Genomic DNA, 56,435 nt, shown 5'->3' on the forward strand with positions numbered 1-56,435 from the left:
GTGCGGCGGGGGCCGGGTGGCGGGGCCGTCGCGCCGGGGAGGCCTGACGGCGGGGCCGCCGCGCCGTGCGGTCCGGGCGGAAGGGCGCGCGGGCGGCGGGAACACCGGCAGCGCGGCGTCCTGGCAGGCCGCCAGGTACAGGGCGTCCGCCAGCTCCGTCCACGTCGGCGGCTGCGGCTCCGGGGCGTCCGGGGCCCGCCCGGCCCGCCCGGACTCCCGTGCGGCCTGGAACGGCGGCTCCGCGGACGCGGCCGTCATCCCGGCCTCGATTCCGCCCCCGCTCCGTCGAGCCGGTGCCACAGCGCGTCGACCAGCTCCGCCAGGGCCCCCTCGTCGGCGGGGAGGCGGCCCGAGGTCGCCAGGTACACGGAGTTGAGCAGTTGGTCGACGGCCAGGCCGCCGCGCTCCTGGCTGCGCTGGAGGAACCGCTCGATGAGGTCGCCGCCGTCCCCGGCGCGGGTGACCGCGCCCTCCGCGAGGTGCGCCGTCACCATCTCGGCGAGCTGGGTGTGATCCGGATCGGGCATATGCAGCCGCAAACAGCGGCGTAAGAAGGCGGGCGGGAACTCGCGTTCGCCGTTGGAGGTGATGACCACGACGGGGAAGGCCCGGCAGCGCACGACGCCGCCGACGATCTCGGCGGTGCCCTCCGGGTCGTCGGTCAGGACGGTCACGCGCGGGTGGCGCCGCCGGGCCCGGAGCAGCTCGGGGATGGGGTACTGGCCCTCCTCGAAGACGCTCAGCAGGTCGTTGGCCAGGTCCTGGTCGCACTTGTCCAGCTCGTCGACCAGCAGCACGCGGGGCGTCTCGTACGGCAGCAGCGCCGTGCCCAGGGGGCCGAGCTGGACGTAGTCGCCGATGCCGGGGAGCCGGTCGTCGCCGGGCGCGCGCTCGTCGGCCCCGGCGGGCGCGGCGGGGGCGCCGTCGGCCGCGGCGCGGAGGGCCGCGGAGTCCTGCACGCGGCCGATCGCGTCGTATCCGTACAGTCCCGAACGCAACGTCGTACGGCTGGTGATGTGCCAGCGCAGCACGCGGCCGAGGCGCAGTTCGCGGCTGATGCGGTAGGCGAGGCTGCTCTTGCCGGTGCCGGGGCGGCCGGTCACGAGCAGCGGGCGCCGCAGCAGCAGGGCGGCGTTGACCATGTCCGCCTCGCGCCGGAGCTGGTCGGACGCGGGCAGGCGCCCCGTGGGCTTGCCGAGCCGGCGCTCGGCCTCCTCGTCGTCCGGCGGGGGCGGCGCCACCACGGGCCCGCCGGTGAACCTGCGCCACGGCGGCGGGTCGGGCAGCAGCTCGCGCAGGCTGGTGTCGTACAGGGGCTGTCCCGAACCGCGGTAGATCCACCAGCGGTCGGAGCCGGGGGAGTTCGCTCCGGGCGGCACGCCGTCACCGGAGGCGGAGGCGGAGGCGGAAGCGGAGGCGGAGGTGGCCGCGGGGCCCGTGGCTCCCGCGGATTCCGTGGTCACCGTGGCGCCCGTGTCCCCCGCGGCCCCGGTGGTCTCCGTAGCTCCTGTGGACTGTGTGGCTTCTGCGGCCCCTGTGCCACTGGTGTCCGGGGTGCCGGGAGTGGCGGTCGTGTCCTGTGACCGGACGTCCCCGGCGCGCGCGGCACCGATCGGACGGACCCCTCGGTCCACGCCGTCCTCGGGAAGCATCGCGCCTACCCTCCCCCCTGTGCGGAAGAATCCGCCATGGCCCCGCCCCCGCCCGGGAGGCGGTACGGATCGTCCCAGAGCAGTGCCGCGTGGCGCCCGAGCGCGGACGCGGCACAGTCGCCCTCAGCAGCATCCCCGCCTTTCGCCTCTATGCGCAACGACCGGACGGCATCAGGTAGTTGGTGGATTCCCGTGCGAGCGGCCAAGTCGGCCAGTTCGTCGCGGAACACCGGATCGACACCGCCCCGTCTGTCCCAGACCACGATCGGGACTCCGGCGCGCAGCGACTCGGCCAGCTCGTCGACCCCGGAGCGGTCGCCACCGGCCCGGCCCGGGGCGTCGCTGAGGACCACCATGACGCGCCGGGTGTCCGACAGGAGCCGGGAGCGGCCGTCGTCGGGGAACCAGTGGACGGGGCCCGCGCACCCGGTCAGCAGCGCGTCCCAGCGCCGCGCCCAGCGGCCGTGCGTGTCCGGGCGTTCCATCCTTTCGAGGCTGCGGAGGAGCACCGGGTGGTCCTCCCCGAGGCTGCCGTCCGCGCCGTGGAAGCCGCGCTTCGCCCACTGCTCGACGGGCAGCCCGAGCAGCTCCCTGGGCAGCACGAACTCCAGGGTGAGGTCCTCCTTGCAGAAGTAGGCCCAGCCCGTCTCGGCCTCCTCCACCAGCGACTTGACCTGCTCCGGCAGCTCCGCCACGTCCACGCGCAGGTCCCCGCCGCGCACCGGGTACGGCTCGGGGCCGCCGATCTGCCACCAGTACGAAAGCAGCCGCTCGTCCTCGTGGTCGGGGTCGGGCAGCGGGCGCAGCCGGATGAGCAGGCAGGCGCTGGGTGCCCACACCGGGTCCTGGCCGACGACCCGCACCGGCCGGGGGCCGCGCACCCCGCCTCCGGCACCGGTGGCGCCGCCAAGAAGGCCTGATTCCGCCCCTGCCGCCACGGCAAGCCCCGTATCGCCGGTTGTGACCGGAACCTCCGGATACGTGACCTGGCAGGCCTGCCCGGCCGGGCGCGCGGCCTCGCGTGCGGGCCCACCCCGGTACGTCTCGGGGCAGGCGCGGTGCTCCCGCGCCCAGTCGAGCAGGTCCTGCTGCTGCCGGCCCTTGGCGTGGCGCGCGAAGTGCTCGACGAGCAGCACGCAGGGCGGCACGTCACCGGGGCGGGCGTTGAGCGTGGCGGCGTGCACGACGGCGAGCCAGGGCTCCGTGCAGTGCGCGGGCAGCGGGTCGGCGCCGGGCCGCATGGCGTCCTGGTACGCCCCGGCGACGTCGAGCACGCTCAGGTCGCCGAGGAGCTTCATCAGGGCTTCCCAGTCCTCGGGCGGGAACAAGGGCACCTCCGCCACGGCGATCGCGGTCCGTACGCGCTCGGTGTAGCGCGTGTTGCCTTCGAGCAGCTCGACGACGCCGCCGAGGACCTGGAGCCCGTCGGGGTACTCCAGGACGATCATGAGCAGGGACGACAGATACGTGCGCCGCCGGGCGCTGTCCGGTACGGCGATCGTCGCGCGCAGGCTCCGGCCCACCATGCGGGTGCACTCGCGCAGGGTGGCCGGCTCGTCGAAGGCCGGCACGCCGTCCAGGGCGTCGAGCACGATCTTGGGCGGTCCCCAGGAGTGCGTCACCGGGCATCGCCGCCCGGGACCGCGGGCCACAGCTCGTCGAGCAGGGCCAGCGCCGCCCGCACCGGGCGCGAGCCGTCGTCGAGCAGGCGCACCGCATCGACGAGGGCCCGACGGCCGTCGCGGTGGTCCACGCAGGCCTGGACGAGGTGGAAGAGCTGGAGCCGGGGCCGGGGGTGGCTGCGTATCCCGTGGCGCAGGGGCGCGGGCAGGAGCTGCCGCAGCGCGGCCCCGCCGTCCTCCTCGACGGGGCGGATGCCCAACAGGGCGTCGGCGAGGGCGAACTGGGCCCGGTCGTCGGGGAGCGGCGGCTCCGGGGCGGGCCGGGCGGGCGGCGGGCCGTGGCCGTTCAGCGCCGGGGCCAGGTCCGGCCAGGCGCGGGCCGCCTCCTGCAGCGGGAGCATCCAGGCCGCCCTGGTGTGCCGGTCGTTGAGGGCGGCGGTGACCATGCCCACCACCCTGCGGGCGGCCGGGTCCCAGACGCCCGCGCCGCTGAAGCCCGGCGCGATCCAGGCGGCCGTGGCGCCCGCGCCGTCGAGCTGTACCCAGTGCGGGTGGGGGCCTCCGCTGCCCGCGAGCCGGGCCGTCGCCCACAGCCCGTCGGGGGCCCGGCCCGGGTAGCCGTACATCCGCACCTCGCGGCCGGGGGGCGCCTCGCACCGGCCGAGGCGTGCCGGGCGCACGGCCTCGGGCGGCTGCCAGTCGGTGGTGAGGACCGCGAGGTCCCCGCCCGGCGCGCCGTCCAGCGGGCCCGGGAACCAGCCGCCCGCCACGACCGTGGCCGTGCCGCGCGGCGCGTCGGGGAACCCGGCGGCGTCGAGGAGGACGGGATCGGCGGGCGGGGCCGGTCCCGGGCGCGCGCCCAGGGCGTCCGCGACGACGTGCGCGCAGCTCAGGACGGTGCCGGGCGCCACCAGGATCCCGGCGCCGTGCACGGTCCCGCGCGGTGACAACACGCGCACCCGACCCGCGGCGGGCGTGTCTTGCCAGTCCCCCTCGGCCACTGCCCCGCCCCTTCCCCCGGCACGGACCCGACGGCGCACTTCCCCGTACGGAGCCAGCGTACGAAGGACGCACGCTCGGCGCACCGGCGCGGCGCGCACCGGAGTACTCCGTGACGTTCCCAGGTCGTTCCCCGGCGGTTACCCGGGAAACCGTCGGGTCACGGCCACACCAGGCAGTAGGCCTGATGGCCCGCGTCGTGCAGGCGGTGGCTGAAGTCCTGCCACTCGTGCAGGAGTTGGTAGACGTTGAACGCGTCCCGGGGGCCGCCGCGGTCGGGGACCGTGGACCAGATGAAGGCCGCGGCGCCGACCGACTCCTCGCCGACGCCCCGCAGCGGGTCGACGACCGTCATGGGGAGCTTCACGACCGCGTAGTCGGGGTGGAGGACGACCAGCTCCAGCGGGGGGACCTTGTGCAGGGGTATGCCCTCGATGCCGGTTAGGACCATCGCGGCCATCGTCTCCGGCTTGATCTTCGTGAACATGCCGCCCATGCCCAGCTCGTCACCGCCGAGCTCCTCGGGCCGCATCGAGATCGGTACCCGGGCCGCCGTCGCGCCGTCCGGGGCGCCGAAGTACTTGTACGTCACCCCCACCCCGCCACTCCTGCTTCCCGTACGGTCCCGCCTCGTCCTGTCCGGCGCCCGCTGCTCGGGAGCCGGGGCCGCCTCCGCATCTCGCCGGTGCTTTCCCCGCCGGGCACGCCGGGGACCCAGGCCGTCGGTCCCCTCGCCCAGTCCACCACCGCGCTGCATATCTCCACCCGACTGCTTTTCCAGGGCGCGCGGGCCTTGCCGCGCAACCCGATCATCGTGTCAGTGACCTCCCCCACGGTCACCCGCCGAAACGTGGGGTGAAACACCAGTCCACAGGATTTCCGCACCGGCCGCCCCAGGAGATGACGGCGCGAGCGGAAAGCCGACGGACAGGAGGCCCCGGCACGACGTCCGGACCCTCTGACACCATGGTTCATGTGAGCTTCCCGTATAGCGCCCCAGTTTCGCAGACTCTTTTCGACCGTGCGGCGGCCGTGACCCCCGGCGGTGTGAACTCGCCCGTGCGCGCCTTCCGCGCGGTGGGGGGTACGCCCCGCTTCATGGTGTCCGGTACCGGTCCGTACCTCACGGACGCCGACGGCCGCGAGTACGTCGACCTCGTGTGTTCGTGGGGCCCCATGATCCTCGGCCACGCCCACCCCGAGGTGACCGCCGCCGTGCAGGAGGCCGTCGCGCGCGGCACGTCCTTCGGCACGCCGGGCGAGGGCGAGGTCGCCCTGGCCGAGGAGATCGTGGCCCGGATCGCCCCGGTGGAGCAGGTCCGCCTGGTGTCCAGCGGCACCGAGGCGACCATGTCCGCCATCCGGCTCGCGCGCGGGTTCACCGGGCGCGCCAAGGTGATCAAGTTCGCCGGCTGCTACCACGGGCACGTCGACGCGCTGCTCGCGGCGGCCGGGTCCGGCGTCGCCACCCTGGGCCTCCCGGACACCCCGGGGGTCACGGGCGCGCAGGCGGGCGACACGATCGTGCTGCCGTACAACGACCTGGAGGCCGTGAACGAGGCCTTCCACAACCACCCGGGCGAGATCGCCTGCGTGATCACGGAGGCCTCGCCGGGGAACATGGGCGTGGTGCCGCCCCGGCCCGGCTTCAACCAGGGCCTGAAGACCGCGTGCGAGCGCAACGGCGCGCTGTTCATCTCCGACGAGGTCATGACCGGCTTCCGCACCAGCAGGGCCGGCTGGTTCGGCGTGGACGGGGTCGTGCCCGACCTGATGACCTTCGGCAAGGTCATGGGCGGCGGCTTCCCCGCCGCCGCGTTCGGCGGCCGCGCCGACGTGATGGGGCACCTGGCGCCCGCGGGCCCGGTCTACCAGGCGGGCACGCTGTCGGGGAACCCGGTCGCCACCGCCGCCGGGCTCGCCCAGCTCCGGCTCCTGGACGACGCCGCGTACGCCACGCTCGACGCCGTGTCGGAGCGCGTCCGCTCGCTGGTGACGGAGGCGCTGACGAAGGAGGGCGTCGCCCACCGCCTGCAGCACGCCTCGAACATGTTCTCGGTGTTCTTCACCGACCGCGAGGTGCGGAACTACGAGGACGCGCGCGGGCAGGAGTCCTTCCGCTTCACCGCGTTCTTCCACTCGATGCTGGCGCAGGGCGTGTACCTGCCGCCGTCGGCCTTCGAGTCCTGGTTCCTCTCCACCGCCCACGACGAGCGCGCGATCGAGAAGATCGCCCAGGCCCTTCCGGCCGCCGCGCGCGCGGCCGCGGCGGCCACGAACTCCCCGGAGGCCACGGCATGAGCGCGGCGAGCGAGCACACCGGCGACGAGCTGACCGTCGTCCACCTGATGCGCCACGGCGAGGTGCACAACCCCGACGGCATCCTGTACGGGCGCCTGCCCGGCTACCACCTCTCGGACCTCGGCCGCCGGATGGCCGACCGGGTCGCCGAGCACCTGTCCTCGCGGGACATCACGCACGTGGTGGCCTCGCCGCTGGACCGGGCGCAGGAGACGGCGACGCCGATCGCCAAGGCGCACGGCCTGGACCTGGCCACGGACCGGCGGCTCATCGAGGCGGAGAACGTCTTCGAGGGCAAGACCTTCGGCGTCGGCGACGGCGCCCTGAAGAACCCGGACAACTGGAAGCACCTGGTCAACCCGTTCCGGCCGTCCTGGGGCGAGCCGTACATAGAGCAGGTCGTGCGGATGATGGGCGCCCTCGACGCGGCCCGGCAGGCCGCGCGCGGGCACGAGGCGGTGTGCGTGAGCCACCAGCTCCCGATCTGGATCGTGCGCAGCTTCGTGGAGAAGCGGCGGCTGTGGCACGACCCGCGCAAGCGGCAGTGCACGCTGGCGTCGCTGACGACGTTCACGTACCGGGGCGACAGGATCGTTTCGGTGGGGTATTCGGAGCCGGCGCGGGATCTCGTGCCCAAGCACTTGCTGGCGGGGGCCAGGCCGGTGAAGGGGCAGGCCAAGGCGTTCGGGGCCTGACCGCTGCGGTGCGCTGCGCTGGGCTGGGCGGGGGTGGGCCCGGCCCCGGCTGGGCCTGGGTGCCCCCTGCCTGCCCCTGCGGGCGTGGCTCCCCCTGCGGGGGGCTGCCCTGCCCCTGTGGGTGTGATGTCGGGCGCGCGTTCGTCGTGGCTTGGCGCGCAGTTCCCCGCGCCCCTTGCGGGGGCACCCCCCGGGAAAGGTTCCTGTGAGGTGACTGTGTGCGGGGGGTGATGGGGAGGTCACCGTATGGCGTGGAATGTCTGGTCTTTGTCAAAGGTGCCAAAAAGGTCCGGGTTGGCCGGAACCCGCTCCTTCGCTGTGCCCTCTAAGTGGTTGTTCTTTGCACTACCGAGGGCGCGACGAATGGGGATGGAATGCGCGACGACAGCCGGACGGACATAGGCGACGGAGCGGCGGCCACGGGCCGTGGCGTGCTCAGTCGCCGGGGCGCGATAGGCCTGGGCCTGGGCGCCGCGGCGGCCGTCGGCCTCACCGCCTGCGGTTCCGGCTCCGGTGACGCGAGCCCCGCCGCCGACAAGGGGAAGGGCGGCGGCGAGGCGCCGGAACGGCCCGCGAAGCCGATCGGCGACGGCTCCACGGCCTTCACCGGCAAGCAGCCGAAGCAGCCGGAGGCGCCCCGGCCCCTCGAGCCCGGTGAGACGCCGCCGCAGTTCGTCATCTTCTCCTGGGACGGGGCGGGCGAGGTCGGCAACGGCCTGTTCCCGCGCTTCCTGAAGCTCGCGGAGGAGCACGACGCGCGGATGACGTTCTTCCTCTCCGGGCTCTACCTGCTCCCGGAGTCCAAGAAGCGGCTCTACCGGCCGCCGAACAACGCCGTCGGCGCCTCCGACATCGGCTACCTCACCGACGGTCACATCAAGGAGACGCTGAAGTACGTCCGCCAGGCGTGGCTGGAGGGCCACGAGATCGGCACGCACTTCAACGGGCACTTCTGCGCGGGCACCGGTTCCGTGGCGAACTGGACGCCCGCCCAGTGGCGGAGCGAGATCGACCAGGCCATGTCCTTCGTGAAGAAGTGGCGCACCCACACGGGCTGGTCCGACCTGCCCCCGCTGCCCTTCGACTACGACAAGGAGCTGGTCGGCGGCCGTACGCCCTGCCTGCTCGGGCAGAACAACCTGCTGCCGACCGCCAAGAAGCTGGGCTGGCGCTACGACGCCTCCTCGCCGGGCGGCCGCCAGAAGTGGCCCGAGAAGAAGCTGGGCATCTGGGACCTGCCGCTGCAGCAGATCCCGTTCCCGGGCCACTCCTTCGAGGTCCTGTCGATGGACTACAACATCCTCGCCAACCAGTCGAAGAACTCCACGAAGGCCCCGCCGGCCAACTATCCGGGCTGGCGCAAGCAGGCCACCGAGGCCTACATCGCCGGCTTCAAGCGCGCCTACGAGTCCAACCGCGCCCCGTTCTTCATCGGCAACCACTTCGAGGAGTGGAACGGCGGCATCTACATGGACGCCGTTGAGGAGGCCCTGAAGCACATCGCCGGGAAGAAGGACGTGCGTCTCGTCTCGTTCCGGCAGTTCGTGGACTGGCTGGACGTGCAGAAGCCCGAGGTGCTCGCCAAGCTGCGCGGCCTGGAGGTCGGCCAGCAGCCCGCCGGTGGCTGGAAGGCGTACCTCTCCGGGGCGTCGGGCTCCTCCGGCAGCCGCAAGGACGCCGAGAAGGAGACCGGGAACGCCGCCTGACGGGTCCCCGCCACGGGCGCGGAAACCCTGTCTGAAAGGGGACTTTCCGCAACCGCGGGGGGCGTCGAAGATCCCCGAATCGGGCATGCGAAACTTTTCACATGAGTGCCGCCTGCCGCGCCCCCCGCAGCCAGAACCGCAGCCTTGACCGCCGCACCAGCAGCCGTTGCAGTCGCGTGACGGCGCTGGCGGCGGTCGCGGCGGCCGCCGCACTCACCCTGACCGCGTGCGGCTCCGGCGGCACCTCGGGCGGCTCCGGCAAGACGAACTTCGTCGCCGGGTCCGACGGCATCGCCACCGTCGAGAAGGGCGAGCGGCACGACGCGCCCGCCCTGGAGGGCGAGACCCTCGACGGCGACGAGGTCGCCCTGGCCGACTACAAGGGCAAGATCGTCGTCATCAACGTGTGGGGCTCCTGGTGCCCGCCGTGCCGGGCCGAGGCGCCGAGCTTCGCGAAGGTGGCCAAGGAGACCAAGTCCCAGGGCGTCGAGTTCCTCGGCATCAACGCCAAGGACCCCGAGAAGGGGCCCGCCATCTCCTTCGAGAAGGACAAGGGCATCCCGTACCCCAGCCTCTACGACCCGATGGGCAAGCTGATGCTGCGCTTCCCGCGGGGCACGCTCAACCCGAACTTCATCCCCTCCACCCTCGTCATCGACCGCGAGGGGAAGATCGCGGCACGCTCGCAGCAGGCCCTCAGCGAGGAGAAGCTGCGCAAGATGATCGACCCGCTCGTCGCGGAGAAGTGATCGACGTGTCCGCCGCCACCGCCCTCCACGGCACCGTCACGCTCGCCGCGTCCGGCCAGAACGAGACCATCATCAGCGGCGCGCTGCTGCTCGCGATCCCCGTCGCGGTGCTCGGCGGCCTCGTCTCGTTCTTCTCGCCCTGCGTGCTGCCGCTCGTGCCGGGCTACCTCTCGTACGTCACCGGGGTCACCGGCCAGGACCTGGCGGAGGCCAAGCGGGGGCGGATGGCCCTCGGCGCCGGTCTCTTCGTGCTCGGGTTCACCGCGATCTTCGTCCCGGCCGGCATGTTCTTCGGGGCCATGGGCCAGACGCTGCGGGAGCACCAGAGCACCATCACGCACGTCCTCGGCGTGGTGATGATCCTGCTCGGCTTCTTCTTCATGGGCATGATGCCCTGGCTCACCCAGCGCGAGTTCCGCTTCCACAAGCGGCCGGCCACCGGGCTCGTGGGCGCCCCGATACTGGGCGCCCTCTTCGCCGTCGGCTGGACCCCGTGCGTCGGGCCGACCCTCACGGCCGTCAACACCCTGTCCTTCGAGGGCGCCAACCCGCAGCGCGGCGCGATCCTCGGCGTCGCCTACTGCCTGGGGCTCGGCATCCCCTTCATCGTCGCGGCCGTCGCCTTCCGCAAGGCACTCGGCGCGTTCGGCTGGGTGAAGCGGCACCATGTGTGGGTCATGCGGATCGGCGGCGGCATGATGATCGCGACCGGACTCCTCCTCGTCACCGGCGTCTGGGACGGCGTCGTGCAGGACATGCAGGTGTGGACCAACCGCTACTCGGTGGGAATCTGATCCATGAGCGACACCAAGACCAATCCGCGCGGCGACGAGCGGTCCGACCTCGGCGAGGCCGGGGCCCAGCTCTCGACGGCTCCCCAGGAGGAGTCCGCGGGGGCCGTGCCCGCGCTCGGCGTCCTCGGCTGGTTCCGCTGGTGCTGGCGCCAGCTCACCTCCATGCGGGTGGCGCTGCTGCTGCTCCTGCTGCTCTCGCTCGGCGCGATCCCCGGCTCGCTCATCCCGCAGCAGGGCACCGACGAGCTGAAGGTCCAGGACTTCAAGGACACCCACACCACGCTCGCGCCCCTCTACGAGAAGCTCGGGCTCTTCCACGTCTACAGCTCGGTGTGGTTCTCCGCGATCTACATCCTGCTCTTCGTCTCCCTCATCGGCTGCATCGTCCCGCGGACCTGGCAGTTCGTCGGCCAGCTCCGCGGCCGCCCGCCCGCCGCGCCCAAGCGCCTCACGCGGCTGCCCGCGTACACGACGTGGCGCACCGACGCCTCGCCCGAGCAGGTCGACGAGGCCGCGCTCGCCCTGCTGAAGCGGCGCCGCTTCCGCTCCCACCGGGTGGGCGGGGCGGTCTCCGCCGAGAAGGGCTATCTGCGCGAGGCCGGGAACCTGATCTTCCACGTCGCCCTGATCGTGATGCTGATCGCCTTCGCGGCCGGGCAGCTCTTCAAGTCCGAGGGCGGCAAGCTGATCATGGAGGGCGACGGCTTCTCCAACACGCTCACGCAGTACGACGACTTCAAGTCCGGCAACCTCTTCGACATCGCCGACCTGGAGCCCTTCAGCTTCAAGCTGGACCGGTTCGAGGGCTCGTACGAGGTGACCGGCCCCCAGCGCGGCACCGCGCGCACCTTCAAGGCGCACGTCACCTACACCGAGGGCGCGGACGGGCCGGAGAAGAAGAAGGTCGTCGAGGTCAACAAGCCGCTGGAGATCAACGGCACCAAGGCGTACCTCGTCGGCCACGGGTACGCGCCCAAGGTCACCGTCCGCGACGGGCGCGGCAAGGTCGTCTACAGCGCGTCCGTGCCGCTGCTCCCGATCGACTCCATGGGCACGGCCACCGGCGCGATCAAGGTCCTCGACGGCTACCGCGACAAGAACGGCAAGCCGGAGCAGCTCGGCTTCAACGCCTTCTTCGTGCCGACCTTCGCGGGCGACGGCATGGGGCAGATGTTCTCCCAGTTCCCCGCGCCCATCAATCCGCGGCTCGCGCTCTCCGCGTACCACGGCAGCCTCGGCGTGGACTCCGGCGTCCCGCAGAACGTGTACCAGCTCGACACGCGCAAGATGCAGAAGTTCAAGGACGCCAACGGCGAGCTGTTCAAGAAGCGGCTCAAGATCGGCGAGACCATGAAGCTGCCGAACGGCGCCGGGTCGGTCACCTTCGAGAGGGAGCTCAAGCAGTGGGCGAGCTTCCAGATCTCGCAGGAGCCCGGCAGCGGGTGGGCGCTCGGCGGCGCCGTCGCCGCCATCGCGGGCCTGGCCGGGTCGCTGTTCATCCAGCGCCGCCGCGTGTGGGTGCGGGCGCAGCGGGGCGCCGACGGCGTCACCGTGGTGGAGATGGCGGGCCTCGGCCGCAGCGAGTCCGCCAAGGTGGCGGAGGAGCTCGCGGCGCTCGCCGCGGAGCTCCACGACCGCGCGCCGTCCGCGCCGGAGGCGGAGCCCGGGACGGAGTCGGAGCCCGGGACGGAGCCGGAGTCGGACCCGGCCCCGAAGGCGGACCCGAAGCCGAAGCCGGACCCGCAGCCGGAGGCCGCCGCGGCCGGGAGCGGGACCGACGGGACCGCCGCCACGGACGCCCCGGGCCCCGCGGCCGAGGACGCCGACGACTCCGCGGCCGAGGCCGCCGCCGACGGCCCCGCCGCCAAGGGCTCCGCGCCGTCCGGCAAGGGCGCCCCGGCTCCCCCGTCCGGCACGGACCCCGCACCCGAGACAACCGACCCCACCCCCGATGTCGTACCTGCCGAAGGGGCTGAGAAGTGACGCACGCGACCACCGTCGCCGCCGCGACCAACGAGAACCTCGCGCACGTCAGCAATGTGCTGATCTACTCCGCGATGGCCGTCTACCTCCTCGCCTTCTTCGCGCTCATGGCGGAGTGGCTCTTCGGCAGCCGCAGCAAGGTCGCCCGCACGGCCGCCGCGCTGACGACGGCCGGGGAGGCCGGGGCGGGCGCCGAGGGCGGCGCCAAGGCCGCCGCGCCCGCCGTGACCGTGCGCTCCCAGGGCGGCACGGCCACCCTGGAGCGCCCCAAGGCCGCGCCCGCGGTCGTCACCCGCGCCGCCGCGGGCAGCCGCGACGTGCCGGACGGCCCGGGTGCCGCCGCCGGTGACGAGCAGGGCGACCTGTACGGCCGTATCGCCGTGTCCCTGATCGGCCTCGGCTTCCTCGTGGAGGCCGCCGGGGTGGTCACCCGCGCGCTGTCCGTGGAGCGGGCGCCGTGGGGCAACATGTACGAGTTCAACATCACCTTCTCCACGGTCGCCGTCGGCGTCTTCCTGGCGCTGCTCGCCCTGAAGAAGAACGTCCGCTGGATCGGCCTGCCGCTGATCACCACGATCCTGCTCGACCTCGGCCTCGCGGTCACCGTGCTGTACACCGACAGCGACCAGCTCGTCCCGGCCCTGCACTCGTACTGGCTGTGGATCCACGTCTCCACCGCGATCTTCTGCGGCGCCGCCTTCTACGTCGGCGCGGTCTCCACGGCGGCGTACCTCTTCAAGGACTCCTACGAGGCCAAGCTCCAGCGCGGCGGCACGCCGGGCCGGTTCGCGACCTCCGTGATGGAGCGGCTGCCCGCCTCCGCCTCGCTGGACAAGTTCACGTACCGCATGAACGCGGCGATCTTCCCGCTGTGGACGTTCACGATCATCGCGGGCGCGATCTGGGCGGGCGACGCCTGGGGCCGGTACTGGGGCTGGGACCCCAAGGAGGTCTGGTCCTTCATCACCTGGGTCGCGTACGCCTGCTACCTGCACGCCCGCGCGACGGCCGGCTGGAAGGGCCGCAAGGCCGCCTACCTGGCCCTGATCGCCTTCGGCTGCTGGCTGTTCAACTACTACGGCGTCAACATCTTCGTCAGCGGCAAGCACTCGTACGCCGGGGTCTGAGCACCCCCGCACCGGCAAGGCCGGTTCCTGTGGCACGGGCCACGGGAACCGGCCTTCGTCGTACGGACAGACAAGGGGGCGTGGAGACGCATCAGGGGGAACTCGCGGCACGGCGGCGGACGCGCGCACGGATCAGGGGCTCGGACCCGGACGCCTTCGGGGAGCTCTTCGACACCTACGCCCGCTCCGTCTACAACCACGCCTACCGCCTCACCGGGGACTGGTCGACGGCCGAGGACATCGTGTCGCTGACCTTCCTGGAGGCCTGGCGGCTGCGCGCCGGGGTCGCCGAGGAGGGCGGCTCGCTGCGGCCGTGGCTGCTCGGCATCGCCACGAACGTGACCCGCAACCAGCGGCGCGCCACCCGCCGCCACGCCGCGGCCGTGGCCCGGCTGCCGCCCGGCGAGGCCGTGGCCGACTTCGCCGACGAGGTGGCCGGGCGCGTCGACGACGAGGAGCAGCTCGCCCTCGTCCGGACCGCCCTGGCGAAGCTGCGCCGCGCCGACCGCGAGGTCCTCGCGCTGTGCGTGTGGTCGGGGCTCGGCTACGAGGCGGCGGCGGACGCGCTCGGCATCCCGGTCGGGACGGTGCGCTCCCGGCTGTCACGGGCCCGGAGGAAGCTCGCGAAACACATGGAACCGCCCGGGACGGGCGCACAGATGAGAGGTGACCGCACCTCAGCGGTCAGGCCTATCGAGGAGGGCACGCGATGACGTCACCCGAGGACGGTGCCGGCTTCCCGAATCCGCCGGAGCGGAACCTTCCGCCGGGCCGCCACCTGCGCCTGAAGGAGCATCTGTTGAGCGAGATCCGGCAAGAGGAGCAAGGGAACCGAGCGCAGGCAGCCACCGCGCCGAGCGCCCCGGGCAGGAGCTGGCTGCGGCCCTCGCTGGTCGCGGGCGCCGTGGCCGCCGCGGTCGCCGCGGGCCTGGTGGTGGCGCAGCCGTTCAGCGAGGACACGGCGCAGGCCGGTCCGCCGTCGGAGGAGACCGTCGCGATGCTGAAGGACATCGCGGCGGCGGCGGGGCGGCGGCCCGCACCGAAGAACCTGCGGGACGACCAGTTCGTGTACCTCAAGACCAAGGAGAGGTACATGAAGACGGGCAGCGACGAGACCGCCCGGCTGCAGCCCCCGCACGTACGGGAGTACTGGCAGTCGGTGGACGGCGAGCACACGGAGGTGGTGCACGACCGCGTCGACGGCTTCGACCACGAGCGCATGGAGCCGGACCTGCCCCTCGCGGAGGGCGACAAGCACTACCGCAGCCTGCAGAGGATGCCGGCCGACCCCGTCACCATGCGGGACTGGCTGTACCGGGTGGCGAGCGGGGAGGAGAGCAGGGACCAGAACGCCTTCGTGCTCGTCGGTGACCTCTGCGGCGGCCTGATGCCGCCGAAGCAGGCCGCCGCCCTGTACCTGGCGGCGTCGAAGATCCCCGGCGTCGAGCTCGTCGACGACGCGGTGGACGCGGCGGGGCGGCGCGGCGTGGCCATCGCCCGGGAGAACGAGGGCGAGCGGCAGGAGCTGATCTTCGACAAGAGGACCAAGCAGTTCCTCGGCGAGCGCCAGGTCGCGGTCAAGGACCTGCCGACCGGCTTCAAGAAGGGCACGGTGACCGCCCACACCGCCGTCCTGGAGCGGAAGGTCGTCGACAAGGCGGGCGAACGCCCCTAGCGGACCCGTTCTCGGTGCGTGACCCGGGCGGCCGGGTGCGTGAGGCTGGGATCCATGAGCGATACCAGCGACATCATCGAGCGGGGCACGAGCCGGACCGAGGGGGACACGCACACGCTCCACTGGGTGCTGCGCCTGCCGCACCCGGTGGCCGCGGTCTGGGCGGCGGTGGCCACCCCGGAGGGCCTTCCGGGGTGGCTCGCCGCCGCCGACGTGTTCGAGCCGCGCCTGGGCGGCGCGGTGACGCTGCGGTGGCTCAACACGCCGGACCCGGCGGCCGCCGTGCACGCGGGGCGCGTCACGGCCTGGGACCCGGAGGTGGTGGCGGAGTACACGATCGACCTGCACGGGCGGTGCCGCTTCCACCTGGAGCACGCCGGGGACACCGGGACGACGCTGCGCTTCACCAACGAGATGACCGGCGACGACGGCTTCCGCCTCGACTGCCTGGCCGGCTGGCACGACCACTTCGAGTACCTGGTGGCCGCGCTGGCCGGGCACCCGAAGGACTGGTCGACGTGGACCCTCGACCGGTGGCGCGAGCTGCGCACGTCCTACGCCTGACCGGCGCGCGGCCCCGCGGCCCTCAGGTGCGGCGCAGCCCGCGGATCTTCTGCTGGGCGGCACCGAGGGCGTGCGCGAGCTCGATGCGGGCGCACTCCTGCTTCATGGCGAGCACCAGCAGGGCGTGGTGCTCGGCGGGCGTCGTCCGGGCGCCGGGCGCCTGGTCCGGGAGCACGGTGGAGAGGTACGCCTCGGCGTGCTCGACGACGGCGCGCAGCTCCGCCGAGACCGCCTCGGCCTGGCCGATCGAGCCCTTGATCACGTTGCTCAGCCGGGCCACCCCGGTGACGTCGGCCGCCCGGCACGGCTTCTGCGCGAGGCCGCACAACTCCTCGAACAGGTCCTTGAGGTACTGGCCGGCCTCCTGGAGGTCCTTGGCCTCGTCGTCCCTGGCCCGGGTGGTGCGCATCCAGGCGAAGACCTCCTTGTGGTGCCGGATGCCGTAGACGGTCACGGCCGTCATGGCCGCGCCGGCCAGGGCGGCCACCAGCAGGGAGCCGGCGCTGGTCCCGAGCGCCAGGGTGGTGGAGGGGAAGGGCATCGTCGTCTGATCCGTTCGGGGCACGTGCGGGACCCGCGGGGCCCGGGGCACTGGAGACGGGGGATGAGGGGGAGGGGGTGAGGGGCGGGGGCGATGTCGGCGTGGACTAGGCCGACATGGCGATGTCGCGGAGGAGGAAACGGTCCGTCACCACGAACTGCCGGTACTTGCTCGTGATCACGCCATGGGTGCGGCGCAGCCGGCGGATGGCGTTCTCCACGGTGGAGACGCCCATCATGAGGGCGTCCGCGAGGTCCTTCTGGCTCGGCCCCAGGACGGTGGTGTGGCCGGGGTTGGCCGGGGCGGGCGTGCTGGCGTGGTCGGCGAGGTGGAGCAGCAGGCCGCCGACCCGCTGGAGGGGTGTGCGGGTGGTGGTGCCGTAGACCAGTTCGTCGCTGCGGTTGCGGTCCTCAAGGCTGCGCAGGAGGGCCAGTTGGATCTCCGGGTGGCGGCTGAGCAGCCAGTTCATGCGCGGTACGGGGCAGGGCATGACCCAGGTCGTGGTGAGGCAGGCGGCCTTGACCGACTCCCGGGGGTAGATCAGCTTGGCTTCCCCGAGTATCTGGCCGACGCCGCGGAACCGGGTGATGCGCGGGGCGTCCGGGCCCGGGCCGCAGGGGAAGCGCTCCTGGCGGACGCAGCCGCCGAGCACGAGGTGGACGTGCTGGTCGTCCGGCTCGATGGGCAGCTCCTCGTCCCGCGCGTAGACACGGGCGTCCGACCCCCACGCCGCGACGAGCAACGGCCAGGACTCGGCGGGCAGGTGGTGCAGGAAGGTGCCCCGCGGCATGGCCTGGTGGCCCTTGAGCACGTCGGTCGTACGGAAGGCGTCGACCTTGGGGGGCATCACGCACCCCCGGTCCCGGGCTTCCGGTTCGCCGCCGCGCGGTCGGCCGGGCCACGCCCGGCGGCGGGGTCGGACCCCGAGGGCGGGAACGAACGTGCTTTCCAGGGCGGGAAGGTGTGCGGTGCGACGGCGCCATCGGTCATGGCGGTCTGCATCGGTCTGAGGTCCTTTCGACTCCGCGGTGCCGGGCCGGGTGCGTCCGCTGGTACGGCGGACGCATCCCGGGTGGTGGGTCCAGCGCCCTCTCCATCGCGTGTCGTCCGGGTGGTGAGGCCGGTGCGAGGCGAAGACGCTCAGAAGGCTACGCCTATGCGAGTAAGAAATGCCAGCCGCGCCGCGACCAGCCCCTTCCGTAGATCCGACGGGAAAAGCAAGCCCCTCCGGGGAGGGTTTTGTTACGTGATCAACCCGGCGTCTGTGATGCGCATCACAGGTTCCCCCGGTAACTCGGATGCGTGAATCTGGAGCGGTGCGACATGGAAAAGTCTTTACGTGGCAAAGGCGCGGAATGTATTCCGTATGGGCACCGGGAGACGCGGACGTTAACATTCCGAAAAACGCAGAGGCCCCGGGGAACCACCCCCGGGGCCTCCGGAAAGGGTCTGGACCCACCAAGGCTCAGACCGGACATCCAGTAAACACCATGAGCTGCGAAAAGGTCACACCGCGGCGGAAATAACCGGTCACCCACCCCTCGCGGGAGGGGTTTTCCGGCGCGGGGGCGGCTCGGTCGGGACGCCGGCCGAGACGGAACGTCTCCCCGCCCGTTTGTCCCCTTGGTCCGTTTCGTGACCGCGTACCGCTTCCTCGGCTTCGCAGCACCTCCACACCGGCCGACAATATCGAATAATGATCACCCGTAAGGTGCCGGAGATTGTTCAAGTGAGGCTTGCCTTGCTTGGCCGTTCGGTAGCGCATGTGTTCCAGGCCGGTGCCGTGCATTTCCCGTCGCGGGTGACTGTTCCGTCGCCCCGAAAACCTTTTGGCGGACGACTTGCGCCGTGAATCGAACCGGCCCGGACGGCGAATAACGGATTTCCGGTCAATGGGCCGGGCGCCGCTACTCCCGCGTAAGTCGACTAAGCCACAGCCCAACGGGTCGCCCGGGGCGCGGGGAGGGAGTTGAGGACTCTTCCGGCCGTGACTTTCCGCCATGCCAAGGCCTTTGGGAGGCGCGTGTGCGTCAACTCGGCGGCGCTCCGCGCGGCGTGCGCGCCGCCTGCCGTCCGCCTCAGCCGGACGCGATCGCGTCGAGCTGCGCCCGGAGATAGGTGTGCGAGTCCGTCCCCCGTACGTCCGTGCCAGGGTCGCACTCGTAGAAGTACACCAGGGACATCAGCTCCTCGGCGGGCGCGTCCGCCGGGGGCGGGAGCACGCGGTGGCGGCCCGCGCGCCAACGGCCGGCGCTCCAGCGCGCCATCAGGTCACCGATGTTGACCGTGAACGCCTCCGGGTCCCAGGGCGCGTCCCGCCAGCCGTCCTCGTCCGTGAACACCTGGAGCCCGCCGCGGCCCGCCTGCCGGTCGAGCACGGTGACCGTGCCGAAGTCGGTGTGCGCGCCGATGCGGAACTGGCCGGGCTCGGGCTCGCCGAGCGTGTCCCGACCCGGGTACCAGTTGACGTTGAAGCCCCAGGTGGGGTGGGCGGTGTGGCGGGTGAAGAAGTCCTTGGGCTCACCCAGCGCGGCGGCGAGCAGTTCGAGCAGCTCGTCGCAGAGCGCCCGCATCCGCGCCAGGTACGTCTCCACGGGCGCGCGCAGGCCGGGCGCCTCGGCGGGCCACACGTTGGGCGCGAACCACTCGGCGTCCACGGCCGGGTCGCCGGTGGGTTCCTCGGCGGCGAAGGACAGCGACTCCTTCAGGTCGGGCGGGGAGGCCGTGCCCTCCGCGTAGCTGTTGGCCTCGGCGCCCGGGCCGAGCCAGCCGCGGCCGCCGACCCGGGCGGCGTACGCCTCCTTGGCGGCGGGCGGCAGCCGGAAGAAGGCGCGGGCCTCCTCGCGGATCGTCGCGCGCGCCCCGGCCGGGACGCCGTGGCCGGTGACCAGGAGGAAGCCCGCGGTGCGGAGTCCTTCGTCGACGGTGGCGGCGATGCGGTGGCGGGCCTGGGGGCCGCCGGCGCGCCACGCGCGCAGGTCGACGGTGGGGATGGTCATGGGTCCATGGTGCCCGCGTGGGACGCCCCTGACCCGCCCCTTTCCCGTAACCAGGGACGCTGCGCCCCCTGGACCCCGGCCCGTCGCGCTCCGCGCTCGTCCTCAATCGCCGGACGGGCTGGAACACCCTCGGGGCGCGCGGACGACGGCGTGCGGGCCGCGAGGTCGGGGTCGGGCCGGGAGGTGGGGTGGTACGGGTGGGCGGGTGGGAAGGGGAAAGCGGAAGGGAAGCCCCGCTCAGGGCTCGTCCCGCTTGTCGTCCAGGTCCTTCTCCAGCCCCTTCAAGAACTCAGGGTTGTCATCCGGAGCCACCCACCCCCGGGAGGAGCGCGCCCCACCCGCGGGGCGGCGCTTCTTGCCGGTGACGAACCACGCGACCGGCCCGAGCAGCACCTCGCCGAAGAGCAGGACGATGATGACCCAGACCACCTTGGGCAGGTGGCGGACCTCCTTCTCCGGGGTGTTGAGCACATCGATGAAGGCGTAGATCCACACGGCCAGGACCAGCAGGAACGGCAGATACCTGAGCATGTGAGGGCGATCCTCCAGAAAGCGGAGTGCGGGCGCCGGGCGCCCCCGGTGACGGGGCCAGGGTAGCCGGTGACCGATACTGGGCCGCATGGCTTATGACGATCTCCGCTCTCTGCTGAGGGCACTGGAGCGCGAGGGCGATCTCAAGCGGATCAAGGCCGAGGTCGACCCGTACCTGGAGGTCGGCGAGATCGTCGACCGCGTGCAGAAGTCCGGCGGCCCGGCGCTCCTCTTCGAGAACGTCAAGGGCAGCGACATGCCCCTCGCGATGAACGTGTTCGGCACCGACCGGCGCCTCCTCAAGGCCCTCGGCCTGACGTCGTACGGCGAGATCGGCGAGAAGATCGGCGGCCTGCTGAAGCCGGAGCTGCCGCACGGGTTCGTCGGGGTGCGCGAGGCCTTCGGGAAGCTCGGCGCGATGGCGCACGTACCGCCGAAGAAGGTCAAGGACGCGCCGGTGCAGGAGACCGTGCTCACGGGCGACGACGTGGACCTGGACCGGCTGCCCGCGCTGTTCACCTGGCCCAAGGACGGCGGTTCCTTCTTCAACCTGGGCCTGACCCACACCAAGGACCCTGAGACCGGCGTCCGCAACCTCGGCCTCTACCGCCTCCAGCGCCACGACCGCCGCACCATCGGCATGCACTGGCAGATCCACAAGGACAGCCGCAACCACTACCAGGTGGCGGCGCGGCGGGGCGAGAGGCTGCCCGTCGCCATCGCCTTCGGCTGCCCGCCCGCCGTGACGTACGCCTCGACGGCGCCGCTCCCCGGTGACATCGACGAGTACCTCTTCGCGGGCTTCCTCCAGGGCAAGCGGATCGAGATGGTCGACTGCAAGACGGTGCCGCTCCAGGTGCCCGCGCAGGCCGAGGTCGTCATCGAGGGCTGGCTGGAGCCCGGCGAGATGCTGCCCGAGGGCCCCTTCGGCGACCACACCGGCTTCTACACGCCGCAGGAGCCGTTCCCCGCGCTGACGATCGACTGCGTGACGATGCGCAGGCGGCCGTTGCTCCAGTCCATCGTGGTCGGGCGGCCGCCGACGGAGGACGGCCCGCTGGGCCGTGCGACGGAGCGGTTCTTCCTGCCGCTGCTGAAGATCATCGTGCCGGACATCGTGGACTACCACCTGCCGGAGGCGGGCGGCTTCCACAACTGCGCGATCGTCGCGATCGACAAGAAGTACCCGAAGCACGCCCAGAAGGTCATGCACGCCGTCTGGGGCGCGCACATGATGTCGCTGACCAAGCTGATCGTGGTCGTGGACGCCGACTGCGACGTCCACGACCTGCACGAGGTCGCCTGGCGCGCGCTCGGCAACACCGACTACGCCCGCGACCTGACCGTCGTGGAGGGCCCGGTCGACCACCTGGACCACGCCTCGTACCAGCAGTTCTGGGGCGGCAAGGCGGGCATCGACGCGACGCGGAAGTGGCCCGAGGAGGGGTACACGCGCGACGGCGGCTGGCCGGACATGGTCGAGCCGGACCCGGACACGGCGGCCCTCGTGGACCGCCGCTGGAAGGAGTACGGCCTGTGACCTCCGCCTCCGCCGCGCTGCCGCAGCCGGGACGCACGCGGGCCTTCCTGCGGCTCGTCATGATCGAGCACTCGGTGTTCGCGCTGCCCTTCGCGTACATCGCCGCGCTGACCGCGATGTACGAGTGGGACGAGAACATCCACTGGGGGCGGCTGCTCCTGGTCACCGTCTGCATGGTGGGCCTGCGCACCTTCGCGATGGCCGCGAACCGCATCATCGACCGCGAGATCGACGCCCGTAACCCGCGCACCGCGCACCGCGAGCTGGTCACCGGCGCCGTCTCGGTGAGGTCCGCGTGGACCGGGGCGCTCGTCGCCGTCGCGGTCTTCCTCGGCTCGGCGGCCCTGCTCAACCCGCTGTGCCTGGCGCTCGCGCCGGTCGCGGTGGTGCCGATGGTGGTCTACCCGTACGGCAAGCGGTTCACGAACTTCCCGCAGGCGATCCTCGGCCTCGCCCAGGCGATCGGGCCCGTCGGCGCGTGGCTGGCGATCACCGGCGAGTGGTCCTGGACGGCGGTGATACTCGGCCTGGCCGTCGGCGTGTGGATCGGCGGCTTCGACCTGATCTACGCCTGCCAGGACGTGGAGACCGACCGGGAGATCGGCGTGCTCTCGGTGCCCGCGCGGTTCGGCGTCCCGGCCGCCATCTGGGGCGCGCGCGGCTGCCACCTGGTCACCACCGGGCTGTTCGTCTGGTACGCCCTGGCCACCGGCGCGGGCGCGTTCTTCTGGCTCGGCCTCGTGATCGTCGCCGGCGCCTTCCTGTACGAGCACTCGATCGTGCGGCCGCACGACCTGTCCCGCCTCAACCGCGCCTTCTTCCAGGTCAACGGCTTCATCGGCATCGCCCTGTTCGTCTGCGCGCTGCTCGACCTGCTGGTGCGCGGGCTCACGGTGTGAGGGTGCGGGACCTCCTGACCGGCCCGGCCACGCCGGATAGGTAGGCTGCACGGCGTGAACGCAGGAGATACGCAGCGTAAGCCTTGGATCGTGGGGGTGTCGGGGGCGTCCGGCACCCCGTACGCGGCCTCCGTCCTGCGGGCGCTGCTCGCGGCAGGGGAGAGCGTGGACCTCGTGGTGTCGCGGGCCTCGCGCCTGACGCTGCTCGACGAGACCGGGATCTCCTTCCGTGACGCGCACTGGCGCGCGGACCTGGAGGAGTGGCTGTCACGGGGCGCGGACGGCAAGCCGGGCACCTTCCGGGTGTCCGTGGACGACGTGCGGTACTGGGCCGCCGGCGACCTGGCGGCGGGGCCGTCCTCGGGGTCGTACGCGACCAAGGGGATGCTGATCGTGCCCGCGTCCACGGCGTCCGTGGCCGGGGTGGCGCTGGGCCTGTCGAAGGACCTGCTGCAGCGCGCGGCGAGCGTGACCCTCAAGGAGGGGCGGCGGCTCGTGGTGTGCGTGCGGGAGACGCCGCTGAACGGGACGACGCTGCGGCACCTGGTGAGCCTGGACGAGGCGGGCGCGATCGTGCTGCCCGCCTCTCCGGCGTTCTACGCGGGGGCGACGCACATCCAGGACCTGGTGGACTTCGTCGCCGGGCGGGTGCTCGACGCGGCGGAGGTGCCGCACCAGCTCTACCGCCGCTGGAAGGGGGAGCTGGGAAGCGGCTCCCGTGAGGGGTGAGCGCCGTGAACGGGCGCGGCTACCGCTTCTTGGCGGTGCGCTTCTTCGCCTTGCGGGTGGCGGCGGGCTGATGGACACGCGAGCGGTTGGCCAGGTCCTGCAGCTCGCGCATACGGGCGTAGGCCATCTCGATCGTGTACACGGGGAACACTCCTGAAGGATTCGAAGGATCGTCGTTGATCGGCTGAGCTTCCGGAAGATTTACAGGGTCAAGACCCTGTTGCGCCTTAGATTCTACACGTAGACTCGCGAAAACGCTAAATAATGAAAGGCTTCGACCTATGGATGCCGTGGACAGGCAGCTCATCCAGGCTCTGCGCGAGAACGGCCGTGCCTCCTACGCCGAGCTCGGGCGCCTCGTCGGTCTCTCCGGGCCCAGCGTCACCGACCGCATCAACCGCCTGGAGGCGGCCGGCGTCATCACCGGCTACCGCGCGACGGTGGACTCCCCCTCGCTCGGCCTCGGCGTGACCGCGCTCATCGGCATCTCCCTGTCCGACGCCGCCGACCACGAGGACGTGGCCCGGCGCCTGCGCGACCTGCACGAGATCGAGGACTGCTGGTTCATCGCGGGCGACGACTCGTACATGCTCAAGGTCCGCGCGACCGACGTCGACGGCCTGGAGAAGACCATCCGCCGCCTCAGCGGCACCAAGGGCGTCTCCCGCACGCGCACCACGATCGTGCTCTCCACCAAGTGGGAGAACCGGGTCGGGGAGCTCCCCGAGGAGGTGTAGGCGCCGGTCGCGGGGGGCGCCACCCGCTCCGGAGGCGGGGGAGTACGGTGGGTCGGGTCTGTCGCAGGTCGTCGGAGAAAACAGAGGTACGGCAATGGACGCAGGGCTCAAGCGCGACCTTGAGGAGAAGGTCCGCTCCGGTGAGCGGCTGTCCCGCGAGGACGGCATCGCCCTGTACGAGTCCGACGACCTGGCCTGGCTCGGCGGTCTCGCGCACGAGGTGCGCACCCGCAAGAACGGCGACGTGGTGCACTTCAACGTCAACCGGCACCTCAACATGACCAACGTGTGCACCGCGTCCTGCGCCTACTGCTCCTTCCAGCGCAAGCCGGGCGAGAAGGACGCGTACACGATGCGCATCGAGGAGGCGGTGAAGCTCGCCAAGGCCATGGAGGGCGAGAACCTCACCGAGCTGCACATCGTCAACGGCCTGCACCCGAACCTGCCGTGGCGCTACTACCCGCGCTCGCTGCGGGAGCTCAAGGCCGCGCTGCCGGACGTCTCCCTGAAGGCCTTCACCGCCACCGAGATCCACCACTTCGAGACCATCTCCGGCCTGTCCGCGTCGGAGATCCTCGACGAGCTGATCGACGCCGGCCTGGAGTCGCTGACCGGCGGCGGCGCCGAGATCTTCGACTGGGAGGTCCGGCAGCACATCGTGGACCACAAGACCCACTGGGAGGACTGGTCCCGCATCCACCGCCTCGCGCACGAGAAGGGTCTGAAGACCCCGTGCACGATGCTGTACGGCCACATCGAGGAGCCGCGCCACCGCGTCGACCACGTGCTGCGGCTGCGTGAGCTGCAGGACGAGACCGGCGGCTTCCAGGTCTTCATCCCGCTGCGCTACCAGCACGACTTCGTGGACATGCAGGACGGCAAGGTCCGCAACCGCCTCCAGGCCCGCACCAGGATGGCCTCCGGCATCGAGGCGCTGAAGACCTTCGCGGTCTCCCGGCTGCTGTTCGACAACGTGCCGCACGTCAAGGTCTTCTGGGTCATGCACGGCGTCGCGACCGCGCAGCTCGCGCTGCAGCACGGCGCGGACGACATGGACGGCTCGGTCGTCGAGTACAAGATCACGCACGACGCGGACAACTTCGGCACGCCGAACAAGCTGACCCGCGACGACCTCCTCGACCTCATCCGCGAGGCCGGGTTCCGCCCGGTGGAGCGCAACACCCGCTACGAGGTCATCCGCGAGTACCCCGGCCCCGACCGGGAGCTGCGCGAGTCGCCCCAGCCCATGCGGGTCTGACCCGCTTCCTGCACGGGCCCCGGTGCATGCTTCACTGGAGGGGCTCGTCCAGCTCGGGCTGATTCGGGATGCTCGGGCCTCTGTCGGAACGGAAGAGTGGATTGACATGCTCCGCTACACGCTGATGCGCCTCGGGATCTTCGCGGGTTGCTTCGTGGTCGTCTGGGGCCTGGTCTACTCCGGCGTCGTGCCGCGCGGCCTCGGCGGTTCCAACCTCCTGTGGGTGGCCCTGCTCGCCCTGGTCGTCTCCGCGCCCATCAGCTTCGTCGTCCTGCGCAAGGAGCGCGACCGGGCCTCGGCGAAGGTCGTCGCGAAGGTCGACGACGTCAAGGCCAGCCTGGAGCGCAACCGGGCCCAGGAGGACGCCGTCGACGACGCGGCGCGCACCGCGAAGTCGTAAGGTTCGTCACACGTAAGGAAACCCGGTACTGGAGCTTGCCGCTCCGGTACCGGGTTTTCGCTGTCTCTGGGAGCCTTGGGGCCGCCCTACCTCAAACAAGTCCTTTGATGTGCTCAAAGTTCAAGTGTTAACGTGTTCGACATGAAGACAGCAGCCGCGCACCGCACTGCCATGAGCACCCTGCTCGTGGCGCGCCTGCATGTCGATCTCTGCCGCTGCATGTCCGCGGCCTGTTGCCGCGTCTGAGACCGAACCCTCGAACAGACCCTTGCAGCGGTGCCCGCCGGCCCTTCGCGGTCGCCGCTCCCTCACGTCCCCCGTCATTACCCGGAGTGTGTCCGTGTCCGCGAATTCCGCGTCCCCCACCGACCAGAAGCCCGGCTTCCGGATACCGAGGTTCCTGAAGCTGCCGTTCTGGGCCCAGATCCTCGGCGGTCTGGTGCTCGGCGTCCTGCTCGGCTGGCTCGCCCGCAGCCAGGACATCGGCTGGCTCGTCACCACCCTGTCCAAGGTGGGCGACACCTTCGTCGGCCTGCTGAAGCTGGCCGTGGCGCCGCTGGTGTTCTTCGCCATCCTCATCTCGATCACGAACCTGCGGAAGGTCAACAACGCCGCGCGGCTGGCCACCCGCACGCTGCTGTGGTTCATGATCACGTCGCTGATCGCGGTCGCCATCGGCCTTGTCATCGGCCTGGTCACCAACCCCGGCGCGGGCACCGGCCTGACCCCCAAGGACGGCTCCAAGCCCGAGCACCAGGGCTCCTGGATCGACTTCCTGACCGGCATCATCCCCACGGACGTCATCACGCCCTTCACCGAGCTGAACGTCCTCCAGATCGTCTTCATGGCCGCCGTCGCCGGCGTGGCCGTCCTCAAGATCGGCGACGAGAAGGCCAAGCCGGTCCTGGACCTCAGCGAGGCCGTCCTCGCGCTGCTCCAGAAGGCCCTGTGGTGGGTCATCAAGCTCTCCCCGATCGGCACCATCGGCCTCATCGGCTTCGCCATCGCCGACTACGGCTGGAACCTGATCAGCAAGTACGCGACGTTCACCGCGGACATCTACGTCGGCTGCGCCCTGGTGCTCTTCGGCGTCTACCCGCTGCTGCTCGCCACGGTCGCCAAGGTCAACCCGGTCCAGTTCTTCAAGGGCGCCTGGCCCGCGATCCAGCTCGCCTTCGTCTCGCGCTCCTCGGTCGGCACGATGCCGCTCACGCAGAAGGTCACCGAGCGCCTCGGCGTGCCGAAGGAGTACACGTCCTTCGCGGTGCCGTTCGGCGCCACCACCAAGATGGACGGCTGCGCCGCGATCTACCCGGCCATCGCCGCGATCTTCGTCGCGCAGATCTTCGACGTGCCGATGGGCATCAAGGAGTACCTGCTCATCGCCTTCGTCTCGGTCGTCGGCTCCGCCGCGACGGCGGGCCTCACCGGCGCCACGGTCATGCTGACCCTGACCCTGTCCACCCTCGGCCTGCCCATGGAGGGCGTCGGCCTGCTCATGGCCATCGACCCCGTCGTGGACATGATGCGCACGGCCACGAACGTCGCCGGGCAGGCTCTGGTCCCGGTCGTCGTCGCCGCCCGCGAGGACATCCTCGACCGGAACGCGTACGAGTCGGCGTCGGCCTCCCCCCTCGACGAGCCGGACGCCCTGCCGGCCGCAGCCTGACACCTCCCTGACCCCGGCCTGCAACGAGCCCCACGCCGACACCGCGGCGTGGGGCTCGTGGGGTGGTGGGGCCCCGTATGCGCGGGCCTTCACGAACCCCGCCCACCTCGTCTGCTGACGCTCACCGCGAGCAAGCGCAGACGTGCACGTAGCTGAATACGAGGCCGCGCAGGCCCTGCCAGAGGATCGGGCGGACGGCTGCGCCGGGCAGGATGACGTCCCAGCACTCCACGCACCACGGGGGCGGCGCCCCAGCCTGCTGCTGCGCGTCGAGGTGCGCCTGCTGGAGGGCGCCCGCCTTCCCGCACGAGCCGCGCGGGCAGCGCCGGCATCTGACGCCGTGGTGGTACCAGTCGAGGTAGGTCTGCAGGGCCCGTATCCGGCGCTCGCAGCACGGCACGCAGGCGTGCGGGTGCCAGGGGGGTGGGCCGCCGAGGGGGATGCCCTCGCGCTCCTGGAGCTCGCGCTCGCACCAGACGCACGCGGTGCCGGACCGCTGCGACGCGGTGAAGGTGATGGGGGCGGGCGCGGCGTACAGCCTCAGCGCCTCCATCGTGGCCGACTCATGCACGCGCCTCGGCCCCTTCGTGACGGGTGGGCTCGTGGTCCAGCTCGTCGCCCGTCCGCGCGGCGTGCAGGCGGGTGGCCTCCGGGCAGTTGGCGAGGATGCCGAGGTGGATCAGGGGGCACGTGCCAAGGTGCTCGCGGTACGCGGGGAGGTCCAGGGACTCGTACTCGTCGACGGCCGTCATCGGCCCACCGTCCTGAGGGGGTCGGCCGTCGCCAGCAGCGCGCGCAGGTACCGCGGGTCGCACAGATGGCCGGGGGCCTGCGGCTCGACGATCCAGCGCATGAGCATGGAGACGTGCCCTGGGCGAGGCACGCCGAGCAAGGTGTTCGTGCTCAGCCGGTCCTCTTCCCCGTCCCACTGGGCGTCCACCGGGATCAGTACGTAGTACGGGCCTCCGGGACTTCGCAGGTCGCGGATCACCGGGCCCTCCACCCACGCGCGCAGCGCCGGAGCCACTGTCTGGGGCTCAACGCTGCGCACCGCGGTGTGCATGCGCTCGGCCGGGACGCGGACCGCGTCGAAGCGGCGGCCGAGCGGGACCAGGGCAGCGCCGCGTGTCTCCCACTCCGCCCACACTGCCTCGGGGTGGGGATCGGCCTCTGCCAGCCAAGCGGCGATCAACCTGCGTTCTGCCTGCGTCGTCATTGCACTACCTCCGGGCGTGGGTGGAGATGTGCCTCGAGACAAACCAGAAGACGCCGGCCTTCAGTGCGTGACAGGACGAGGTCGATGTCACCCTGGTGCTCGTCGAGCGCGTAGAGGGTGACCGGGACGCGGACTTCTCCGGTGCTGGGATCGCCTGTGAGGGGCTCGTCCCGGCGGGGCGAAGCGTGCAAGCGGACGGCTAGCGGCACGGTGTGCTCCCCTCGTCGGCTCTGATGAGGGCATCACCGTAGGGGCCCGGACAAGGGAAAAGGGGGACGGATTGTCCCCCTGTCCCGGACAGCCCCTCTTCAGGTGGCGGTGGCTACGCCTGCCGACACAGCGAGGCATCCCGCTTCTTTGCGCATCGCCCGGGGTGCCGAGCGCCACAGGTCTGCGGCGACTCCGCGCGCTGATGGGGTGTACGCGACGGTCTCTGTGCTGATCTTGACGGCCATCTGCATGACGTGCAGGGCGGCGGTGCGGTCGCCGCGTTGGAGGTGCCCGCGGGCGACCTCGACCCAGAGGCGGGCGCGCCGTTCCACTGACGGCATCGTGTCGGGATCGACCTCGTCGGCGAGTCCGATTGCCTTGCTGGACTTTCGCAGGTCGGTCGCGACGCTGATCTCGTGGAAGTCCACGTTGGCTCGGCCGAACACCGTGCTGGGGTGGACGTAACTCGTCGGCAGGCTCTTGGCGACTTGGTCTCCCTTGTCCCAGTACCGCCATGCGTCACCCTCCCGGCTCTCGCGAGCAGCGGTGACAGCAGCGTGCAGTTGCAGCGCACCGTAGACGCCGCGCCAGTCGTCCGGTGCTCCGTCGAGGTGAGGGCGGATGAAGTCTGCAGCCTCTGTGACAACTCGCAGCGCTTCCTCGGGGTAGCTCGTCTCGCGAAGGATGTTGCCCATATTCCATGCCGCCGCTGCCATCGCCGCCGGGTGATCAGCATCCTGCGCGGCGGCGAGCGCGCGATCTGCGACCACCCACGCGAGTTCCGCGGGTGCGATGTACGCGGTGGCCTGCCCCGTCAGCCGGTAGACGTCAGAGAGTGTTACGAGCGCGGCTCGCCGCTCGGCTCCGTCAAGGGCGCGCACCGCTGTCTCGGCGTCGCGGATCAGGTCGGGCAGCAGTGCGCAGACCTCGGTGCGGTTACGGACGGAGGTGTGCCAGAGGCGCCAGGTTTGGTCGACCCGGCCTTGGAGAAGCGCGGGGTCGGCGGGGGCCAAGGGCGTGGACGTGGGGTTGAGCGTCCGGTTCATCACGGCGGCCCAGATGGCAGGCAGCCCGGGATGGGAGAGGCGTCCGAGGGGTACCGCTTGCGCGGGGCCGTCGCTGCGCCCGGTGAGGACCGACAGGTCCGAGAGCTGGAGAGCAGCCGCCAGCCGCATCAGCAAAGTGTGGGAGTTCAGGTCGCGCTCGCCGCTCTCGATCTTCTTCAACCAGTCGGGGCCGCGCCCGCAGAGCTGCGCGAGACCGGGGCGTGTCATACCTCGGGACTCCCGTAGAAGGCGGATTCGTTCACCGAGGCTGAGATCGTCAGGGATGTCCACGCATGCCCCCTCGTAACGGTGCCGTTCAGGTCAGAGTACGACCGCCGTCAACGGGTGGACCCGGGCACGACGAAGCGGCCCCGCTCCCCTACAGGGCGCGGGACCGAAGTTACACACCGGAGGGGTAGAGGCTCGTGATCTCAGTCGGGGCCGGGTCGGGAACGCCGCCGAGCTTCTTGACCTGCTCGCCCCGCCGGGGACCACCCCCGCACGCGCGGGGACCACGGGACGTGACCTGGGCATTTGTTAGGCGGTCGGGGAGTTTTTGCTTACTTCTTGAGAAGTCGGCATTGCGGCCATGTGGAAGTATCCTACGCAATCTTGGGCATAGCGGATCGTGGCGGCTCAACTCCGCAGCCAGCAAGGCGTTGTGGCGGTACGCCTCGGTGGGCTTCGTTGACGCTACTCGATCGCGGTGGAGGCTCGCCTGGAGTTGGGGGTGTGCTGTCGGGCGGGTGCTGGGAAGTAGCTCCCGGCCTTGTTGACGGTGCTGCTCGTGCTGCGTGTGTGGCGGAGCCGGGTCGGTGGACGGCCGGGCGGGGGTGGGTAGTTCGGGGCGTCGGTCTTCGTGGCCGGCTGCGGGGACCGGCGCCGTAGGCTGATCTGTGGACGGTCGGGGCGAGGACGGGGCGGGTGGGGTGGGAGACGTGGGGGGCGAGGCGGTGAAGGTGCGGCGGAAGCGGATGCCGCGGGCCGAGCGGGAGCGGCAGATGCTCGACGCGGCGGTGCGGACCTTCGGGCAGCGGGGCTACCGGGCCGCGTCCATGGACGAGATCGCGGAGCTCGCGGGGGTGTCCAAGCCGCTGGTGTACCTGTACTTGAACAGCAAGGAAGAGCTGTTCACCGCCTGTATCCGCCGGGAGGCCGCCGCGCTGACGCGGGCCGTGCGCGGCGCCGTCGCGCCCGGTCCGGCCGACCGGCAGCTCTGGGACGGGCTGCGGGCGTTCTTCGAGCACACCGGGCGCCACCCCGACGCCTGGGCGGTGCTGCACAGCCAGGCGCGGACGGTCGGCGAGCCGTTCGCCGCCGAGGTGAACGCGCTGCGCGCCGAACTCGTCGCCTTCGTGACCGCGCTGCTCGCCGCGGCCGCGCGCGAGGCCCACCAGGACCCGTCGCTGCCCGACCGCGAGGTCGCGGGCCTCGCCCACGCCCTCGTCGGCGCCGCCGAGTCCCTGGCCGGGTGGGCCAACGCCGAACCGGACGTCTCCGCCCGCGAGGCCGCGGCCACGCTCATGAACTTCGCCTGGGCCGGGCTCGGGGACCTGATGGAGGGGCGGCGGTGGTCGCCGCCGTCGTGACCTGGGTGGACACCTCAGTTGGTCACGGAGTGTGAGCGTCGGTCCTCGGCTGAACGGGCGAGGGGCGGCGCGGGCGCCTAGCCTGGCCGGAGGGGGACCGGACGGGGAGCCGGGCGGGGAGGTGCCCGGAGAGACCCCGGGGAGCTCGAGGGGGAGACCGCACCTCTTGGAGGCCGCTGTGCGCACAACGGCGTTCGCGGGCGCCACCGCCCTCGCCCTGGCCCTCACGGCGCTGCCCGCCGCCACGACGGCCACGACCGCCCCGGCCGGGGACCCACCCCAGCAGCCGGACCTGCGGCGCTTCTACGAACAGAAGGTGAAGTGGGCCGCCTGCTCGTCGGAGAAGCAGAACCTCCCGGAGCCGGTCACCAAGGACAAGGACGTCCGCTGCGGCACGCTCACCGTCCCGCTCGACTACGCCCGCCCCGGACGCGGCACCGTCGACCTGGCCCTGCTGAAGGTGCGGGCGAGCGGCCCGAAGCGCGGTTCCCTCCTTGTGAACTTCGGCGGCCCTGGCGGGCCCGGCGTGGCCGGGCTCGCCGCCGACCTGAAGGGCTTCGGCGACCTCGGCAAGCGGTACGACGTGGTGGGCTTCGACCCGCGCGGCGTCGGCCTCAGCGACCCCGTGACCTGCGGCGGCGAGCCGGAGGAGCCGGACGGCGTCGACAGCGGGGAGGAGGCCGCGGCCGTCCTCGCGCGGCTGCGGAAGACGGCCGAGCGGTGCGTGAAGGAGTCCGGGCCCGTCCTGCCGCACATCGGCACCGTGAACGTGTCGCGCGACATGGACGTGCTGCGCGTGGCCCTGGGCGACAAGAAGCTCAACTACCTCGGCTTCTCGTACGGGACCCGGCTCGGTGCCGTGTACGCCGCGCAGTTCCCGAAGAAGGTCGGCCGCATGGTGCTCGACGGCGTGGACACGCTCACCGAGCCGGTCGCGGAGCAGGCCCTCGCGTCCGCCGAGGGCCAGCAGACGGCGCTCGACAACTTCCTGCTGTGGTGCACGAAGAACGCGGGGTGCGTGTTCGGCGACGACTCGCGCCGCGCCCGGCGGACCATGACGCAGGTCATAGAGGACCTGGACGCGATGCCGCTGCGCTCGATGGAGGGCGAGGAGTTCACCGGCCAGGACGTGGTGGGCGTCCTCGGCAGCGCCCTGTACAGCCGCCAGGCCTGGCCCGCCCTGTCGCAGGCGCTCGGCGCGCTGCTCGCCGACGGCGACCCGCGGGCGCTGATGCGGGTGGGCGGCGTCGGGGGCCAGGGCCGCCCGGAGGGCCGTGGGCACGCGGGGGAGTCCGGCGCACGGGCGCCCGGCCGCGCGGACGTGCCCGAGGACAACGAGACCGCCGCGCTCGCGGCCGTGAACTGCGCCGACGACCCCGACCGGCCCGGCGCGAAGCAGGTGGAGCGCGAGGTGGAGCGGCTCCAGGGCGAGTTCGAGGAGGCGTCGCCCGTCTTCGGCCGGCACAACCTGACGCTCGTCCTGATGTGCTTCGGCTGGCCCGCCGGTACGTCGTACATCCGCGACGACGTACGGGACGTCGACACGCCCCCGCTGCTGCTCGTCGGCACGCGGGGCGACCCGGCCACCCCGTACCGCTGGACGGAGGAGACCGCGCGGCGCCTCGGGTCGTCGGCCGTCGTGCTCGACAACAAGGGCGACGGGCACACCGGCTACTTCGGCTCCAAGTGCGTGAAGGCGAAGGTGGACGGCTTCCTGCTGTACAAGCAGATGCCCAAGGACGGGAGTTCGTGCGCCGCCGAGTGGAAGGAGTGACGGGGCCCGTCCGGTTCAGGCGACCTGGCGTGCCGTCGTCTCCAGGCGCAGCATCGCCTCCTCGTCCGTGCTGCCGGGCTCGGCCTGGTACGTGACCAGGCGCTGACCCCCGGTGCGGGCGAGCTGCATCACCTCGTAGGTGAGCGTCATCGTGCCCACCTTGGGGTGGGCGAAGGTCTTGACGCCGCCGCTGCGTTCGCACACCTCGTACCGGTCCCAGAGTCCGGCGAAGTCCGGGGACTTCAGCATCAGTTCGCCCACGAGCGCGGTCAGGCGCGGGGAGTCGGGGGTGCGGCCGCCGACCGCGCGCAGGTGTGCCAGGGAGCGGGCGACGGTCTCCTCCCAGGGGACGTACAGGGTGCGGCCGACGGGGTGCAGGAAGAGGTAGCGGGCGACGTTGCGCTCCTGCGCGGGCCAGTCCCACAGGCCCGGCATGAGCCGCCGTCCGGGGGTGTTCGCGGCGAGCATGTCGCTGTACGGACTGAGGACGTACGCGGGCAGCGGACGCAGCGCCTCCAGGACCCGCAGGACCGAGTCCCGCACGGTGAACTCCGTGGTGGGGTGCGGTTCCGTGAGCCGGCCCGAGGCCAGCTCGGCCAACTCGCGCAGGCGCTCGTGGGCATCAGGGCCGAGGCGCAGGGCGCGGGCCAGGGCGTCGAGCACGGCCGGTGACGGGTTGGTCTCGCGGCCGCGCTCCAGGCGCGTGTAGTAGTCGACGCTCACCCCGGCGAGGGTGGCCAGCTCCTCGCGGCGCAGGCCGGGCGTCCGGCGGATGCCGGCGCCGGCGGGGAGCCCGGCGTCCTCGGGCCGGATCTGGGCGCGGCGTGCCCGCAGATAGCGGCCGAGCTCGGTTCCGCCGTTCGTCTTCATGCGGCCCATTGTCCCTGGCCGGGGTGGTTTCTGGGGGGCCGTGTCAGGGCCAGGAACGGGGCGGCCTGCCGCCGGCTCGGCAGGGCGGGTTGGCTGGTGCCCATCGCCGGGGCAGGCGTGGCTTCCGCCGTTCCGCGGTCCGGTGCCCTGCCGCTCCGCGGCCTGGTGCTTTGCCGCTCCGCGGCCCGGTGCCCTGCCGCTCCGCGGCTGTGCTTCGCCGCTCCGCGGCGTTCTCCCACCCACCCACCCTTACTGCCCGCTCCGCGGTCCGGAACCCCGCCGCTCCGCGGCGACACCCCCCGAAAGGCCCCCACCATGTCCACAGCCACCCTCAGCCCCCCAGCCACCCTCCCCCAAGCCCCCGCCCGCCAGGGCCTCGCCCTGCTCGCCTCCCTCCTCGGCTTCACCGTCATCACCGTCGACGTGTCCGCCGTGAACATCGCCCTGCCGGACGTCCGGGCCTCGCTGCACGGGGGCATGACCGGGCTCCAGTGGGTCGTGGACGCGTACACGCTGACGTTCGCGGCGCTGATGATCTCCGCGGGGGCGCTCGCCGACCGGGCCGGGGCACGGCGGGCGTACGCCTGGGGCACCGGGCTGTTCACGCTCGCCTCGCTGGCGTGCGCCCTCGCCCCGGGCATCGGCGCGCTGGTCGCGGCCCGGGTCGGGCAGGGCGCGGCCGCGGCCGTCGTGATGCCCGCCTCGCTGGCGCTGATCCGGCAGGTGTACGACGACCCGCGGCGCCGGGCCCGCGCCATCGCGCTGTGGACGGTGGGCGGCTCGGTCGCGATGGCGGCGGGCCCGGTGCTCGGCGGGGTGCTGACCGAGGTGGCGGGCTGGCGCGCGGTGTTCCTGCTCAACCTGCCGCTGGGCGCGCTGATCCTGGCCCTGCTCACCCGCACCGCGCCCTCGCCGCGCCGCCCGGCGCCGCTGGACGTGCCGGGGCAGCTCACCGCCGTGCTCGGCCTCGGCGGACTGGCGTACGCCGTGATCGAGGGCGGGCACGCGGGCCTGACGAGCCCGCCGGTCCTTGCCGCCGCCGGGCTCGCGGTGGCCGCCGCGGTCGCGTTCCGCGCCGCCGAGCGGCGCCACCCCGCGCCGATGGTGCCGCTGCCCCTGCTGCGCCGGCGGGAGGTGGGTGTCTCCCTCGCGGTCGGCTTCGCGGTGAACGCGGGCTTCTACGGCGTGGTGTTCCTGCTCGGCCTGTACCTACAGCAGTTGCGCGGCATGTCGGCGGTGGCGGCGGGCCTGATGTTCGTGCCGCTCGCGGTGCTCATCACCTCGACGAACCTCGTCTCGCCCCGGTTCGCGGAGCGCGCCGGGCGCCGCCCGGTGATCGTGACGGGGCAGATCGTCCTGGCCGGGGCGATGTTCGCGCTGCTGCCGCTGGCGGCGGACACCCCGCTGTGGCTGGTGCTCGTGCTGCTCGTACCGACCGGCGTGGGCGGCGCGCTCGCCGTGCCCGCGCTGACGGCCCTGCTGATGGACGCGGTGCCCGGACACCGCGCGGGCACGGCGTCCGGGCTGCTCAACTCCCTGCGCCAGACGGGCGGGGCGCTGTCGGTGGCGCTGTTCGGGGCGCTCATCGGGGACGGCGAGGCGTTCTCGGTGAGCGGGATGCGACAGGGGTTGGTGACGGTGGGCGTGGTGCTCCTGGTGACGGCGGGTCTCTCGCTGTGGCGGCTGCCGAGGGGCGGCGGCCGCCGGGCGGACGAGCGCTGACCGCCCACCGCCCGGGTGCGCGACCGAGGTCCCGGCCGCGCCCCCCGCTAGCAGGTGCCCCGCACCGGCTTCCCCGCGAACCGGTCCGCCAGCCAGTGCGCGGCCAGCGGCGACTGCGTGATGACGCCGCTGACGTGCTCGCCGAGCGGGACGGTGTGCCACTCGACCGTCGCGCCCCGCGCGCACCAGTCGTCGCGGACCTGGCGGCCGACGCCGTACGGGATCAGCTCGTCGGCGAGGGCGTGGTAGAGGTACACCGGCGCGTCGGGGGCGCGGGTGCCGACCTGGGATGCGCGCAGGCGCTGTCGCCAGTCCGGTTGCTCCAGGGGGTTGGTGACCGTGACGTCCTCGATGCGCTTGAAGGCGCCGAGGGCCACGCCGTCCGCCACGCAGCTCTGCCGCAGCCGGTCGATGAGGGACGCGCCGACCGGGTTGAGGTACGACTCCAGGGCCAGCTCCGGGAAGGCCGCGTCCTGGCCGATCGCCGCCATGAAGATCAGGCCGGCGCCGACCGAGCCGTCGTTGAAGTCCGCCACCCTCATCAGGTCGCCGGGCACCCCGCCGGTCGCCGTGCCCTTCACCTTCAGCTCCGGGGCGTACGAGGCGTGCAGCTCGGCCGCCCAGGAGGAGGCCTGGCCGCCTTGCGAGTAGCCCATGATGCCGACCGGCGAGTCCTCGCCGAGCCCCGCCTCCGGCAGCCGGATCGCGGCGCGGGCCGCGTCCAGGACGGCGTGGCCCGCCGCACGGCCGACGGTGTACGTGTGGTCGCCGGGGGTGCCGAGACCCTCGTAGTCGGTGACGGCGACGGCCCAGCCGCGCTGGGTGAGCTGCTGGATCAGGTTGCCCTCCAGGGTGGTGCCGCGCGGGAACCCGGCGCTCGGCGCGCACCGGTCGCCGAGGCCCACCGTGCCGACGGCGTACGTGACCAGCGGGCGCGGGCCCCGGTGGCCGTCGCGCGGGACGATGACCGTGCCGGAGACGGTGTTCGGCGCGCCCCGCGCCGTGGTCGAGCGGTAGTGGATCTTCCAGGCCCTGGTGTCCGTGGGCTGGCCGGGCAGCGGGTGGAAGGCGCTCGGCTCGACGTGGACGAGGTCGCCGGGGGCGGACGCGCGGCCGGGGCCGCCGTCCGCGTGAGTCGGCGCCGCGGCGAGCGTCGCGGCCGCCAGGCCCGCGGCGATGGTCACGGCAAGCCGTCTGAGGGTCGTAGGTGCGCGCATGCGGCTCTCCCAACTGGGTGTGGGGGGTTCCCACCCTGCTCGGTGACGGGGTCGTGGGTCGTTCAGGCGTGTGAGGCCGAGACGGTCAGCGTGCAGGCGTGCAGGTGCCGACGACCGTAATGACGCGGGTGCGGCAAGAGACCTGACGCGAACGCTCAGCTTCGTTGACCCGGATCGCCATCGCGGGACGCGTACCGGTAGGCCCCGGGTGTGGTCCCGGTCCAGCGCCGGAACGCCCGGTGGAACGCCGTGTCCTCGGAGAAGCCGAGCCGCGCCGCGAGCTCCGCGATCGGCTCGCGGCCCCCGGCGAGCCCGGCGATGGCCGCGTCGCGCCGCACCGCGTCCTTCAGCTCCTGGTACGAGGTGGACTCCGCGGCGAGCCGGCGGCGCAGCGTGGCGGGGCTGAGGGCGAAGCGCGCCGCGGTCTCGCCGAGCGAGGGCAGCCGCGGGGAGGTGCGCAGGGCGGTGGCGAGGGCGCGCCGGACCTGTTCGGCGAGGGTGGTGCCGTAGTCGCGCCGGGACAGCAGGTCGAAGGGGGCGCGGCGGAGCATCGCCGCGAGCGCGTCCTCGTCGCGGACGAGCGGCGCGCGCAGCCAGTGCGGGGCGAGCCCGGCGCCGGTGTGCTCGGCGCCGAAGCGGACGGGGCAGCCGAAGAGCAGCTCGTACTCGTCCCGGTGCGGCGGCGGGGGGTGGGCGAACGCGGCCCAGCGCAGCGGGATGCGGCGGCCGATCAGCCAGTTGCAGAGCCGGTGCCAGATGATGACGAGGCACTCGGCGAGGAAGAAGTCCTGGTCGAGGTCGGTGCGCACGGTGAGGACGGCGGTGTGCTCGGTGCGCGTGAGGGCGAGGTCGGGCCCGCCGGGGAAGAGGCCGTAGAAGGTGACGCCGCGCTCCACGGCCGCGCCCAGGTCGCGGCAGTTGAGCGCGGCGTGGCACATCATCGCGAAGGTGCCGGGCCTGCTGGGCGCGGAGCCGAGGCCGAGGAACTCGTCCTGGGTGGCGCGGTACAGCTCCCGGAAGAGCCGGGCGAACTGCGGGGCGGTGACGCGGGCGCGGTCGTCGCCGAGCAGCAGCGGCGGGATCCGCGCGGCCTGGAGCAGCGGCACGGTGTCGACGCCGTGGCGTTCGGCGCCGCGCAGCACGGCCCGGACGTGGTGCACGGTGATCGTCCGCCTGGCCATGTCCATGACGTTAGCCGCCGGGGGGCGGCCCCAGAAGGGCCCGGTCGGGGCGTGCGCGGGGTTGGCCGATTCGCCGCGGGGCGCCCGGGCGGGGGGCGGGCGGTGAGCGCTCCGGTCAGCCGGGGTGACGTTCCGCGTCATGCCGTACGCGCGGACCGCGTCCCTAGCGTCGTGGGCATGACGCCTCCGCAGCCGCGACGCCCCCGTACGCTGTCCGTCCTCGCGGAGTGGGCGGCGGGCCGGCACGGGGAACTGCCGGCGCTGCGGTACCGGCGTGACGGCGGCTGGCACGACGTGTCGTACCGGGAGCTGCGGGACCGGGCGCGCGCCGTCGGCCGGGCGCTCCTCGCCCTCGGGGTGGTGCCCGGCGACCGGGTGGCGGTCCTGGCCGAGACGCGCCCGGAGTGGACGTACGCGCAGTTGGGCGCGCTCGCGGCGGGCGCGGTCGTCGTGCCGGTCTACCCCACGGCGGGCGAGGACGAGGTGACCTGGGTGCTCGGCGACTCGGGCGCCTCGGTGGTGCTGTGCGAGGACGCGGCGCGCGCGGCGGCGGTGGAGCGGCTGCGCGGGAAGCTGCCCGGGCTGCGGCGGACGGTGGTGATGACGGCCCCGGACGCGTACGCGGACGCCGCCGGGGTCCGGGACGACGACCTGCTGGCACGGGCCGGGGGGCGCGCGCCCGCGGACCCCGCGACCGTCATCTACACCTCCGGCACCACGGGCCCGCCCAAGGGCTGCGTGCTCACCCACGGCAACCTCGGCGCCGTGCAGGACGCCTCCCTGCCGCTCATCGAGGGCGGCCCGGGCGACGCGACGTACCTGTACCTGCCGCTGGCCCACCTCCTCGCGCAGCTCGTGCAGTGCACGACGCTCGTCCAGGGCGGCACGCTCGTGTACTTCGGCGGCCGGATCGAGGACGTCGTCGGCGAGCTCGCCGAGGCCCGGCCGACGCACCTGCCGTCCGTACCGCGCCTGTTCGAGAAGGTGTACGCGACGGTGCTCGCCCTCGCCGAGGCCGGGGAGGGCGGGCGCGAGCGGTTCGACGAGGCGGTCCGGCTCGGTGTCCTCGCCGCCGACGGGGCGCTGCCGCCCGGCCTGCGGGCGGCGTACGAGGCCGCCGACGAGGCGCTGTTCGGCCCGGTCAGGCAGGCGCTCGGGGGCCGGGTGCGCTGGGCCCTCACGGGCGGCGCGCCCATCGCCCCGCACGTCCTGGACTTCGTCAGGGCCTGCGGCGTCCCGCTCTTCGAGGGGTACGGGATGACGGAGTCCGGCGGCCTGATCAGCCTCAACCACCCGGGCGCGGTGAAGTACGGCACGGTGGGGCGGCCCGTGGCGGGCTGCGAGGTGCGCGTCGCGGACGACGGCGAGATCCTGGCGCGCGGCCCGATGGTCTTCCCCGGCTACCACGGCGACCCGGCCGCCACCCGGGACGCGCTCGACGCCGACGGCTGGCTGCGCACCGGCGACCTGGGGGCGCTCGACGAGGACGGCTATCTGACCGTCACCGGCCGCAAGAAGGACATCGTCATCACCTCGGGCGGCAAGAACCTGACGCCGTCCCTCACCGAGTTCGCCCTCCAGGCCTCGCGGTTCGTCTCCCGCGCGGTCCTGGTCGGCGACCGGCGGCCCTACCCGGTCGCGCTGCTCACCCTCGACGCGGAGCAGGTCAGGGGCTGGGCGGCGCGGGCCGGGGTCGCCCTGACCGAGCCCCTCGCGGCGGACCCGGCGGTCCGCGCCCTCGTCCAGGAGGCGGTGGACGAGGCGAACGCGCAGGTCTCCCGCCCGGCGCGGATCCGCGGCTTCGCGCTCCTCGACGAGGACTTCACGGTCGAGTCGGGCCTGCTGACGCCGAGCCTGAAGGTGCGCAGGCGCGCCGTCGTCGAGCAGTACGGGGCGGTGGTGGAGCGGCTGTACGGGGAGCTAGGGCAGCCCGGCGAGACGTAGCAGCGCGGTGGCGCCCGCCGCCCCGAGCACGATCACCGCGAAGGGCGCCCGCCGCCAGGCGAGGACCCCGCCGACGAGCACCCCGGCCGGGCGCGCCCAGCCGGCGAAGCCGTGGCCCTCGGTGAGGGTCCCGGTCGCGAGCAGCGCCACGAGCAGCACGGTCGCGCCGGTGGTCAGCAGGTCCTGGACCCGGGCGGGGACGGTGACGCGCCCGTGCAGGGCGGGCCCGACCAGGCGGAAGGCGTAGGTGCCCGCGGCGAGGGCGAGGACGCAGGCGAGCTGGGCGTTCACGCTCCACCTCCGGCGCGGCGGCGGACGGTGACGGCCAGGCCGAGCAGCGCGAGCAGCACCGGCACCCCGGCGGGCAGCAGCGGGGCCGCGGCCACGGCGATCACCGCGCCGAGGGCGGCGGCGCCCCGCGTGCTCGGCGCCGCGTCCCGCAGGACGGGCAGGACCAGGGCGACGAGCACGGCCGGGAAGGCGGCGTCCAGCCCGAACCGGGCGGTGTCCCCGAGGGCCGAGCCGGCCAGCGCCCCGGCCAGGACGCCCACGTTCCACGCGACGAACTCCCCGGCCCCGGTGATCCAGAACGCGGCCCTGCGGCGGGTGGCGTCGGGCTGGGCCAGGGCGAACGCCGTGGTCTCGTCGGTGATCAGGTGCGCGCCCACCAACCGCGCGGCCCAGGACCGGCCCAGGCTGTCCCCGACGGCCAGGCCGAACGCCGCCGTGCGGGTGTTGAGCAGCAGGCCCGTGGCCGCCGCGGCCACAGGGCCGCCGCCCGCGGTGAGCACGGCGACCGCGCTGAACTGGGCGGCGCCCGCGTACACGAGCACCGACATGACGACGGGGACCCAGAGGGGCAGGCCGCTCGCCACGGCGATCGCGCCGAAGGAGACGCCCACGGTGAGGTCGGCGACCCAGAGCAGGGCGATGTCCCGCAGGACGCCGGAGGGCAGGTCGGAGAGCCGGACGACCCCGTGCGTTCGCTCCACGGGTCCGTCCGTTCGCTGTATCGAACGCATGCGTCGTAGGATGGGTGGGGCGAGGCCTGTTCGTCAAGTCGAACGCTTGGTCCGCTATAACGAACACTGGTGGTGTGGGATGGCCCGTCCGGGGCCGGGGAGCGCATGACATGACAACCGAGAGGGCGGGCGGGGCCGCCGGAACGCCCCGCGAATGGATCGCCGCGGCCCTGCGGCGCGAGCGCACGCGCGCCGGGCTCTCCCTGTCCGAGCTGGCCAAGCGCGCGGGCATCGCCAAGTCGACGCTGTCCCAGTTGGAGGCGGCCACGGGGAACCCGGGCATCGAGACGGTGTGGGCGCTCGCGGTGGCGCTCGGCGTGCCGTTCAGCGCGCTCACCGAGACGCTGTCCGAGCCCCCGGTGACCGTGGTGCGCGCGGGCGAGGGCCCGGTCATGCACGCGGAGCGCTCCGCGTACGCGGGCAAGCTGCTGTCGGCGGGGCCGTCCGGGGTGCGCCGGGACATCTACCACGGCGCGATGGAGCCCGGGCCGGCGCGGGAGTCCGACCCGCACAACCCCGGGACGGTGGAGCATCTCGTGGTGAGCACGGGGCGGTTGCTCGCGGGGCCGCGGGGTGGGGCGGTGGAGCTCTTCCCCGGCGACTACATGTCGTACCGGGGGGACGTCCCCCATGCCTACGAGGCCCTGACCCCGGGGACGAGCTTCGTCCTGATCATGCAGCACGTGTGAGGGCCCTCGCGGGTGCGCCCCAACCCCGCCCCTTCCCGAAACCAGAGGCGCTGCGCCCCCTGGACCCCAGCCCCATCGCCGCTCCGCGCCTCGTCCTCAATCGCCGGACGGGCTGACATCCCCCGCGCCGCCGCCGTCGGGTGCGGGCACCCCCATCGGCGCTCCGCGCCTTGTCCTCAATCGCCGGACGGGCTGACATCCCTCGTCCCGCCGTCGTCGAGTCGCGCCGTGTCCTTGAGCTGGGCGGGGTGAGGTGCCCGGGGGTGCGGGCGGTCGACGGCGGCGTGGAAGTGGTTCCAGCCCGTCCGGCGTTTGAGGACGAGGCCGAAGGCCGAAAACCCCCGCCAAGGCGCCCCCGCCAGCCCAAGGCGCCCCCGCCAGAAAAAGGCAGGAGCCCCACCGCCAACAGGCACGGGGCTCCTTGGGTACTGCTATTCGTCCGGATCAAGCCGCCCTCACGGGCGGATCAGGCCGCCCTTACGCAGGGGTGACGTTCTCCGCCTGCGGGCCCTTCGGGCCCTGCGTGACGTCGAAGGTCACGGCCTGGTTCTCCTCGAGGGAGCGGAAACCGCTGGCGTTGATCGCGGAGTAGTGCACGAAGACGTCGGGGCCGCCGCCTTCCTGGGCGATGAAACCAAAGCCCTTTTCGGCGTTGAACCACTTCACGGTTCCGGTAGCCATAAGCCCTCCTTGGGCCAAAGGGTTGCCCTGCTCCAGAACCTGCGATTGTTGAAACAACTGCAAAAGTCTGAAAACGACGAGAGCCCGCGGGTCACATGCTCCGCAGGCTCTGTACTGCAAGGGAAACCAAACTGCAACTTGCGGCGAGCTTAGCACGCAGGCACCCGGAAGCAATAGGGATCAAGATCACGTCACCCGGAGGTTTGACCGCCCCCGAGGCGGGTTGACGCGACGCCCGACCGCGCCGTGCCGGACCCCGCACGGGCCCCGGCGCCCGCCCCGTACCGGACGAGGGCTAGCCTCCCTGATGTGGACAATTCTCCCGCTGACACCTCGGGCGGGGCGGGAGCCGACCGGCTCCCCAGCTCCCGCCGCACCGCACGGCCCCGCGTCGGCCACATCCAGTTCCTGAACTGCATGCCCCTCTACTGGGGCCTCGCGCGGACCGGCACCCTCCTCGACTTCGAGCTCACCAAGGACACCCCTGAGAAGCTCAGCGAGCAGTTGGTGCGCGGCGAACTCGACGTCGCGCCGGTCACCCTGGTCGAGTTCCTGCGCAACGCGGACGACCTGGTCGCCTTCCCGGACCTGGCCGTGGGCTGCGACGGCCCCGTCATGTCGTGCGTGATCGTCTCCCAGGTGCCCCTCGACCGCCTGGACGGGGCCCGGGTCGCGCTCGGCTCCACCTCGCGCACCTCCGTCCGCCTCGCGCAGCTCCTGCTGGCCGAGAAGATCGGCGTACGACCCGACTACTACACCTGCCCGCCCGACCTCGGCCTGATGATGCGCGAGGCCGACGCGGCCGTGCTCATCGGGGACGCGGCGCTGCGCGCGAACCTGCTCGACGCGCCCCGACTCGGCCTGGAGGTCCACGACCTCGGGCGGATGTGGAAGGAGTGGACGGGCCTGCCGTTCGTCTTCGCGGTGTGGGCGGCGCGGCGCGACTACCTCGCGCGCGAGCCCGAGGTGGTGCGCCAGGTGCACCAGGCGTTCCTGGCCTCGCGGGACCTGTCCCTGGAGGAGGTCACGAAGGTCGCCGAACAGGCCGCGCGCTGGGAGTCCTTCGACGCGGGCGTCCTGGAGGAGTACTTCACGACCCTGGACTTCCGCTTCGGCCCCGACCAGTTGAAGGGCGTCACGGAGTTCGCACGCCGGGTGGGACCCACGACGGGCTTCCCCGCGGACGTGCGCGTGGAACTGCTGAGTTCGTAGGCGTACGACGGTAAACGGTAAAGGGGGCGCAGCCGTGACGGGCCGGGCAAGGCGGCTGTCGCGGCCCTCGCGGAGGCGAATGCGCGGAAGTAATGCGCCCGTACGGAATCCTGCATGTCGTCGGCACGTCGGCCATTCCCGTACCCCGGGGACGACCGGCCCCGTAAGGGCGTCGCCGCCGTAGGGGAACGGGAGTTCCGGACGGAGCACCGGGCTCCGCGCCCCCGGCGCCGTAGGCTGAGCCGAGCAGGGGCATGCGTAGCGCACACCCGGGGGAGGCCTCCGTCATGCATCCGCTCGCACCGGACGAGCCCACGGCCATCGGGCCCTACCGGCTGCTCGGCCGCCTCGGCTCCGGCGGCATGGGCCGGGTCTACGTGGGCCGCAGCGCGGGCGGCCGTACGGTCGCCGTGAAGGTCGTGCACCCGCACTTCGCGCTCGACGACGAGTTCCGCGCCCGCTTCCGGCGCGAGGTCGCGGCGGCGCGGCGGGTCGGCGGCGACTGGACCGCGCCCGTCCTGGACGCCGACCCGGAGGCGGCCGTGCCCTGGGTGGCCACGGGCTACGCGGCCGGCCCCTCCCTCGCGGAGGCCGTCCGCGACACCGGCCCGCTGCCCGGGCACTCGGTCCGGGTCCTGGTTGCGGGCCTCGCCGAGGCCCTGGCGCACGTGCACGGCCTCGGCCTGGTCCACCGCGACGTGAAGCCCTCCAACGTCCTGCTCACCATGGACGGCCCCCGTCTCATCGACTTCGGCATCGCCCGCGCCACCGACGGCACCGCGTCCCTCACCTCCACGGGCGTCTCCATCGGCTCGCCCGGCTACATGGCGCCGGAGCAGATCCTCGGCAAGGGCGCCACGGGCGCCGCCGACGTCTTCTCCCTCGGCGCGGTTTTGGTGTACGCGGCCACCGGCGCGTCCCCCTTCCCCGGCGACTCCTCGGCCGCCCTGCTCTACAAGGTCGTCCACGAGGCCCCCGAACTGGGCCCGCTGACCGGCGACCTGCGGGACATCGCCGCGTCCTGCCTGGCCAAGGAGGCAGGGGCCCGGCCCGCCCCCGCGGACCTCGCCCGCCGCCTCGCCCCCGAGGGCGCCGCCCCGCTCGTGGCGGCGGGCTGGCTGCCGGGCCCCGTGGTGGAGCGGGTCGGGCGGCGCGCAGTGCGGCTGCTCGACCTGGACACCGCGGGCGCGGAGCCGCCGCCGGCGTCGGGGCCCGTGCCGCTGCCGGGCACGGCGGCGGGGGTGTTCGGACCGCCGGACCCTTCGTACGCCGCCGGGTCCGCGCCTTCCGCCGGGTCCGCGCCTGCTGCGGGGTCCCCGCCCGCTGCCGAGTCCCCGTACGTCGCTGAGTCCGCGCCCGCTGCGGGGACCCCGCGCCCGGGCGGGTCCCCGTACGGGAAGGAGCCCGCGCCCGGGGCCTCGTACGGAGACAAGCCCTCGTCCGCGGCCGAGCCCCCCGCCGGGGCCGCCCCCGGCAGGATCTCGCTGTCCGTCGCCGCCGACGCCGCGCCCGCCCGGGCCGACGGGCGGGGCCGCAGGGTCAGTTGCACCGTCGCGCTGGCCGTCGCCGGGGCGCTCGCGGCGGTCACGGTGGGAGCGGTGTTCGTCCTCGACCTGCTGCCGGGCGGCGGGGACGACTCCGCCAAGGACGGTGGGGGCCGGCCCCCGGCCGCGACCGGCGGTACGCCGCAGGAGGGCGCCGTGCCTGCCCGGTACCTGGGCGAGTGGAGCGGTGACGCCTTCCAGAAGGGCCGGATCCCCATCGGCACCTTCGACGTCACCCTTCGTCAGGTCGCCAGGCCCGGCGCGCGCCTCGGCACCATGACGCAGACGGACCTCATCGGGAACACCTGCGTCGACGTCCTGACCTTCACGAGCGCCACGGACAAGGAGCTCGTCGCGACGGGCACCGGCGCGGAGTCCAACGGCGGCCAGTGCTCCCGGGCACGCCACACGGTGCGGCTGCGGCCCGTCGGCCCGGAGTTGCAGTACACCTCCGAGGACACCAAGGCCGGGAACCCGCAGGCACGCCTGAAGCGGGTGGGACGCTAGGGCCTGGCCAGGAGCCCGGCCCCGGAGGCTACGATCCGGCCATGTCTGCAGACCAGCCTTCGCACCAGTCCGCGGTCTACGAGGCCCACTTCACCTGGACCCCGGTCCAGCTCCTCAGCGGCGCGGCGACGAAGCGGCTCGTCGCGTTCCGCGTCGACGCCCACGGCGTGACCCTCGGCGGCGCCCCCGCGAAGTACGCCAAGCAGACGGCCGTGGTGCCCTGGCAGGACATCGAGGCGGTCGTCCTGTGGCAGCACAACGTCGTCGGCGGCACGCCCATGGCGTACGTCGGCCTGCGCCGCAGACCGGGCGCCCCGCCGCTGCCCGGGCAGAACGCGCGGCTGAGCCCCGAGGAGACGGCGAGGCTCGCCCCCCACGTCGACCACGACGTGTTCCTGGCCAGCCGGAGCGTCAACCTGTGGACCCTCGACCGGGAGCGCCTCACCGCGGCCGTGCGGGCGTTCGCCCCCGGGGTTCCCGTCCAGGACATACCGAACGCCTAGCGGCGAGCAGCCGAAACGGAGGGACGCGTACCCATGCGAGTGCGGGCGACCGTGGTCCGGGCAGGAGCCGCGCCGCGGACGGCGCTGATCGACGTCGACGAGTCCACCACGGCGGCGGAACTCGCCGCGGTGGTGGACCGGCTCGACGGCCGCGGCGGCACCGGCGGCCCCGCCCTCGGCGGTACCGGCGGCCCCGCCCCCGGCGTGGTGGTCCCGCTGCCCGGCCCGTTCGCCGGACGGGCCCCCGCGGCGGCCGGGCTCTGGGTCAACGGCACCTTCGTGCCCCCGGACGAGCCCGTCGGCGGCGAACTCAGGGACGGGGTGCGGCTCACCACCGACGACACCGTCGGGCCCTTCATGGCGGACGGCGAGCCGCAGGGCCGCTACGAGGTGTCGGTCAGCGGCGGGCCCGGAGCGGGCCGGGTGGCCCGGCTCGCCGCCGGGGCCGGCACGATCGGCTCGGCGCCCGGCGCCACGCTCACCGTCGAGGACCCCACCCTCGCGCCGTTCGCCGCGCGCGTCACCGTCGACATCCAGGGCCGGGTCGAGGTCGCGCCCGGCGACGGCGCCGCGCTCGCCCTGGACGACGAGCCGGTGACCGGGCCGCGCGCGTGGCGGCCGGGGGAGCTGCTGGCGTCCGGCGAGTCGCTGTTCAGCCTCTCCGAGGTCGGCCCGCCCGACGCCCACCTCTCCGCCGCGGGCGAGGGCGGCCTCGCCTACAACCGCCCGCCCCGGCTGACCTCGCCGAGGGCGAAGCCGCGCCTGGTGGTCCCGGCCCCGCCGGTGAAGGAGGAGGCGCAGCGCTTCCAGCTCATCGCCGCGGTCCTGCCGCTCTTCTTCGGCCTCGGCATGTACTTCGTCACCAAGACCATCTACATGCTGCTGTTCTGCCTGCTGTCGCCGCTGATGATGTTCGGCCAGTGGATCAGCGACCGGCGGCACGGCAAGAAGAAGTACCGGGCCGCGCTGAAGGAGTACAAGCAGGCCAAGGCCGACTGCGAGGCCGAGGTCGAGCGGCTCGGCGTGGCCGACCAGCGCCGCCGCCGCGAGGCCCACCCGGACCCCGGGCAGGTGCTGCTGTTCGCCACCGGGCCCCGGCGACGGCTGTGGGAGCGGCGGATCACCGACCCCGACGCCCTGCACCTGCGAGTGGGCTTCGGCGACCTGCGCGCCGAGCTGGAGCTGGTCAACGCCCGCACGGCCGCGCCCGACGCCGAGGAGCCCGAGCCCCCGGTGGTCACGAACGTGCCGCTCGCGCTGCCCTTCGTGGAGCTGGGCGTGGTCGGCGTCGCCGGGGACCGGGCCCGCGCGTCCGCCACCGCGCGCTGGCTGGCCGCGCAGGCCGCCGTGCTGCACAGCCCGCGCGACCTGTCGCTCGTCGTGCTCTCCTCGGCCAAGGACGCCGCCGCGCACTGGGGCTGGGCCCAGTGGCTGCCGCACACCGGCCCGCAGCAGGGGCAGAACTGCGTGGCGCTGCTCGGCACCGACCCGGAGTCCGTCTCCCGCCGCGTCACCGAGCTCCTCACCGAGCTGGAGCGGCGCAAGGCGGCCGCCAAGGAGCACGGCGGCCTGAACGTGCTCCGCCCCGACCAGCACGTGCTGCTCGTCCTCGACGGCGCCCGCCTCCTGCGCCGCGTGCCCGGCGTGCCGCAACTGCTCCAGGAGGGGCCGGGCCACGGGATCTTCGCGCTCTGCGTCGACGAGGACGAGCGCCTGCTGCCGGAGGAGTGCCGCACGGCGATCCTCTGGACGCCGCAGTCCGCGCACCACGTCCACCTGCGCGGATACGGGTACGAGGCCGTGGGCGAGGTCCTCGCCGACCAGGTCACCACGGCCTGGTGCGAGCGGGTGGCCCGCGCGCTCGCCCCGGTGCGCGACGTCAGCCGGGACGACGCCGACAGCGCGCTGCCGAGCGCCGCGCGCCTGCTCGGCCTGCTCGATCTGCCGGACCCGACCGGGCGCGACATCGCCGCGATCTGGCGGCGGGGCGGCGCGACCACGGCGGTGCCGATCGGCCTCGCCGCGGACGGGCCCTTCGTGCTCGACATCCGGCGCGACGGCCCGCACGCCCTGATCGCGGGCACGACCGGCGCCGGCAAGTCCGAGCTGCTCCAGACGATCATCGCCTCGCTCGCCGTCGGGAACACCCCGGACGCCCTCAACTTCGTCCTCATCGACTACAAGGGCGGCAGCGCCTTCCAGGACTGCGCGCGCCTGCCGCACACCGTCGGCATGGTCAGCGACCTCGACGCCCATCTGACGGAGCGCGCGCTCGCCTCCCTGGCCGCGGAGCTGAAGCGCCGCGAGGAGATCCTCTTCGCGGCCGAGACCAAGGACATCGAGGACTACAACGACGCCCGCGCGCTCCGCCCCGACCTGGAGCCGATGCCGCGGCTCGTGCTCATCATCGACGAGTTCGCCTCGCTGGTCGCGGAGCTGCCCGACTTCATCGCGGGCCTCGTGGACATCGCCCGGCGCGGCCGCTCCCTCGGCGTGCACCTGATGCTGGCCACCCAGCGCCCCGCGGGCGTCGTCAGCGCGGACATCCGGGCCAACACCAACCTGCGCATCGCCCTGCGCGTCACCAACGGCGAGGAGTCACGGGACGTCATCGACGCCCCCGACTCGGCCGCCATCTCCAAGGCCACGCCGGGCCGCTGCTACGTGCGCTCCGGCGCCCAGTCCCTGGTCGGCGTGCAGTCCGCGCGGATCGGCGGCCGCCGCCCGGGCGCCGGCACCGCGCCCCAGGTCGCCGTCCAGGTGCTGGACTGGGTGGCGTACGGGCACCCGCCGCCGCGCGCGGCGCAGGACGACGGCGACGACGGCACCATGGTCACCGACCTGGCGGTCCTCGTGGACGCCATCGCCGACGCCGCCCGGCAGACGCACTGCGCCACCCCGCGAAGCCCCTGGCTGCCGCCCATCCCCGCGCACGTCCAGACGCACGAGCTGCCCGCCCCGGCGCCGGGAGCCTCGGCGGACGACCCGGTGCGGCCCGTCGCGTACGGCCTCACGGACCTGCCCGCCGAGCAGGCGCGGGCCGCGCTCGCCCTCGACCTCGCGGACGGGGAGCACCTGATGATCGCGGGCGGTCCGCGGTCGGGCCGCTCCACGACCCTGCGCACCATCGCGGGGGCGCTGGCGCGGGCCTGCGACCCCGCTGACGTCCACCTCTACGGCATCGACTGCGGCGCCAACGCCCTGCTGCCGCTGGCGCGCCTGCCGCACTGCGGGGCCGTGGTGACCCGCGACCAGACGGCACGCGTGGACCGCCTCCTCGGCCGCCTCCTCGCCGAGGTCTCCCGGCGGCAGCTCCTGCTCGCGGAGAAGGGCCAGTCCAGCGCGGCGGAGCAGCGGGCCGGGGCCGCGCCCGAGGACAGGCTGCCGTGGATGGTCGTCCTGATCGACGGCTGGGACGCGTTCCGGGTGGCCTTCGAGAACTACGACTACGGCCGCCTGGTCGAGTCGGCGAAACGGCTCTTCCGCGAGGGCGCGGCCGTCGGCGTCAAGGTGGTCATGGCCGTGGACCGCAGCGGCCTCACGGGCGAGATCTCCAGCTCCTTCGCCGAGCGCCTCGTGCTGCGCCTGGCCGACCCCGCGGACTACACGTTCGCCGGGATCTCCACCAAGGACGTGCCCAAGGACGTGCCGCCGGGCCGGGCGCTCAAGGCCACGGACGACGGGGTCCAGGAGAGCCAGATCGCGCTGCTCGCCGAGAACCCCAACGGGCAGGCGCAGGTCGCCGCGCTCCAGGAGATCGCCCGCGCGGCGGCCGAGCGCGCCGGCCGGCCGCGGCCGGGGCAGAAGCCGATCCGCGTCGACGTGCTGCCCGCGCGCATCACGGCCGCCGAGGCCGCGGCGCTCCAGCCGGAGTTCACCGCGCCCTCGCCGCTGTGGACGTACGTCGCGGTGGGCGGCGACGAACTCCAGCCGCTCGGCGTCGACCTGGAGGAGGCGGGGCCCGGCTTCGTCATCTCGGGCCCGCCGAAGTCGGGCCGCTCCAGCACCCTGGTCACCGCGGCCGCCGAGCTGCTGCGGCGGGGCACCGAGGTCGTCCTGGTGACGCCGCGCCGCTCGCCGCTGCGGGACCTCGCGGGCAGGCCGGGGGTGCTCGGGCTGCTGGACGCCGAGAGCTCGTCCGACGACCTGGAGGCGCTGACGGAGTCGGCCAAGGGCCCGTACGCCATCGTCGTCGACGACGCGGAGCTGATCTACGACACGCCGCTCGACGAGGCCCTGGAGGAGGCCCTGCGCCGCGGCATGGACGGGGGCCTCGCGCTGATCGCGGCGGGTGCCGTGGACACGCTGTCCGCGCAGTACCGCGGCTTCGTCGTGGCCGCGCGCCGGTCGCGCAACGGCCTGTTGCTCTCGCCGCAGGGCTCCGCCGACGGCGAGATGTTCAACATCCGCCTGTCGTCGAACAGCGGCGGGGGCGGGCCGACCGGCCGCGGCCTGTTCGTCCGCGGCGGGGAGGCCGTCCCCGCGCAGGCCGTGCTGCCGGACCCGGTCGGCGCCTGACCCGCACGGCGAAGGGGCCGGGCAGCGTGCGTGCTGCCCGGCCCCTTTCCCGTGCGTGTTTCCCGTGCGTGCGCGCGGGCCGTGCCGTCGGACCGGTGCCGCCGGACACCGGTCGGTCCGCCCGGCCCGTGGGCGGCCGCGGTCAGTCGTTGATGCGGTCGTTGGCGTCGGCCGCGTCGCTGGTCTCCTTGCGCGCGTTCTCCAGCGAGGTGAGGAAGTTGGTGAGCTGCGGCTTCAGCTTCTCCCACTCGTCACGGAAGCGGTTGGCGCGCGGGCCCTTCCAGAACTCCTCGCTGTTGCTCGTCCCCGAGGAGATGGCACGGATCAGGGAGTCCAGGTTCCCGTGCTGGGTCTTGAACGTGGTGGAAAGAGTCCGGAGTCGAGTGGTGTCTGCGCCCTTGAGCGACATGACGAGCCTCCCCGTGTGTCGAAAGCCAGACGAACCTTTCGTTCGCCGCGGTCGATGCTATCGCAATGCCTTGAATGCCGAAACCCGAAGTGGCGTATTGATTACGATGGTTGGGAATTCCGGATCAGGAAAACGGAAGGCGCCGTACGGCGTGGCGCGGCGGCCGTACGGGAGGAAAGCGGAGGAGCGGTTATGCCGGGCGGCGCACGACGCGCAGCCCGACCGCGTCCTGCTGCTGCACGTCGCTGTCGGAGGCGACGTGCAGCGGGACGGCGGCCACCGCCCAGTAGAAGCCGAAGACCCAGCGGCCGGTCAGCCGGACCAGGCCGGGCCGACCGCCGTCGGACGCCCGGACCACGCGCAGCCCGGTGGCCAGCTTGCCGAGGCTCGCCCGGCATACGGCGGTCAGTAAGACATGGTTGACCAGGGAGAACGCCACGGCGCCGACGAGTGCCGCCGCCCCGGTGGCAGGCGCGAGGCGCAGCTCCGCCACGCCGTCGACGACCTTGATCCCCGCGGCCGCCCCGGCCGCAGCCCCGCACGCCAGGGCGAGCAGCGCGTCGATGACGGCGCCGGTGATCCTGCGCGGCGCGGACGGGGTCCGGCCGGGCGGCGGGCCCGGCGGCGGCGTGGAGGGGGTCGGTCCGGAGGGCGTCCGGGCGGCGGACGCGGGAGTCGGCTGCTGCTTCGTCATGGCGCGGAAACCCTTATTTGTCCTTCCCTTCCTTCTTCTTCTCGGCCTCCTCGCGTTCGACCCGCTTCAGCGCGTTGTCTATCGCCGTTCTGGCGTTTGCGAGTGCGTCTTTGATCTGTTTCTTGTGCGTGCCGAATTCGCTGCGGAAGCGGTCGCTCTTGGGCCCTTTCCAGGTGTCGGTGCCGCTGAGCGTCTGGACGTTGTCCACCGAGCGCTCCAGCTCGTCCGCGTACCGCTTCAGCTTGCGTACGTCTTCCCGGCACTCGCTCTCTCGTGACATGGGTCGCCCCTCAGCTCGGCAGGATCAACTGGGTGATCATCTTGCGCAGCGTGTTCGTCCCGACGGCGCGGGCCGTGATGCCGGAGGCCGCCTGCGGCTTCTCGACGTACACCGTCCACACCGCCTCGTCGGTCGCGTACGTCGTCAGGAGCGGCCCCGGGGCGTCGGCGAGGACCACCATCTGCCCCACCACCATGGCGCCGTTGATCGCGTCGTTGAGCGGGCGGCCCACGTTCTGCGCCGTGATCTGCTCGGAGGTGAGCTGCTGGGCGCGGCCGTCCTTGTCGGCGACCTCGAACGGGTCGACGGCGAGCCGCACCACCTCGGCCGCGTCGGCGGCGGAGCCGGCGAGGCTGAACATGTGCAGGCCACCGGCGGTGACGCGCTCCACCAGGAGCAGGTCGGCGGAGTGCGCGTACACCAGGGTGTGGGCGACGCCGCCGGACGTGTGCTGCTCGACCGCCAGCGCCCGGTCGGCGCTGCGCCGCAGGGTCAGGGCGAGGCTCACCTCCGGCGAGATCCGCATGTCGACGTCGACACCGGAGGGCTGCCCGGCCGTCTCGGGGTCGGCGTCGGCCTTGCGCAGCAGGGCGTCGAGCTCGTCGATGTTGCCGATCTCCACGGCTTCGCGGGACACCAGCGAGCGCAGGGCCGTGGTGTACGCCCACGTGCGCTCCTGCTCGCTCAACTGCCCGAGCCGGGGGGTGGGGGCGACGCAGTCGGTCAGGGAGTCGGGGTCGAGGACGGCTATCTCCTCGTCGGTGAGCCGCAGCAGGCGTTGTGAGCCGCCTTCCGCGAGGGCTTCGCCCAGGATTCCGCGGAATTCCTGGAGGTCCATGTCCAATTCGGCGTTGTGCATCTTCGGCGTCCGATGTTCGCGTGGCTCGCTTACCAAAACTTGTACTTCCTGACGGCGTTGGGCACGAGGTTCGTGACTGCGCTCTTGGCGCCGTCGACGATCTCCTTGCCCTTGTCCTTGACGTCCCCGGCCCACTCCTTGGTGTTCTTCCAGGCCGTCTTCGCCCCGGACTTGATGTCGTCGCCCCATTTGTCCCAGGCCCAACTGCCCAGGAAGTAGGCGCCGGTGACGCCGAGGGCGACCCAGCCGACCACCGGGACGGCCGCGGCGACGGTGGCGGAGGCGCCGAGGGCGGTGGCCATGCCCGCGCCGCCGAGCACGGCGCCCGCGCCCGCGGCCTGGAGGCCGCCCATGCCCCGGTCCACCCAGCCCTGGGCACCGTCGTGGGTGGGGAAGACCATCTCCTTGACGCCGGAGACGATGTTCAGCGGCAGCAGCACGCGGGAGGCGAACTTGCCCATGCCCGGCGCGTTCTGGAACAGCTTCGAGGCGCCGGGGATCTTGAGCCGCTCGGCGGTCCTGCGCACCGCCTGCTGCCACTTCCAGGGCTCCTTGTACCAGTTGCGGATCTTCTGGTCCTTGAGCAGCTCCCGCAGCAGCTCGCCGCGCTTGGCCTTGAGCCGGTCCGCCTCCACGCCGAAGTACTTGTTCAGCTCGTAGACGGCGCGGGCGCCGGCCACGTTCTGCCCCTGGGCCCAGCGGTTGTAGAGGTGGATGGACGCCTCGATGGCGGTGGGGATCGTCAGGATCTTCAGCGGCGTCTTGATGTCCTTGAGGGTGCCCTCCTTGAACTCCTTCCAGGTCTCCAGGGCGCCCGCGAGGCTCGCGAAGGTGAGCACCGCCTCCGGGTCGTCCTTGATGCCGAGCCGGCGCCGGATGTCCTTGGCCTCGTCCGTCGCCCAGCTCGCCTTCTTGGGGAAGTCGGAGACGCCCTCGGCCTTGGCCTCCCATTTCGCGAGGATTCCGCTGATCAGCCCGCCCTGGACGGAGAGCGTGCCGCTCATGACGTCGACGGCGGCCGCCAGTTTGGGCGCCTGAACGGGGTCCATCCCCTTGAAGCCCACGGTCATGCTCCTTGTTGGTGGTTCCGCGGCGCGGTCGTCCCGCGCCTCACGTGCTGACGGGCGTACTCAGGGCCTTGTGGGACAAGGCCTGTCCGGGCGGCCGACGGTAACCGCGGGGTCGTTGGTCCCGCCACCGAAGAAAACGGGACAACCCGCCAGGTCCCGGCCGCCTGTTGCGGGGTCGTGAGGGACCTGTCGCACGGCGGCCGTAACCCCGCGCACGGCGACCGCCGCCCCGCCACGCCTCCGCGTTCATCGGTTGACGGCCTGGATCTCCTCGACGCGTACCGGCTGCTCCCCGCCGAACTCCCCGTCCGGGAGCGCCCCGCCGCCGGTGCCCGCGCCGTCCCAGGAGACGTTCCAGGTGACGGTGGCCCTGAGGTCGTACGTGCCCTCGCCGGAGGAGCGCAGATAGGTCACGCCGCACGGCGGCGTCCGGTCGCCCTTGCCCTTGGCGTACGGCTCGCCCACGGAGCCGTCGGCGTTCTTCGCGCAGGCGCCCGACGCGGGGAACGTCCGCGCGTCCTTCGTGCCGGGGTCGAGCCGGAGGGAGCCGGGGCGCGCCGTGGTGGTGGCCGACAGGTTCAGGCCGGGCAGGTCGACCGAGGCGGTGGCCGACAGGGGCTTGAACCGGGCCTTGTCCAGCCACGCCCAGGTCGGCAGGTTCACCTTGGTGGTGCCCTCGGGGGCCAGCGAGACCTCGGTGTCGGGCAGGCGCATGCGGGCGTAGGCGAGCTGGGCGAGGAGCTCGGGCGACAGGGCGTTGTCGACGGGGGGCCGGTCGCCGTCCTCGACCCAGAACGGCTGCTTGTCGCAGGCCTGCGCGGCGTCCTCGAACTCCCGGTCGGGGTCGCGGACGGCGACCCACCAGGCGCCCTTGTCCTTCTCCTTCAGGTTGTAGTCCTTGTACTCGCCGTCCTTGTACTTGTCACGGAACTCGCCCACGGCCCGCTTGGCGTAGCTGTGCTGACCAGGCATGTTCACGGTCTCCTCGTAGCTCCGCTCGACCTGGTCGCGGAACTGCTCGGCCGTGCGCGGCTCGTACCAGCAGGCGGGCGGCGTCCAGTCGCCGACGGGCTTCATCGCGCCGCCGCCCTTGCCGCCCTTGCCGGCGATCGCGCCCGAGTAGCGGATGACGGAGGTGATCTCCTGGCCCTGCCGGCCGCCGCCGGCGGAGACGCTGCCCTGGGATCCGGTCCCGGGGGACTTGTCCGCGTGCGCGGGGCCGGGTATCAGCAGCAGCGTGGCGACGGCGGTGGCTCCGGCCGCGGCCCACGACCTGCGGGTGATCATGGCGTGCACTTCGCGTTCCCTCTCTCCGAGCTGAGCATGCTGGTCTGCCAGACGCCGTTCTCGTTCCTGTCGAGACGGGCGTGGTAGAGGACGTAGGACTTGTCGGTGACAGGCGTCTTGTCGGGCTTTCCGGTCTTTCGGTTCTTGGTGTACGCCTTGCTCTCGTCCGCGCAGTAGAGAAGGGCGACGGACGTCTTGCCGTGCGGTGTGACACGGGGCGCGTAATAGCGCGTCGTACCCGTGACGGACAGGTTCTGCTTGGTGAAAAGGGAGATCCACCGGGCGGCGCCGGTCAGGGCTTCTCCCTTGTAGTAGAAGGGGATCACCTCCGATTCCCGCGCGGTTCTGGTGATCGCCGCGTCGGTCGCCTCGATACGCCGTCGTGCGTCGGCCAGCGCCGCGTCCTTGAGCGGGTCGCCGGTCTTCCAGCTCTCGAAGACGTTGTGCACGTCGGCGGGCAGCTTCACCTCGGGGCGGTCGGCGGAATCCGCGGAGGCGGTGGGCGACGAGGGGGATTTCCGTTCCTTGCCGTCCTTTCCCGCGCCCTGCTCGGCGCCCGCGATCTTGTCGTCCCCGGTGTTCCCGTCGTCACCGCCGCCGCAGGCCGTCAGAAGGAGAGCCGCGGTCACGGCGAATGCGGCGGCAGCGGGCACGGTACGGCGCTTCACGGTCGACTCCCCGAATGAGACTGGCGTGCGGTCAAGGGGCATGACGCTAATGGCGGGGTGCGTGGTTTCGCCAGAGAGAACTGCGTTGCAGCCGGGCTGAATGAGCGGAAAAGGGGCGGAATTGCAGCTTCCCACGGCGATATCGCGCCGTACGCCTCGTGGGCCCGGCGGCCCCCGCGGCGGCGCCGCGCACCGGCGCGCGGACGACTTCCGGCCGCGCCCGTACGGCACCGGGACCGGTGCGTGTCCGGGCTCTGGTGGGGGGCGGTGACGCCTCGGCATGATGGGGCGATGGCGAGTGATGACGGTAGCGAAGATGTCAGGGTCGAGCCGCCCGGCGTGGCGGACGAGCGCACGCTGCTCAACGCCTTCCTCGACGCCCAGCGCGCGACGCTCGCGCGCAAGTGCGCGGGCCTGACGCCGAACCAGCTCCGGCGGTGGGCGGTGCCGCCCTCCTCGCTGAGCCTGCTGGGGCTCGTGCGGCACCTCGCCGAGGTCGAGCGCGGCTGGTTCCGGTGCGTCCTGCTGGGGGAGCCGGACAAGCCCCACTGGG

General features: G+C 72.9%; 53 protein-coding genes and 1 pseudogene (1 of these 54 running past the window's edge). 27 read left to right on the top strand and 27 right to left on the bottom strand.

The window, feature by feature from the left end:
• From IE330_RS15690 to IE330_RS15710, 5 genes and pseudogenes are all read right to left on the bottom strand, one after another.
• Positions 1–258 (bottom strand): annotated as a pseudogene (locus IE330_RS15690) (hypothetical protein); the annotation flags it as partial.
• Entirely contained in the window at positions 255–1,379 is a 1,125-nt protein-coding gene (locus IE330_RS15695; protein ID WP_229925679.1) for an AAA family ATPase, read from the bottom strand. The pseudogene IE330_RS15690 and the gene IE330_RS15695, both read right to left, overlap by 4 nt.
• A gap of 278 nt (positions 1,380–1,657) precedes the next feature.
• Positions 1,658–3,274, bottom strand: coding sequence for a VMAP-C domain-containing protein (locus IE330_RS15700; protein WP_190136625.1), 1,617 nt, complete (start codon positions 3,272–3,274; stop codon positions 1,658–1,660).
• Positions 3,271–4,206, bottom strand: a complete 936-nt coding sequence (locus IE330_RS15705; RefSeq protein WP_229925675.1) for an effector-associated domain 2-containing protein — start codon at positions 4,204–4,206, stop codon at positions 3,271–3,273. Before IE330_RS15705 ends, IE330_RS15700 begins: the two co-directional genes overlap by 4 nt.
• A 227-nt stretch (positions 4,207–4,433) precedes the next feature.
• Positions 4,434–5,030, bottom strand: a complete 597-nt coding sequence (locus IE330_RS15710; protein WP_190136627.1) for a hypothetical protein — start codon at positions 5,028–5,030, stop codon at positions 4,434–4,436.
• A gap of 209 nt (positions 5,031–5,239) precedes the next feature.
• On the opposite strand from IE330_RS15710, the gene hemL reads away from it, so the two are divergent.
• From hemL to IE330_RS15760, 10 genes are all read left to right on the top strand, one after another.
• Positions 5,240–6,574, top strand: coding sequence for a glutamate-1-semialdehyde 2,1-aminomutase (gene hemL, locus IE330_RS15715; protein ID WP_190136628.1), 1,335 nt, complete (start codon positions 5,240–5,242; stop codon positions 6,572–6,574).
• On the top strand, positions 6,571–7,269 hold the full coding sequence (locus tag IE330_RS15720; RefSeq protein WP_190136629.1) for a histidine phosphatase family protein: 699 nt from the start codon (positions 6,571–6,573) through the stop codon (positions 7,267–7,269). Before hemL ends, IE330_RS15720 begins: the two co-directional genes overlap by 4 nt.
• Before the next feature lie 374 nt (positions 7,270–7,643).
• Positions 7,644–8,975, top strand: coding sequence for a polysaccharide deacetylase family protein (locus tag IE330_RS15725; protein WP_190136630.1), 1,332 nt, complete (start codon positions 7,644–7,646; stop codon positions 8,973–8,975).
• Between the two features lie 101 nt (positions 8,976–9,076).
• Positions 9,077–9,724, top strand: coding sequence for a TlpA family protein disulfide reductase (locus IE330_RS15730; RefSeq protein ID WP_190136631.1), 648 nt, complete (start codon positions 9,077–9,079; stop codon positions 9,722–9,724).
• A 5-nt stretch (positions 9,725–9,729) separates the two neighbouring features.
• Entirely contained in the window at positions 9,730–10,518 is a 789-nt protein-coding gene (locus IE330_RS15735) for a cytochrome c biogenesis CcdA family protein (protein WP_190136632.1), read from the top strand.
• Between the two features lie 3 nt (positions 10,519–10,521).
• Entirely contained in the window at positions 10,522–12,501 is a 1,980-nt protein-coding gene (resB, locus tag IE330_RS15740) for a cytochrome c biogenesis protein ResB (RefSeq protein WP_190136633.1), read from the top strand.
• Positions 12,498–13,628, top strand: a complete 1,131-nt coding sequence (ccsB, locus tag IE330_RS15745; protein WP_190136634.1) for a c-type cytochrome biogenesis protein CcsB — start codon at positions 12,498–12,500, stop codon at positions 13,626–13,628. The genes resB and ccsB overlap by 4 nt, the downstream gene beginning before the upstream one ends.
• Before the next feature lie 80 nt (positions 13,629–13,708).
• The gene (locus IE330_RS15750) at positions 13,709–14,341 is read left to right on the top strand and encodes an RNA polymerase sigma factor (RefSeq protein ID WP_190136635.1); all 633 of its coding nucleotides are present in this window, start codon (positions 13,709–13,711) and stop codon (positions 14,339–14,341) included.
• Positions 14,338–15,303, top strand: coding sequence for a CU044_5270 family protein (locus IE330_RS15755; RefSeq protein ID WP_190136636.1), 966 nt, complete (start codon positions 14,338–14,340; stop codon positions 15,301–15,303). Before IE330_RS15750 ends, IE330_RS15755 begins: the two co-directional genes overlap by 4 nt.
• A 54-nt stretch (positions 15,304–15,357) precedes the next feature.
• Positions 15,358–15,867, top strand: coding sequence for an SRPBCC domain-containing protein (locus IE330_RS15760; protein ID WP_190136637.1), 510 nt, complete (start codon positions 15,358–15,360; stop codon positions 15,865–15,867).
• Positions 15,868–15,889: 22 nt separating this feature from the next.
• On the opposite strand, the gene IE330_RS15765 is transcribed toward IE330_RS15760, so the two are convergent.
• The 4 genes from IE330_RS15765 to IE330_RS15780 form a co-directional block, all read right to left on the bottom strand.
• Complete coding sequence (locus IE330_RS15765) at positions 15,890–16,408, bottom strand: hypothetical protein (protein ID WP_190136638.1); 519 nt, start codon at positions 16,406–16,408, stop codon at positions 15,890–15,892.
• A 106-nt stretch (positions 16,409–16,514) separates the two neighbouring features.
• Entirely contained in the window at positions 16,515–17,255 is a 741-nt protein-coding gene (locus IE330_RS15770) for a Crp/Fnr family transcriptional regulator (protein WP_190136639.1), read from the bottom strand.
• Between the two features lie 1,231 nt (positions 17,256–18,486).
• Entirely contained in the window at positions 18,487–19,407 is a 921-nt protein-coding gene (locus tag IE330_RS15775; protein WP_190136640.1) for an isopenicillin N synthase family dioxygenase, read from the bottom strand.
• Between the two features lie 237 nt (positions 19,408–19,644).
• Positions 19,645–19,938, bottom strand: a complete 294-nt coding sequence (locus IE330_RS15780; RefSeq protein ID WP_190136641.1) for a PLDc N-terminal domain-containing protein — start codon at positions 19,936–19,938, stop codon at positions 19,645–19,647.
• 88 nt (positions 19,939–20,026) lie between these two features.
• Here IE330_RS15780 and IE330_RS15785 point away from each other — a divergent pair, with 88 nt between their 5' ends.
• Genes IE330_RS15785 through IE330_RS15795 form a run of 3 tightly spaced genes read left to right on the top strand, consistent with a single transcriptional unit; the run spans position 20,027 to position 23,106 of the window.
• Positions 20,027–21,478 carry a menaquinone biosynthesis decarboxylase gene (locus tag IE330_RS15785; RefSeq protein ID WP_190136642.1) on the top strand — a complete coding sequence of 484 codons (1,452 nt, stop codon included), beginning with the start codon at positions 20,027–20,029 and terminating at the stop codon, positions 21,476–21,478.
• Positions 21,475–22,377: a menaquinone biosynthesis prenyltransferase MqnP gene (gene mqnP / locus IE330_RS15790; RefSeq protein ID WP_190136643.1), complete on the top strand. Its 903-nt coding sequence runs from the start codon at positions 21,475–21,477 to the stop codon at positions 22,375–22,377. Before IE330_RS15785 ends, mqnP begins: the two co-directional genes overlap by 4 nt.
• A 54-nt stretch (positions 22,378–22,431) precedes the next feature.
• Positions 22,432–23,106, top strand: coding sequence for a UbiX family flavin prenyltransferase (locus IE330_RS15795; RefSeq protein WP_190136644.1), 675 nt, complete (start codon positions 22,432–22,434; stop codon positions 23,104–23,106).
• Between the two features lie 19 nt (positions 23,107–23,125).
• Here IE330_RS15795 and IE330_RS39675 read toward each other — a convergent pair whose 3' ends face one another.
• Positions 23,126–23,248, bottom strand: a complete 123-nt coding sequence (locus tag IE330_RS39675; protein WP_268257296.1) for a hypothetical protein — start codon at positions 23,246–23,248, stop codon at positions 23,126–23,128.
• 139 nt (positions 23,249–23,387) lie between these two features.
• On the opposite strand from IE330_RS39675, the gene IE330_RS15800 reads away from it, so the two are divergent.
• From IE330_RS15800 to IE330_RS15815, 4 genes are all read left to right on the top strand, one after another.
• Positions 23,388–23,843, top strand: coding sequence for an Lrp/AsnC family transcriptional regulator (locus IE330_RS15800; protein WP_190136645.1), 456 nt, complete (start codon positions 23,388–23,390; stop codon positions 23,841–23,843).
• Between the two features lie 94 nt (positions 23,844–23,937).
• Positions 23,938–25,101 carry an aminofutalosine synthase MqnE gene (gene mqnE, locus IE330_RS15805; RefSeq protein ID WP_190136646.1) on the top strand — a complete coding sequence of 388 codons (1,164 nt, stop codon included), beginning with the start codon at positions 23,938–23,940 and terminating at the stop codon, positions 25,099–25,101.
• A gap of 106 nt (positions 25,102–25,207) precedes the next feature.
• The gene (locus tag IE330_RS15810; RefSeq protein WP_190136647.1) at positions 25,208–25,501 is read left to right on the top strand and encodes a DUF4229 domain-containing protein; all 294 of its coding nucleotides are present in this window, start codon (positions 25,208–25,210) and stop codon (positions 25,499–25,501) included.
• A gap of 340 nt (positions 25,502–25,841) precedes the next feature.
• Entirely contained in the window at positions 25,842–27,170 is a 1,329-nt protein-coding gene (locus tag IE330_RS15815; RefSeq protein ID WP_190136648.1) for a dicarboxylate/amino acid:cation symporter, read from the top strand.
• Positions 27,171–27,291: 121 nt separating this feature from the next.
• Here the strand turns inward: IE330_RS15815 and IE330_RS15820 are convergent, their stop codons facing one another.
• The 4 genes from IE330_RS15820 to IE330_RS15835 form a co-directional block, all read right to left on the bottom strand.
• Positions 27,292–27,741 carry a hypothetical protein gene (locus tag IE330_RS15820; protein ID WP_190136649.1) on the bottom strand — a complete coding sequence of 150 codons (450 nt, stop codon included), beginning with the start codon at positions 27,739–27,741 and terminating at the stop codon, positions 27,292–27,294.
• Positions 27,734–27,922: a hypothetical protein gene (locus IE330_RS15825; protein WP_190136650.1), complete on the bottom strand. Its 189-nt coding sequence runs from the start codon at positions 27,920–27,922 to the stop codon at positions 27,734–27,736. The genes IE330_RS15820 and IE330_RS15825 overlap by 8 nt, the downstream gene beginning before the upstream one ends.
• Positions 27,919–28,386, bottom strand: a complete 468-nt coding sequence (locus tag IE330_RS15830; RefSeq protein WP_190136651.1) for a hypothetical protein — start codon at positions 28,384–28,386, stop codon at positions 27,919–27,921. Before IE330_RS15830 ends, IE330_RS15825 begins: the two co-directional genes overlap by 4 nt.
• Positions 28,387–28,694: 308 nt before the next feature.
• Entirely contained in the window at positions 28,695–29,933 is a 1,239-nt protein-coding gene (locus IE330_RS15835) for a helix-turn-helix domain-containing protein (RefSeq protein WP_229925676.1), read from the bottom strand.
• Positions 29,934–30,616: 683 nt separating this feature from the next.
• Here IE330_RS15835 and IE330_RS15840 point away from each other — a divergent pair.
• Entirely contained in the window at positions 30,617–31,231 is a 615-nt protein-coding gene (locus tag IE330_RS15840) for a TetR/AcrR family transcriptional regulator (RefSeq protein WP_190136672.1), read from the top strand.
• Positions 31,232–31,409: 178 nt separating this feature from the next.
• Entirely contained in the window at positions 31,410–33,005 is a 1,596-nt protein-coding gene (locus IE330_RS15845; protein WP_229925677.1) for an alpha/beta hydrolase, read from the top strand.
• Between the two features lie 15 nt (positions 33,006–33,020).
• Here IE330_RS15845 and IE330_RS15850 read toward each other — a convergent pair whose 3' ends face one another.
• Positions 33,021–33,875 carry a helix-turn-helix domain-containing protein gene (locus IE330_RS15850; protein WP_190136653.1) on the bottom strand — a complete coding sequence of 285 codons (855 nt, stop codon included), beginning with the start codon at positions 33,873–33,875 and terminating at the stop codon, positions 33,021–33,023.
• Positions 33,876–34,190: 315 nt separating this feature from the next.
• Here IE330_RS15850 and IE330_RS15855 point away from each other — a divergent pair, with 315 nt between their 5' ends.
• Positions 34,191–35,597, top strand: a complete 1,407-nt coding sequence (locus IE330_RS15855) for an MFS transporter (RefSeq protein ID WP_190136654.1) — start codon at positions 34,191–34,193, stop codon at positions 35,595–35,597.
• A gap of 47 nt (positions 35,598–35,644) precedes the next feature.
• Here the strand turns inward: IE330_RS15855 and IE330_RS15860 are convergent, their stop codons facing one another.
• Both IE330_RS15860 and IE330_RS15865 read right to left on the bottom strand, forming a co-directional pair.
• The gene (locus IE330_RS15860) at positions 35,645–36,814 is read right to left on the bottom strand and encodes a lipase family protein (RefSeq protein WP_190136655.1); all 1,170 of its coding nucleotides are present in this window, start codon (positions 36,812–36,814) and stop codon (positions 35,645–35,647) included.
• A 155-nt stretch (positions 36,815–36,969) separates the two neighbouring features.
• Positions 36,970–37,995 carry an AraC family transcriptional regulator gene (locus IE330_RS15865; RefSeq protein ID WP_190136656.1) on the bottom strand — a complete coding sequence of 342 codons (1,026 nt, stop codon included), beginning with the start codon at positions 37,993–37,995 and terminating at the stop codon, positions 36,970–36,972.
• Between the two features lie 177 nt (positions 37,996–38,172).
• Here IE330_RS15865 and IE330_RS15870 point away from each other — a divergent pair, with 177 nt between their 5' ends.
• Entirely contained in the window at positions 38,173–39,939 is a 1,767-nt protein-coding gene (locus IE330_RS15870; protein WP_190136657.1) for an AMP-dependent synthetase/ligase, read from the top strand.
• Here IE330_RS15870 and IE330_RS15875 read toward each other — a convergent pair.
• Together IE330_RS15875 and IE330_RS15880 are read right to left on the bottom strand one after the other, a co-directional pair.
• Positions 39,916–40,230: an AzlD domain-containing protein gene (locus IE330_RS15875; protein WP_190136658.1), complete on the bottom strand. Its 315-nt coding sequence runs from the start codon at positions 40,228–40,230 to the stop codon at positions 39,916–39,918. The two genes, IE330_RS15870 and IE330_RS15875, sit on opposite strands and share 24 nt — an antisense overlap.
• Positions 40,227–40,961, bottom strand: a complete 735-nt coding sequence (locus IE330_RS15880; RefSeq protein WP_190136659.1) for an AzlC family ABC transporter permease — start codon at positions 40,959–40,961, stop codon at positions 40,227–40,229. The genes IE330_RS15875 and IE330_RS15880 overlap by 4 nt, the downstream gene beginning before the upstream one ends.
• Positions 40,962–41,071: 110 nt before the next feature.
• Between IE330_RS15880 and IE330_RS15885 the strand changes: the two genes are divergently transcribed.
• Positions 41,072–41,650 (top strand): XRE family transcriptional regulator, encoded by a 579-nt coding sequence (locus IE330_RS15885; RefSeq protein ID WP_190136660.1) that lies wholly within the window; start codon positions 41,072–41,074, stop codon positions 41,648–41,650.
• A gap of 477 nt (positions 41,651–42,127) precedes the next feature.
• Here the strand turns inward: IE330_RS15885 and IE330_RS15890 are convergent, their stop codons facing one another.
• Positions 42,128–42,331 (bottom strand): cold-shock protein, encoded by a 204-nt coding sequence (locus tag IE330_RS15890; protein ID WP_016645643.1) that lies wholly within the window; start codon positions 42,329–42,331, stop codon positions 42,128–42,130.
• 399 nt (positions 42,332–42,730) lie between these two features.
• On the opposite strand from IE330_RS15890, the gene IE330_RS15895 reads away from it, so the two are divergent.
• From IE330_RS15895 to IE330_RS15910, 4 genes are all read left to right on the top strand, one after another.
• A complete protein-coding gene (locus IE330_RS15895) occupies positions 42,731–43,543 on the top strand; it encodes a menaquinone biosynthetic enzyme MqnA/MqnD family protein (protein WP_268257295.1) in 813 nt (270 codons plus the stop codon).
• Positions 43,544–43,830: 287 nt separating this feature from the next.
• The gene (locus IE330_RS15900) at positions 43,831–45,594 is read left to right on the top strand and encodes a serine/threonine-protein kinase (protein ID WP_190136662.1); all 1,764 of its coding nucleotides are present in this window, start codon (positions 43,831–43,833) and stop codon (positions 45,592–45,594) included.
• Positions 45,595–45,635: 41 nt separating this feature from the next.
• A complete protein-coding gene (locus IE330_RS15905) occupies positions 45,636–46,097 on the top strand; it encodes a hypothetical protein (protein ID WP_190136663.1) in 462 nt (153 codons plus the stop codon).
• A 33-nt stretch (positions 46,098–46,130) separates the two neighbouring features.
• Complete coding sequence (locus IE330_RS15910; protein WP_190136664.1) at positions 46,131–50,615, top strand: FtsK/SpoIIIE domain-containing protein; 4,485 nt, start codon at positions 46,131–46,133, stop codon at positions 50,613–50,615.
• A gap of 142 nt (positions 50,616–50,757) precedes the next feature.
• Here the strand turns inward: IE330_RS15910 and IE330_RS15915 are convergent, their stop codons facing one another.
• The 7 genes from IE330_RS15915 to IE330_RS15945 form a co-directional block, all read right to left on the bottom strand.
• A complete protein-coding gene (locus IE330_RS15915) occupies positions 50,758–51,024 on the bottom strand; it encodes a WXG100 family type VII secretion target (protein WP_190136665.1) in 267 nt (88 codons plus the stop codon).
• Positions 51,025–51,214: 190 nt separating this feature from the next.
• Positions 51,215–51,718: an RDD family protein gene (locus tag IE330_RS15920; protein WP_190136666.1), complete on the bottom strand. Its 504-nt coding sequence runs from the start codon at positions 51,716–51,718 to the stop codon at positions 51,215–51,217.
• 13 nt (positions 51,719–51,731) lie between these two features.
• Complete coding sequence (locus IE330_RS15925; protein WP_190136667.1) at positions 51,732–51,998, bottom strand: hypothetical protein; 267 nt, start codon at positions 51,996–51,998, stop codon at positions 51,732–51,734.
• A 10-nt stretch (positions 51,999–52,008) separates the two neighbouring features.
• Positions 52,009–52,857 (bottom strand): hypothetical protein, encoded by an 849-nt coding sequence (locus IE330_RS15930; protein ID WP_190136668.1) that lies wholly within the window; start codon positions 52,855–52,857, stop codon positions 52,009–52,011.
• A gap of 29 nt (positions 52,858–52,886) precedes the next feature.
• Positions 52,887–53,927, bottom strand: coding sequence for a hypothetical protein (locus IE330_RS15935; protein WP_229925678.1), 1,041 nt, complete (start codon positions 53,925–53,927; stop codon positions 52,887–52,889).
• Positions 53,928–54,173: 246 nt separating this feature from the next.
• Entirely contained in the window at positions 54,174–55,214 is a 1,041-nt protein-coding gene (locus tag IE330_RS15940) for a hypothetical protein (RefSeq protein ID WP_229925681.1), read from the bottom strand.
• A complete protein-coding gene (locus tag IE330_RS15945; protein ID WP_190136669.1) occupies positions 55,211–55,882 on the bottom strand; it encodes a hypothetical protein in 672 nt (223 codons plus the stop codon). Before IE330_RS15945 ends, IE330_RS15940 begins: the two co-directional genes overlap by 4 nt.
• A gap of 291 nt (positions 55,883–56,173) precedes the next feature.
• On the opposite strand from IE330_RS15945, the gene IE330_RS15950 reads away from it, so the two are divergent.
• Positions 56,174–56,435: the 5' portion of a DinB family protein gene (locus IE330_RS15950; protein WP_190136670.1), read on the top strand. It continues 260 nt past the right edge of the window; only the first 262 of its 522 coding nucleotides appear in the window; its start codon is at positions 56,174–56,176; its stop codon lies beyond the right edge, outside the window.

This window comes from Streptomyces longispororuber, from assembly GCF_014656095.1.
GTDB classification, from domain to species: domain Bacteria; phylum Actinomycetota; class Actinomycetes; order Streptomycetales; family Streptomycetaceae; genus Streptomyces; species Streptomyces longispororuber.

Coding starts and splice junctions, on each gene's coding strand:
- IE330_RS15710 (WP_190136627.1), bottom strand. CDS start 5,030: ATGCAGCGCGGTGGTGGACTGGGCGAGGGGACCGACGGCCTGGGTCCC.
- hemL (WP_190136628.1), top strand. CDS start 5,240: ATGGTTCATGTGAGCTTCCCGTATAGCGCCCCAGTTTCGCAGACTCTT.
- IE330_RS15720 (WP_190136629.1), top strand. CDS start 6,571: ATGAGCGCGGCGAGCGAGCACACCGGCGACGAGCTGACCGTCGTCCAC.
- IE330_RS15725 (WP_190136630.1), top strand. CDS start 7,644: ATGCGCGACGACAGCCGGACGGACATAGGCGACGGAGCGGCGGCCACG.
- IE330_RS15730 (WP_190136631.1), top strand. CDS start 9,077: ATGAGTGCCGCCTGCCGCGCCCCCCGCAGCCAGAACCGCAGCCTTGAC.
- resB (WP_190136633.1), top strand. CDS start 10,522: ATGAGCGACACCAAGACCAATCCGCGCGGCGACGAGCGGTCCGACCTC.
- IE330_RS15755 (WP_190136636.1), top strand. CDS start 14,338: ATGACGTCACCCGAGGACGGTGCCGGCTTCCCGAATCCGCCGGAGCGG.
- IE330_RS15760 (WP_190136637.1), top strand. CDS start 15,358: ATGAGCGATACCAGCGACATCATCGAGCGGGGCACGAGCCGGACCGAG.
- IE330_RS15765 (WP_190136638.1), bottom strand. CDS start 16,408: ATGCCCTTCCCCTCCACCACCCTGGCGCTCGGGACCAGCGCCGGCTCC.
- IE330_RS15770 (WP_190136639.1), bottom strand. CDS start 17,255: ATGCCCCCCAAGGTCGACGCCTTCCGTACGACCGACGTGCTCAAGGGC.
- IE330_RS15775 (WP_190136640.1), bottom strand. CDS start 19,407: ATGACCATCCCCACCGTCGACCTGCGCGCGTGGCGCGCCGGCGGCCCC.
- IE330_RS15780 (WP_190136641.1), bottom strand. CDS start 19,938: ATGCTCAGGTATCTGCCGTTCCTGCTGGTCCTGGCCGTGTGGATCTAC.
- IE330_RS15785 (WP_190136642.1), top strand. CDS start 20,027: ATGGCTTATGACGATCTCCGCTCTCTGCTGAGGGCACTGGAGCGCGAG.
- IE330_RS15800 (WP_190136645.1), top strand. CDS start 23,388: ATGGATGCCGTGGACAGGCAGCTCATCCAGGCTCTGCGCGAGAACGGC.
- mqnE (WP_190136646.1), top strand. CDS start 23,938: ATGGACGCAGGGCTCAAGCGCGACCTTGAGGAGAAGGTCCGCTCCGGT.
- IE330_RS15810 (WP_190136647.1), top strand. CDS start 25,208: ATGCTCCGCTACACGCTGATGCGCCTCGGGATCTTCGCGGGTTGCTTC.
- IE330_RS15825 (WP_190136650.1), bottom strand. CDS start 27,922: ATGACGGCCGTCGACGAGTACGAGTCCCTGGACCTCCCCGCGTACCGC.
- IE330_RS15830 (WP_190136651.1), bottom strand. CDS start 28,386: ATGACGACGCAGGCAGAACGCAGGTTGATCGCCGCTTGGCTGGCAGAG.
- IE330_RS15840 (WP_190136672.1), top strand. CDS start 30,617: ATGCCGCGGGCCGAGCGGGAGCGGCAGATGCTCGACGCGGCGGTGCGG.
- IE330_RS15850 (WP_190136653.1), bottom strand. CDS start 33,875: ATGAAGACGAACGGCGGAACCGAGCTCGGCCGCTATCTGCGGGCACGC.
- IE330_RS15855 (WP_190136654.1), top strand. CDS start 34,191: ATGTCCACAGCCACCCTCAGCCCCCCAGCCACCCTCCCCCAAGCCCCC.
- IE330_RS15860 (WP_190136655.1), bottom strand. CDS start 36,814: ATGCGCGCACCTACGACCCTCAGACGGCTTGCCGTGACCATCGCCGCG.
- IE330_RS15865 (WP_190136656.1), bottom strand. CDS start 37,995: ATGGCCAGGCGGACGATCACCGTGCACCACGTCCGGGCCGTGCTGCGC.
- IE330_RS15870 (WP_190136657.1), top strand. CDS start 38,173: ATGACGCCTCCGCAGCCGCGACGCCCCCGTACGCTGTCCGTCCTCGCG.
- IE330_RS15880 (WP_190136659.1), bottom strand. CDS start 40,961: ATGCGTTCGATACAGCGAACGGACGGACCCGTGGAGCGAACGCACGGG.
- IE330_RS15885 (WP_190136660.1), top strand. CDS start 41,072: ATGACAACCGAGAGGGCGGGCGGGGCCGCCGGAACGCCCCGCGAATGG.
- IE330_RS15890 (WP_016645643.1), bottom strand. CDS start 42,331: ATGGCTACCGGAACCGTGAAGTGGTTCAACGCCGAAAAGGGCTTTGGT.
- IE330_RS15900 (WP_190136662.1), top strand. CDS start 43,831: ATGCATCCGCTCGCACCGGACGAGCCCACGGCCATCGGGCCCTACCGG.
- IE330_RS15905 (WP_190136663.1), top strand. CDS start 45,636: ATGTCTGCAGACCAGCCTTCGCACCAGTCCGCGGTCTACGAGGCCCAC.
- IE330_RS15910 (WP_190136664.1), top strand. CDS start 46,131: ATGCGAGTGCGGGCGACCGTGGTCCGGGCAGGAGCCGCGCCGCGGACG.
- IE330_RS15915 (WP_190136665.1), bottom strand. CDS start 51,024: ATGTCGCTCAAGGGCGCAGACACCACTCGACTCCGGACTCTTTCCACC.
- IE330_RS15920 (WP_190136666.1), bottom strand. CDS start 51,718: ATGACGAAGCAGCAGCCGACTCCCGCGTCCGCCGCCCGGACGCCCTCC.
- IE330_RS15925 (WP_190136667.1), bottom strand. CDS start 51,998: ATGTCACGAGAGAGCGAGTGCCGGGAAGACGTACGCAAGCTGAAGCGG.
- IE330_RS15930 (WP_190136668.1), bottom strand. CDS start 52,857: ATGCACAACGCCGAATTGGACATGGACCTCCAGGAATTCCGCGGAATC.
- IE330_RS15935 (WP_229925678.1), bottom strand. CDS start 53,927: ATGACCGTGGGCTTCAAGGGGATGGACCCCGTTCAGGCGCCCAAACTG.
- IE330_RS15940 (WP_229925681.1), bottom strand. CDS start 55,214: ATGATCACCCGCAGGTCGTGGGCCGCGGCCGGAGCCACCGCCGTCGCC.